The organism is Amycolatopsis alkalitolerans (genome assembly GCF_006152065.1).
In the GTDB taxonomy this organism is placed as follows: domain Bacteria; phylum Actinomycetota; class Actinomycetes; order Mycobacteriales; family Pseudonocardiaceae; genus Amycolatopsis_E; species Amycolatopsis_E alkalitolerans.
Window position 1 is genome coordinate 1 of record NZ_VDFW01000014.1, and the last position, 57671, is coordinate 57671.

50 protein-coding genes, 1 pseudogene and 1 riboswitch (1 of these 52 running past the window's edge) are annotated in these 57671 nt (G+C 70.3%); of the genes and pseudogenes, 25 read left to right on the forward strand and 26 right to left on the reverse strand.

Annotated elements, in window-relative coordinates; translation table 11 throughout:
* Positions 1 to 325: 325 nt before the first annotated feature.
* A complete protein-coding gene (shbA, locus tag FG385_RS17045; protein WP_235022612.1) occupies positions 326 to 1000 on the forward strand; it encodes an RNA polymerase sigma factor ShbA in 675 nt (224 codons plus the stop codon).
* Here shbA and FG385_RS17050 read toward each other — a convergent pair.
* The 3 genes and pseudogenes from FG385_RS17050 to FG385_RS17060 form a co-directional block, all read right to left on the reverse strand.
* A pseudogene (locus FG385_RS17050) lies at positions 969 to 1970 on the reverse strand (TIGR03557 family F420-dependent LLM class oxidoreductase). The gene shbA and the pseudogene FG385_RS17050 sit on opposite strands and share 32 nt — an antisense overlap.
* Positions 1949 to 2269 carry a WhiB family transcriptional regulator gene (locus FG385_RS17055; protein WP_139097738.1) on the reverse strand — a complete coding sequence of 107 codons (321 nt, stop codon included), beginning with the start codon at positions 2267 to 2269 and terminating at the stop codon, positions 1949 to 1951. Before FG385_RS17055 ends, FG385_RS17050 begins: the two are co-directional and overlap by 22 nt.
* Before the next feature lie 71 nt (positions 2270 to 2340).
* Entirely contained in the window at positions 2341 to 2712 is a 372-nt protein-coding gene (locus FG385_RS17060) for a DUF4267 domain-containing protein (RefSeq protein WP_139097739.1), read from the reverse strand.
* A gap of 85 nt (positions 2713 to 2797) precedes the next feature.
* Between FG385_RS17060 and FG385_RS17065 the strand changes: the two genes are divergently transcribed.
* Positions 2798 to 3373, forward strand: coding sequence for a TetR/AcrR family transcriptional regulator (locus FG385_RS17065; protein WP_139097740.1), 576 nt, complete (start codon positions 2798 to 2800; stop codon positions 3371 to 3373).
* Here FG385_RS17065 and FG385_RS17070 read toward each other — a convergent pair.
* The gene (locus FG385_RS17070) at positions 3370 to 3822 is read right to left on the reverse strand and encodes a GNAT family N-acetyltransferase (protein WP_139097741.1); all 453 of its coding nucleotides are present in this window, start codon (positions 3820 to 3822) and stop codon (positions 3370 to 3372) included. The genes FG385_RS17065 and FG385_RS17070 overlap by 4 nt on opposite strands.
* Positions 3819 to 4262: a MaoC family dehydratase gene (locus FG385_RS17075; protein ID WP_139097742.1), complete on the reverse strand. Its 444-nt coding sequence runs from the start codon at positions 4260 to 4262 to the stop codon at positions 3819 to 3821. Before FG385_RS17075 ends, FG385_RS17070 begins: the two co-directional genes overlap by 4 nt.
* Positions 4263 to 4304: 42 nt before the next feature.
* Here FG385_RS17075 and FG385_RS17080 point away from each other — a divergent pair, with 42 nt between their 5' ends.
* Positions 4305 to 5474, forward strand: a complete 1170-nt coding sequence (locus FG385_RS17080) for a saccharopine dehydrogenase family protein (RefSeq protein WP_139097743.1) — start codon at positions 4305 to 4307, stop codon at positions 5472 to 5474.
* A 16-nt stretch (positions 5475 to 5490) separates the two neighbouring features.
* Here the strand turns inward: FG385_RS17080 and FG385_RS17085 are convergent, their stop codons facing one another.
* A complete protein-coding gene (locus tag FG385_RS17085; RefSeq protein ID WP_139097744.1) occupies positions 5491 to 5982 on the reverse strand; it encodes a metallophosphoesterase family protein in 492 nt (163 codons plus the stop codon).
* Between the two features lie 103 nt (positions 5983 to 6085).
* On the opposite strand from FG385_RS17085, the gene FG385_RS17090 reads away from it, so the two are divergent.
* Complete coding sequence (locus tag FG385_RS17090) at positions 6086 to 7858, forward strand: VanW family protein (RefSeq protein WP_200834498.1); 1773 nt, start codon at positions 6086 to 6088, stop codon at positions 7856 to 7858.
* On the opposite strand, the gene FG385_RS17095 is transcribed toward FG385_RS17090, so the two are convergent.
* The 5 genes from FG385_RS17095 to FG385_RS17115 all read right to left on the reverse strand — a co-directional run bounded on the left by FG385_RS17095 (position 7842) and on the right by FG385_RS17115 (position 11204).
* On the reverse strand, positions 7842 to 8558 hold the full coding sequence (locus FG385_RS17095; RefSeq protein WP_139097745.1) for a TetR/AcrR family transcriptional regulator: 717 nt from the start codon (positions 8556 to 8558) through the stop codon (positions 7842 to 7844). The two genes, FG385_RS17090 and FG385_RS17095, sit on opposite strands and share 17 nt — an antisense overlap.
* 91 nt (positions 8559 to 8649) lie before the next feature.
* A complete protein-coding gene (locus tag FG385_RS17100) occupies positions 8650 to 9723 on the reverse strand; it encodes a Glu/Leu/Phe/Val family dehydrogenase (RefSeq protein ID WP_139097746.1) in 1074 nt (357 codons plus the stop codon).
* A 112-nt stretch (positions 9724 to 9835) separates the two neighbouring features.
* Positions 9836 to 10561 (reverse strand): tryptophan 2,3-dioxygenase, encoded by a 726-nt coding sequence (locus tag FG385_RS17105; protein ID WP_139097747.1) that lies wholly within the window; start codon positions 10559 to 10561, stop codon positions 9836 to 9838.
* Between the two features lie 3 nt (positions 10562 to 10564).
* Complete coding sequence (locus FG385_RS17110; protein ID WP_139097748.1) at positions 10565 to 10762, reverse strand: alpha/beta fold hydrolase; 198 nt, start codon at positions 10760 to 10762, stop codon at positions 10565 to 10567.
* A gap of 28 nt (positions 10763 to 10790) precedes the next feature.
* Positions 10791 to 11204 carry a RidA family protein gene (locus FG385_RS17115; protein ID WP_139097749.1) on the reverse strand — a complete coding sequence of 138 codons (414 nt, stop codon included), beginning with the start codon at positions 11202 to 11204 and terminating at the stop codon, positions 10791 to 10793.
* Between the two features lie 27 nt (positions 11205 to 11231).
* Between FG385_RS17115 and mtnA the strand changes: the two genes are divergently transcribed.
* Positions 11232 to 12212 carry an S-methyl-5-thioribose-1-phosphate isomerase gene (gene mtnA, locus FG385_RS17120; protein WP_139097750.1) on the forward strand — a complete coding sequence of 327 codons (981 nt, stop codon included), beginning with the start codon at positions 11232 to 11234 and terminating at the stop codon, positions 12210 to 12212.
* Between the two features lie 129 nt (positions 12213 to 12341).
* Positions 12342 to 14276: a S53 family peptidase gene (locus FG385_RS17125; RefSeq protein ID WP_200834499.1), complete on the forward strand. Its 1935-nt coding sequence runs from the start codon at positions 12342 to 12344 to the stop codon at positions 14274 to 14276.
* 120 nt (positions 14277 to 14396) lie between these two features.
* On the opposite strand, the gene FG385_RS17130 is transcribed toward FG385_RS17125, so the two are convergent.
* On the reverse strand, positions 14397 to 17165 hold the full coding sequence (locus FG385_RS17130; protein WP_235022613.1) for an FAD-binding and (Fe-S)-binding domain-containing protein: 2769 nt from the start codon (positions 17163 to 17165) through the stop codon (positions 14397 to 14399).
* 82 nt (positions 17166 to 17247) lie between these two features.
* On the opposite strand from FG385_RS17130, the gene FG385_RS17135 reads away from it, so the two are divergent.
* A complete protein-coding gene (locus FG385_RS17135; RefSeq protein ID WP_139097753.1) occupies positions 17248 to 18033 on the forward strand; it encodes a 2-keto-4-pentenoate hydratase in 786 nt (261 codons plus the stop codon).
* Positions 18034 to 18087: 54 nt separating this feature from the next.
* Here FG385_RS17135 and FG385_RS17140 read toward each other — a convergent pair whose 3' ends face one another.
* From FG385_RS17140 to FG385_RS17150, 3 genes are read right to left on the reverse strand one after another with little or no spacing between them, the layout of a single operon-like run.
* Positions 18088 to 20094, reverse strand: coding sequence for a phage holin family protein (locus FG385_RS17140; RefSeq protein WP_139097754.1), 2007 nt, complete (start codon positions 20092 to 20094; stop codon positions 18088 to 18090).
* Positions 20091 to 20660 (reverse strand): DedA family protein, encoded by a 570-nt coding sequence (locus FG385_RS17145; protein ID WP_139097861.1) that lies wholly within the window; start codon positions 20658 to 20660, stop codon positions 20091 to 20093. The genes FG385_RS17140 and FG385_RS17145 overlap by 4 nt, the downstream gene beginning before the upstream one ends.
* A 23-nt stretch (positions 20661 to 20683) precedes the next feature.
* Entirely contained in the window at positions 20684 to 21460 is a 777-nt protein-coding gene (locus FG385_RS17150) for an MBL fold metallo-hydrolase (RefSeq protein ID WP_139097755.1), read from the reverse strand.
* A 563-nt stretch (positions 21461 to 22023) separates the two neighbouring features.
* On the opposite strand from FG385_RS17150, the gene gltB reads away from it, so the two are divergent.
* The 6 genes from gltB to FG385_RS17180 all read left to right on the forward strand — a co-directional run bounded on the left by gltB (position 22024) and on the right by FG385_RS17180 (position 31813).
* Positions 22024 to 26553 (forward strand): glutamate synthase large subunit, encoded by a 4530-nt coding sequence (gltB, locus tag FG385_RS17155; RefSeq protein ID WP_139097756.1) that lies wholly within the window; start codon positions 22024 to 22026, stop codon positions 26551 to 26553.
* On the forward strand, positions 26546 to 28000 hold the full coding sequence (locus FG385_RS17160; RefSeq protein WP_139097757.1) for a glutamate synthase subunit beta: 1455 nt from the start codon (positions 26546 to 26548) through the stop codon (positions 27998 to 28000). Before gltB ends, FG385_RS17160 begins: the two co-directional genes overlap by 8 nt.
* Before the next feature lie 441 nt (positions 28001 to 28441).
* Positions 28442 to 29836, forward strand: a complete 1395-nt coding sequence (locus FG385_RS17165) for a Dyp-type peroxidase (RefSeq protein WP_139097758.1) — start codon at positions 28442 to 28444, stop codon at positions 29834 to 29836.
* A 59-nt stretch (positions 29837 to 29895) separates the two neighbouring features.
* Positions 29896 to 30675 (forward strand): DeoR/GlpR family DNA-binding transcription regulator, encoded by a 780-nt coding sequence (locus FG385_RS17170; RefSeq protein ID WP_139097759.1) that lies wholly within the window; start codon positions 29896 to 29898, stop codon positions 30673 to 30675.
* 204 nt (positions 30676 to 30879) lie between these two features.
* A complete protein-coding gene (locus FG385_RS17175) occupies positions 30880 to 31086 on the forward strand; it encodes a CbtB domain-containing protein (RefSeq protein WP_139097760.1) in 207 nt (68 codons plus the stop codon).
* Between the two features lies 1 nt (position 31087).
* Positions 31088 to 31813, forward strand: a complete 726-nt coding sequence (locus FG385_RS17180) for a CbtA family protein (protein WP_139097761.1) — start codon at positions 31088 to 31090, stop codon at positions 31811 to 31813.
* Here FG385_RS17180 and FG385_RS17185 read toward each other — a convergent pair.
* Positions 31773 to 33239, reverse strand: coding sequence for a cobyric acid synthase (locus tag FG385_RS17185; RefSeq protein WP_139097762.1), 1467 nt, complete (start codon positions 33237 to 33239; stop codon positions 31773 to 31775). The two genes, FG385_RS17180 and FG385_RS17185, sit on opposite strands and share 41 nt — an antisense overlap.
* On the reverse strand, positions 33236 to 34162 hold the full coding sequence (locus tag FG385_RS17190) for a cobalamin biosynthesis protein (protein ID WP_139097763.1): 927 nt from the start codon (positions 34160 to 34162) through the stop codon (positions 33236 to 33238). The genes FG385_RS17185 and FG385_RS17190 overlap by 4 nt, the downstream gene beginning before the upstream one ends.
* 36 nt (positions 34163 to 34198) lie before the next feature.
* Here FG385_RS17190 and cobU point away from each other — a divergent pair, with 36 nt between their 5' ends.
* Both cobU and FG385_RS17200 read left to right on the forward strand, forming a co-directional pair.
* Positions 34199 to 34819: a bifunctional adenosylcobinamide kinase/adenosylcobinamide-phosphate guanylyltransferase gene (gene cobU, locus FG385_RS17195; protein WP_139097764.1), complete on the forward strand. Its 621-nt coding sequence runs from the start codon at positions 34199 to 34201 to the stop codon at positions 34817 to 34819.
* A 20-nt stretch (positions 34820 to 34839) separates the two neighbouring features.
* A complete protein-coding gene (locus FG385_RS17200) occupies positions 34840 to 35553 on the forward strand; it encodes an adenosylcobinamide-GDP ribazoletransferase (protein ID WP_139097862.1) in 714 nt (237 codons plus the stop codon).
* Here the strand turns inward: FG385_RS17200 and FG385_RS17205 are convergent.
* The 5 genes from FG385_RS17205 to FG385_RS17225 all read right to left on the reverse strand — a co-directional run bounded on the left by FG385_RS17205 (position 35545) and on the right by FG385_RS17225 (position 41292).
* Complete coding sequence (locus FG385_RS17205; RefSeq protein WP_139097765.1) at positions 35545 to 36270, reverse strand: FadR/GntR family transcriptional regulator; 726 nt, start codon at positions 36268 to 36270, stop codon at positions 35545 to 35547. The genes FG385_RS17200 and FG385_RS17205 overlap by 9 nt on opposite strands.
* A gap of 79 nt (positions 36271 to 36349) precedes the next feature.
* On the reverse strand, positions 36350 to 37369 hold the full coding sequence (cobC, locus tag FG385_RS17210; RefSeq protein WP_139097766.1) for an Rv2231c family pyridoxal phosphate-dependent protein CobC: 1020 nt from the start codon (positions 37367 to 37369) through the stop codon (positions 36350 to 36352).
* Positions 37362 to 38690: a cobyrinate a,c-diamide synthase gene (locus FG385_RS17215; RefSeq protein ID WP_139097767.1), complete on the reverse strand. Its 1329-nt coding sequence runs from the start codon at positions 38688 to 38690 to the stop codon at positions 37362 to 37364. Before FG385_RS17215 ends, cobC begins: the two co-directional genes overlap by 8 nt.
* Complete coding sequence (gene cobO / locus FG385_RS17220) at positions 38684 to 39298, reverse strand: cob(I)yrinic acid a,c-diamide adenosyltransferase (RefSeq protein ID WP_139097863.1); 615 nt, start codon at positions 39296 to 39298, stop codon at positions 38684 to 38686. The genes FG385_RS17215 and cobO overlap by 7 nt, the downstream gene beginning before the upstream one ends.
* A 74-nt stretch (positions 39299 to 39372) precedes the next feature.
* Positions 39373 to 41292, reverse strand: coding sequence for a magnesium chelatase subunit D family protein (locus tag FG385_RS17225; protein WP_139097768.1), 1920 nt, complete (start codon positions 41290 to 41292; stop codon positions 39373 to 39375).
* Between the two features lie 82 nt (positions 41293 to 41374).
* Positions 41375 to 41440, reverse strand: a riboswitch (cobalamin riboswitch).
* 41 nt (positions 41441 to 41481) lie between these two features.
* Between FG385_RS17225 and cbiE the strand changes: the two genes are divergently transcribed.
* The 3 genes from cbiE to map are packed head-to-tail and all read left to right on the forward strand — an operon-like array spanning position 41482 to position 44243.
* The gene (gene cbiE, locus FG385_RS17230; protein ID WP_235022614.1) at positions 41482 to 42648 is read left to right on the forward strand and encodes a precorrin-6y C5,15-methyltransferase (decarboxylating) subunit CbiE; all 1167 of its coding nucleotides are present in this window, start codon (positions 41482 to 41484) and stop codon (positions 42646 to 42648) included.
* The gene (cobM, locus tag FG385_RS17235; RefSeq protein WP_139097864.1) at positions 42645 to 43409 is read left to right on the forward strand and encodes a precorrin-4 C(11)-methyltransferase; all 765 of its coding nucleotides are present in this window, start codon (positions 42645 to 42647) and stop codon (positions 43407 to 43409) included. Before cbiE ends, cobM begins: the two co-directional genes overlap by 4 nt.
* 51 nt (positions 43410 to 43460) lie before the next feature.
* Entirely contained in the window at positions 43461 to 44243 is a 783-nt protein-coding gene (gene map / locus FG385_RS17240; RefSeq protein WP_139097769.1) for a type I methionyl aminopeptidase, read from the forward strand.
* Here map and FG385_RS17245 read toward each other — a convergent pair.
* A complete protein-coding gene (locus FG385_RS17245) occupies positions 44240 to 45280 on the reverse strand; it encodes a cobalt-precorrin-5B (C(1))-methyltransferase (protein ID WP_139097770.1) in 1041 nt (346 codons plus the stop codon). The genes map and FG385_RS17245 overlap by 4 nt on opposite strands.
* A gap of 20 nt (positions 45281 to 45300) precedes the next feature.
* On the opposite strand from FG385_RS17245, the gene FG385_RS17250 reads away from it, so the two are divergent.
* The 3 genes from FG385_RS17250 (at position 45301) to FG385_RS17260 (ending at position 50855) form a co-directional block, all read left to right on the forward strand.
* Entirely contained in the window at positions 45301 to 46041 is a 741-nt protein-coding gene (locus FG385_RS17250) for a cobalt-precorrin-6A reductase (protein WP_407645502.1), read from the forward strand.
* A 124-nt stretch (positions 46042 to 46165) separates the two neighbouring features.
* A complete protein-coding gene (locus FG385_RS17255) occupies positions 46166 to 49381 on the forward strand; it encodes an arabinosyltransferase domain-containing protein (RefSeq protein ID WP_200834507.1) in 3216 nt (1071 codons plus the stop codon).
* Between the two features lie 100 nt (positions 49382 to 49481).
* Entirely contained in the window at positions 49482 to 50855 is a 1374-nt protein-coding gene (locus FG385_RS17260) for an alkaline phosphatase PhoX (RefSeq protein WP_139097771.1), read from the forward strand.
* A gap of 211 nt (positions 50856 to 51066) precedes the next feature.
* Here FG385_RS17260 and FG385_RS17265 read toward each other — a convergent pair whose 3' ends face one another.
* Genes FG385_RS17265 through FG385_RS17275 form a run of 3 tightly spaced genes read right to left on the reverse strand, consistent with a single transcriptional unit; the run spans position 51067 to position 54223 of the window.
* On the reverse strand, positions 51067 to 52551 hold the full coding sequence (locus FG385_RS17265) for a precorrin-2 C(20)-methyltransferase (RefSeq protein WP_139097772.1): 1485 nt from the start codon (positions 52549 to 52551) through the stop codon (positions 51067 to 51069).
* Positions 52548 to 53171 carry a precorrin-8X methylmutase gene (locus tag FG385_RS17270; RefSeq protein ID WP_139097773.1) on the reverse strand — a complete coding sequence of 208 codons (624 nt, stop codon included), beginning with the start codon at positions 53169 to 53171 and terminating at the stop codon, positions 52548 to 52550. The genes FG385_RS17265 and FG385_RS17270 overlap by 4 nt, the downstream gene beginning before the upstream one ends.
* On the reverse strand, positions 53168 to 54223 hold the full coding sequence (locus FG385_RS17275; RefSeq protein WP_139097774.1) for a precorrin-3B synthase: 1056 nt from the start codon (positions 54221 to 54223) through the stop codon (positions 53168 to 53170). Before FG385_RS17275 ends, FG385_RS17270 begins: the two co-directional genes overlap by 4 nt.
* A gap of 168 nt (positions 54224 to 54391) precedes the next feature.
* Here FG385_RS17275 and FG385_RS17280 point away from each other — a divergent pair, with 168 nt between their 5' ends.
* The 4 genes in view from FG385_RS17280 to cobN are tightly spaced (at most 36 nt apart) and all read left to right on the forward strand, a layout consistent with a single transcriptional unit that may run on beyond the window.
* A complete protein-coding gene (locus FG385_RS17280; RefSeq protein WP_235022621.1) occupies positions 54392 to 55237 on the forward strand; it encodes an ABC transporter ATP-binding protein in 846 nt (281 codons plus the stop codon).
* Positions 55234 to 56085: an ABC transporter permease gene (locus FG385_RS17285; RefSeq protein ID WP_139097775.1), complete on the forward strand. Its 852-nt coding sequence runs from the start codon at positions 55234 to 55236 to the stop codon at positions 56083 to 56085. The genes FG385_RS17280 and FG385_RS17285 overlap by 4 nt, the downstream gene beginning before the upstream one ends.
* Positions 56082 to 56315 (forward strand): helix-turn-helix transcriptional regulator, encoded by a 234-nt coding sequence (locus FG385_RS17290; RefSeq protein ID WP_139097776.1) that lies wholly within the window; start codon positions 56082 to 56084, stop codon positions 56313 to 56315. The genes FG385_RS17285 and FG385_RS17290 overlap by 4 nt, the downstream gene beginning before the upstream one ends.
* Before the next feature lie 36 nt (positions 56316 to 56351).
* On the forward strand, positions 56352 to 57671 hold the beginning of the coding sequence (gene cobN, locus FG385_RS17295) for a cobaltochelatase subunit CobN (RefSeq protein ID WP_139097777.1). 2220 nt of this gene lie beyond the right edge of the window; only the first 1320 of its 3540 coding nucleotides appear in the window; it begins with the start codon at positions 56352 to 56354; its stop codon lies beyond the right edge, outside the window.

Sequence of the window (57671 nt, forward strand, 5' to 3'; positions counted from 1 at the left end):
GCAAAGACAACAAGATCACGAAACACTAGTTGGCACCCTGACAGTTCACGCAGAGGTGTCACTTGTGCACAAAACTCGCTCGGAACTGCGCGGAGTGACCGGTTGGCGATCGTCCGCACGCGGCCCGCTGCGGCAAATGGGGGATCTATCCCAGTTCTCTTGTTGAAATATGGACTGCCGAACACGCACCGCTTACGATTACGCTCAGTCGTCTCAGGGGCGGGTCGGCAGGGACCAAATGGGAGTGTCCGCTCACTGAGGGTGACAGACGTGGGACCCCGGCAGCGACCGGTCGAGGGTCGTCGTTGTCGTTGGGGAGTCGACCATGAGAACCGAAGTCCCACCGGGTGCCACCATGCCTGCCCAAGAGCCGGTGCCTGGATTCACCACTCCGCAGTCGTTTCCGCGCGGTTCCGCGCAACGGCTGACCAAGGAAGAGCTCGACCCGGTCGTCAAGGAAGCGGCCACCGGGGAACCCGGCGCCGTCGCGAAACTGATCGGCATGATCACGCCGGTCGCCGTGCGGTACTGCCGGGCCCGGCTCGGCGGCCGTGACCTGTCCTACCTCTCCGCCGACGACGTCGCGCAAGAGGTCTGCCTGGCGGTCCTGCACGCGTTGCCGAACTACCAGGACCGTGGCGGCTCGTTTCTGTACCTCGTCCACGCCATCGCCTCGAACAAGGTCGCCGACGCGTACCGGCTGGTCTCGCGAGACCGCTCGGATCCGGTCGCCGAACTGCCCGAGCGACCGCTGGCGGACAACGAGCCGGAAAAGAACGCCCTCGACCTGGATCTCGGCGAGCGGCTGAACAAGCTGGTCGCGACGCTGCCGTCGCTGCAGCAGGAGATCCTGACCCTGCGGCTGGTCGTCGGACTGTCCGCGGGCGAGACCGCCGAGGCGCTCGGCATCTCCCCCGGCAATGTGCGGGTCACCCAGCACCGGGCGCTCACCAAACTGCGCGCGATGATCACACGCGAGGGCGATCTCGTTCAGCCGTAACCTTTTCGAGCGCGGGCAGCAGATCCGACGAGGCGAACTCGAAGAAGCCGTCCTGCTGCTCGCCGCCGATCTGCACCAGGGCGACGTCGGTGAACCCGGCATCGGCGAACGGCTTTGCCGCTTCGACGATCGCACCGGGGTCCGGTCCGCACGGGATCGCCTGCGCCACGTCGGCTCGCGTGACGAACTTGGTCGCATCGGCGAACGCCGGCGTGCCGGGCAACTCGGCGTTGACCTTCCAGCCCCCACCGAACCAGCGGAACTGTTCGTGCGCCCGGCGTTTCGGCGGCCCGGCGATCGGGATCGAACGAAACGGGCAGCTGCGCGAACTTGCGCGTGGTGTCCTCACCGACCTGCTCCCGTTCCGCGTCCCAGGCACGGATCAGCCCGGGTCGGGTTCGGTGGTGATCATGGCGTCGGCGGCGGGCGCGAACCGCTCCACCGACTGCCGTCCGGAGACCGCGACCGCCATCGGCGTCCGCCGCCGGGGCAGGTCCCACAGCCTCGCCGAGTCGACCCGGTAGTGCTGCCCGGCGAAGTTGACGTAGCCACCGTCGAACAGTTCGCCGATGATCTCCACGGCCTCGCTGAGCATTTCATGCCGCACGTTCGCCGGAGGCCAGCCGCGGCCGACGACATGCTCGTTGAGGTTCTCCCCGGCCCCCAGGCCCAGGATGAACCGGTCGTCGGAGAGCAGGGACATCGTCGCCGCCTTCTGCGCGACGATCGCCGGGTGGTACCGCATGGTCGGGCAGGTCACGAAACTGAGCAGCTCCGCCCGCTCCGTGACCTGCGAGGCGGCGCCCAGCACGCTCCACGCGTACGGCGCGTGCCCCTGCTCGTCGAGCCACGGCGAATAGTGGTCGCTACAGACCTCGAAGCCGAAACCGCATTTCTCGGCGGCCTTCGCGAACCGGACGAGATCCTTCGGCCCGGCCTGCTCGGTCATCAGGGTGTAGCCGAAACGCACTTCTTGCCGTCCTGGAGCAGATGCTTGCGGCGCACGATCGCGGCCCGGCGCTCGGTCTCGTCGAGTCCTCCCCAGACCCCGAACGGCTCCTCGGCGGTCAGCGCGTGATGACGGCACTCGACGATCACGGGGCAGGACATGCAGACTCGCTTGGCCCTGGCCACCCGGTCCGCGCGCGCGAACCCGCGTTCGCCGTCGGGGTGGAAGAAGACCGAGCTGTCGAGGTTGCGGCAATTCCCGTTGCGTTGCCATTCCCAGGTTTCGGCGACCGGGGTGGGCAGCCGTGACGTGTCCGCCATGATGAGCCTCCCTCGCGACGTGCTGTCGCGCCCGGACTACCCCGCTTCACGCGCTGCTACACCTGGCCGGCTCAGAGGGCGAACAGGAGGGCAGCGCTGACGAGGACGGCGACGGCCGTGGCGAAGTGGATGCCGAACGCGACCGCTTTGGTGCCACCGTGACGGAGCACGACGACGGTGTCGCCCAGCGGGACGAGCGCCACGATCAGCATGAACCAGGCCTCGGCTTGTGCGCCGGCGAAGGCCAGCAGGGCTAGGCCGACCAGACCGTAGCTGCCGTCGCGCAAGCCTTTGATCGTCAGGTAGGCCGGGTCGCCGTCGGTTTTCGCCGGCACGCCGTAGCCGGCCGCCGCGGGGCGAGGCACGAGCAGGAAGCGGGCCCCGATGAACAGGATCATCAGGTTCAGCAGGATGGCGAGCCCGTAGGCGATGGGGGTGAGCATCTCGACTTCGATCTAGCGTTGCTAGGAACGGTAACGAAGCTATCCGAACAGCGGCACGATGTCTAGCACTGCTAGGATCGAGAGCATGTCAATTCAGGCGCGCCGGGAGCGCGAGCGTGCGGAACGGGAGAAGCTGATCGTCACGGCCGCTCGTGAACTGGCCGAAGCCGAAGGCTGGGATGCGGTGACGACCCGGCGGCTTGCCGAGCAGGTCGAGTACAGCCAGCCGGTGCTCTACAGCCATTTCAAGGGCAAGGGCGCGATCGTGGCCGCGGTCGCCGTCGAGGGCTTCGCCGAACTGGCCGGGCAAATGCACGCCGCCAGGGCGGAGGCCGCGGACGCCGGTGCGGCCCTCGAGGCTGTCGCCAGGGCCTACCTCGCTTTCGCCGACCGGCACCCGGCCCTCTACGACGCGATGTTCAGCCAGTCCGTCGAGCTGCCGTTCGCCACCCCGCACGCCCCGCTCGCGCTGCACGCGGGGTTCAACGAACTCGCCGAGGTGGTCCAGCCGCAGACCACCGCCGACGACGTGGGCGTGCTCGCGGAGACGTTCTGGGCCGCCCTGCACGGCCTGGTCACGCTCACCCGGGGCGGCCGGCTCCCCCGCGAGGCGAGCGACGAGCGGCTCGCTCTGCTCCTCGCGCGGTTCGGTGCCCGTTAAAGCGCTTTCTCGAAGTAGTGGTCGGCGTAGCGCCGCTCCCCGTAGGGCTCGACCTCTCGGTACCCGCGCCGCGCGTACAGGGCCCGCGCCTCCACGAGATCCCTTCTGGTGTCCAGGCGCATGGCGCGCGCACCGGCCTCGCGGGCGGCGTCCTCGGCCGCCCGCAGGAGGCGCGAGGCCCAGCCACGCCCGCGCGCACTCGCCTTGACGAACATGCGCGTCAACTCGGCGGCGGGTTCGGCGAGGTGCACCCCGACACAGCCGACCACCTGATCCCCTTCGCGGGCAACGAAGAACGGGGCGATGTGCTCACTCGGCTCGTCGGCCTGGGCCTTGTCGATCTCCTCCGCCGTGGCCGGCCTGCCGTGGTACCGGCTCACGATGTCGTCGAAGTACTCGCGCAGCACCGCCACCGCATCCGGATGGCCGACCGGCACTCGCGTGATCATCTGCGGAGCACGAAGTTCAGGGCGACGGCGGAGAAGACGACCTCGTCGTTCTGGTTGAGGACTTCGATCAGGCTCCGCAGCAACCCACGGTCCGGCTTCGACTTCGAGGGACGTGCCTCGAGCACCCTGACCCGGATGCGCAGCTCGTCACCGGGACGCACCGGTTTGGCCCAGCGCAGCTCGTCGATACCGGGGCTGCCGAGGCTGGACACCGGGGACAGGTAGTTCTCCGCGAGCAGCTTCATCATCAGGCTCCCGGTGTGCCAGCCGCTCGCGATCAGGCCGCCGAACGGGCCGTCGGCCGCGGTGGCCGGGTCGACGTGGAACGGCTGCGGGTCGTACTTCGTGGCGAACTCGATGATCTCCGCCTCGGTCACCTTGACGCTGCCGAACTCCTGCGTCGAATCCTGGACGTAGTCCTCGAAGAAACGATCAGTCATGCCCAGCAGCATCGCACATACTCCCGGTATGGTGAGGTCATTATGGGAGAGCAACACGGCTTCGACCTGGTCCTGTTCGGCGCGACCGGGTTCACCGGCGAACTGACCGCCCGCTACCTCGCACGCCATCTGCCCGAAGGCGGGCGCTGGGCGCTTGCCGGACGCAACCGCGCGAAACTCGAAGCGGTACGCGATCGCCTCGGGGCCTCGGTGCCGCTCCTGCACGCCGATGTGACCGATCCGGCTTCACTGCGGGAGATCGCGGAAGCCACGAAGGTCGTGATCACCACGGTCGGCCCGTATCTGCTTTACGGCGCGCCGCTGGTCGCGGCGTGCGCCGAGGTGGGCACGGACTACGTGGACCTCACCGGCGAACCGGAGTTCTTCGACCGGACGTACCTGCGTCACCACGAGACGGCCGAGCGGACCGGGGCACGGATCGTGCACGCGTGCGGCTTCGACTCGGTCCCCCATGACCTGGGCGTCTACTACACGGTCAAGCAACTGCCGTCCGGCGTGCCACTACGGATCTCCGGCCGTCTGCGGACCGGCGCGACGTTCTCCGGCGGCACCTATTCGAGCGCGCTGACGGCGTTCTCCCGGCTGCTGCCGATGGCGCGGGCCGCCCGCGAACGCGCCCGGGCCGAGCCGAGGCCCGCGCGGAAGGTGCGCACCGAGATCGGCGTCCCCCATCGCGACCCGGAGACCGGGCGCTGGCTGGTGCCACTGACCACGATCGACCCGCAGATCGTCGGGCTGTCGGGACGGCTGCTGGCGTCCTACGGACCGGACTTCCACTACCGGCACTACGCCTCGTTCGGCAGCCTCCCGACGGTCGTGGGCGCCGCCATGGGCCTGGGCGCGCTGGTGGCGCTCGCGCAGATCCCGCCCGTGCGCAAGGCGTTGTCGAACCTGCGGAAGCCGGGGACGGGGCCCAGCGAAGACCAGCGCGCCCGGTCGTGGTTCACGGTGCGGTTCACCGGTGAGGGCGGCGGGAAGCGGGTCGTCACGGAGGTCGCGGGCGGTGACCCCGGCTACGACGAAACGGCGAAGATGCTCGCGGAATCGGCGCTGTGCCTGGCGTTCGACGAGCTTCCGGATACCTCGGGGCAGGTGACGACGGCCGCCGCGTTGGGGGACGCGTTGCTGGCGCGGCTGGTGGAGGCGGGATTGGTGTTCCGCGTCGTCACCGGCGGCACGGTGCGTTCCTGAACCACCGCGGCATCCGTCACACGCCGTGGAGTTCCACGTCGGTCAGGCGGCCCTTCGCGATCCGCGCCGTCAGGTAGGTGCATCGCGGCTGGCGGCGGCGATCGGTCGGTGAACCGGGGTTGAGCAGGCGCATCCCGTTGCCCGCCACGGTGTCCCACGGGATGTGGCTGTGCCCGAACACGAGCACGTCGGTGTCCGGGAAGGCGGCCGCGCACCGCTGTTCCCGGCCTTTCGCCGCGCCCGTCTCGTGCACGACCGCGAGGCGCAGCCCGTCCAGTTCGGCGCGGGCGACGGCGGGTAGCCGCGCACGCAGGTCCTCCCCGTCGTTGTTGCCGTACACGGCGATCAGCCGTTTGCCGCGCTCCTCCAGCTCGTCGAGCAGGCCCGCCTCGACCCAGTCACCCGCGTGCACCACGACGTCGGCCTCGCCGACCGCCTGCCAGACCCGCGCCGGGAGGGCGCGCGCCCGCTTGGGTACGTGGGTGTCGGCGAGGATCACGAGCCGCATGCCTCAGCTGTACACACCCCCCGTCCGTCGCGCCACCGGCCGCCCGTAACCTTTCTCCCTGTTGTCCGGATTTCGCCCTTTCTCAGTGAAAGGTGACCGACCCTTGCCGCAGGAACCCGTGTGGCCGACCGAGCAGACCACCTTCATCGAGCCGCCTACCGAGGTCATCCCCGCGGCACAGCCGCCAGGAAGGCCTCGCCGGATGCTGCGGCGCGCCGGATTCGTCGCCGGCGCCGTGCTGGGCGTGCTCGTCGCGCTGTACGCGGTGGACCTGCTGGTGAGCCAGGGCGACGTCCCGCGAGGCGTGACCGTCGCGGGCGTCGAGGTCGGCGGGCTCAGCCGCGCGGACGCCGAAGAGCGCCTGCGGTCGGAGATCGAGCCACGGCTGGTCAAACCGGTGCCCGTGCGCGCCGGTGACCTCAACGCGGCGGTCGATCCCGTCCGGGCCGGGCTCAGCCTCAACTGGGCATCGACGCTGGACCAGGCGGGCGCGCAACCGGTCAATCCGTTCACCCGGCTGGCCTCGTTCTTCACCAGCCGGGAAGTCGGCGTGGTGACGCAGGCGGACCGGGCACAGCTGATCAACACGCTGGAGAACCTGCGCTCCCGGATCGACCGCGAGCCGGCTGAGGGCACGATCCGGTTCGAGGGCGCGACGCCCGTCCCCGTGACACCGAAACAGGGTCAGCAGCTCCAGGTCCAGGACGCGGCGAACGCGGTGCTGGCGGGCTGGGCGTCCGGGCAGCCGGTGACGCTGCCGGTTCGCGAGACCCCGGTGCGCGTGTCGGCCGAGGCGGTCCAGACCGCGCTCACACAACTGGCGCAGCCGGCGGTGTCCGGTCCGGTGGTCATCCGCGGCGACGGCGCGAACGCGACCGTGCCCCCGGAGGCGATCGCGGCGGCCCTGCGCTTCGAGGCGGGCGAAAACGGCGCGCTGGCGATGAAGGTGGACAACACGAAGATCGTCGAGTCGGCGGGGCCGCAGCTGAAGTCCACGGAAAAGCAGGGCAAGGACGCGCAGATCGTCTTCTCCGGCGGGCGGCCCGCGGTCGACCCGTCGGTCGACGGCCGCGGCGTGGACTGGAACCCGACCCTCGAGCCGCTGCCGGACCTGCTCAAGCGCACCGGTCAGCGTGAACTGGTGGCGAAGTACGTGGACGCGCCCGCGAAGGTGACCACGGATCAGGCGAACCGGCTGGGGATCTCCGAAGTGATCGGTGAATTCACCACCACCGGGTTCGCGAGCGACTCGGGCGTCAACATCCGCACGGTGGCGGCGGAGGTCGACGGGGCGATCGTGAAGCCGGGAGAAACGTTCAGCCTCAACGGCTTCACCGGTCCGCGGGGCAAGCCGCAGGGGTACGTCGAGGCCGGGGTGATCGAGAACGGCGCGCCGGCGCGCGAAGTCGGCGGCGGGATCTCGCAGTTCGCGACGACGCTGTACAACGCGTCGTACTTCGCCGGGATGAAGGACGCCGGGCACCGCGAGCACAGCTACTACATCAGCCGGTACCCGGCGGCACGCGAAGCGACGGTGTTCCAGAACCCGGACGGGTCCAGCGTCATCGACCTCAAGTTCACCAACGATGCGGACACCGGGGTGGCGATCCAGACGATCTGGACACCGTCGTCGATCACGGTGAAGCTGTGGGGCACGAAGCGGTACAACGTCGAGTCCGTGCCGGGCGAGCGGACCGACTTCGTCGACCCCACACCGAAACCGGGCCCGCCGGAGAACTGTCACCCGTCGAACGGGGCGCCGGGCTTCACCACGTCCGACACGCGCGTGCTGCGTGACCTCTCGGGGCGGGTCGTGCGCTCGGACAAGCGCACGGTGCACTACAACCCGCAGCCGAAGATCATGTGCGGCGGATGACCTCGAGCCTCGCCTCGGCGCCGTCGAGACACCGATCGACCGAGTAGTCGAAGACGTCCGCGAAGTAGCTGTCGCGGCGCACGGGGTCCGACGCGACGGCATGAACGGACGCGCTCAGCGCGGCGAGCCCGGGCATCGTCGTGTCGTCCCGGTGGCTGCCCCATGCAGTCAGATTGCGTGCCCGCACCTCGGTGAGCCGGGTCTGTTCGTCCTCGACGGAGATGAAGTTGCAGATGACGTTCGACAGGAACTGGTAGATGTCGGGGCTCTCGTCACCGAAGCCCGCCGCCTGCAGCAGGCGCACGCCGCGGTCGATCGAGGGAGCGGCGGCCCAGACCGTCACGCCGTGCACGGAGATCCGCCGCGCGACGCCTGGATAGCGGGTCAGGACCGTGCGCAGTTCGATGGCGAGGCGGCGGAACCACTCGCGCCAGTGCAGATCCTCCGGGGGGAGCGGGAACATGCCGATGACCCGGTTGACGACGGCGCTGACCACGGCCTCGCGGTCGCCGACGTGGTGATAGACCACGGCGGGATAGGCCTGCACCGCGGCCGCGAGCTGGCGCAGGGTCCAGTTGTCGAGCCCATGGCAGGCGGTCAGCTCCAGCGCCGCGGCCACGATCCCGTCCGGGGTGACGGCAGGAAGGCCCGCCGCGTCCCGGGAGCGGGGCCGGCCGGGTACCGCAGCAGAGTTCGCCATGGCGTTACCCTAGCGGGCCCCTCCGGCGTTACTGGCAGCCTGCCAGTTTCTCCCGCGAGTCGGCTCTCGCTACACCAGAGTCGGGCTTTCGTCAGGGCGTCAGGATCGTCCGCAACCGGCCCACTTCGGACATCCGCCGTTCGGCCAGCCGGTCGGCGGCCGTGGCCGGCGGCACGCCTTCCGCCGCCGCGAGCGCGAACACCGCCAGCGTCGTGTCGAAGATCGACGCGGCCTTGCGCTTGGCGCGGGCGAAGTCGAAACCGTGCAGCTCGTCGCTGACCTGGAAGACGCCACCGGCGTTCACCAGATAGTCCGGGGCGTACAGGATCCCGCGCTCCTCCAGCTGCTTTTCGATGTCCGGGGTCGCCAGCTGGTTGTTCGCCGCGCCGCAGACGATCTCCGCGCGCAGCGCCGGTACCGTCCGGGCGTTCAGCGCGCCGCCGAGCGCGCACGGGGCGAAGACGTCCAGCGGGGAGGCCGCCAGCGCGTCCGCGTCCTGGGCGACCTCGACCTCCGGATGCGCCGCCCGCACCCGTTCGATCGCCGCCGGGGACACGTCGCTGATCATCACGCGCGCCCCGGCCTCGAGTAGATGCTCGACGAGGATGTGCCCGACCTTGCCGACCCCGGCGACGCCGACCCGCCGCCCGGCCAGCTCGGCCGAACCCCACCGGTGCGAAGCGCACGCGCGCATCCCCTGGTACACACCGAAAGCCGTCAGCACCGACGAGTCACCGGCACCACCGTCGTCCGCCGAGCGGCCGGTCACGAACCGGGTTTCCCGCGCGACGACATCCATGTCGTGGACGTACGTCCCCACATCGCACGCCGTGATGTACCGCCCGCCTAGCGATTGCACGAAGCGCCCGTACGCCCGCAGCAGCGCCTCGGTCTTGGCCGTCGCCGGATCACCGATGATGACGGCCTTCCCGCCGCCGAGATCGAGCCCGGCGAGAGCGTTCTTGTAGGCCATCCCCTTCGACAGGGCCAGCACGTCGGCGAGCGCGGCTTCCTCTGTCTCGTAGGGGTAGAACCGGGTGCCGCCGAGCGCGGGGCCCAGTGCGGTGGAGTAGATCGCGATGATCGCCTTCAGGCCGCTCGCCCGGTCCTGGCAGAACACGACCTGTTCGTGGCCGCTCTCGCGGCCGAATATCCCGTCGGTCACGGTGGTGACTCCTCATCAACGGCCGGCCGCTCGTGGCGCCGGTTCGGTTGTGGTCGGGCGGGAAGGTCCTTCCCCGCCCTACCAGCAACCTAGCGGTCCGGCCCGCCGGCGACTAGAGATCACGCCGGATGGCCCACAGCTCGGGGAACACGGGGTGGAACAGGGTGCCGCGGAGGTACGCGGCGCCGGACGAGCCGCCGGTGCCCGCCTTGTCTCCGATCGTGCGCTCGACCATCTTCACGTGCCGGTAGCGCCACTCCTGCATGCCTTCGTCGAGGTCGACGAGGTGTTCCGCGACCACCGCCTGGCCGCCGTCGTCGGCGTAGACCCGCGGGAGGTCGTCCTCGTAGCCCTGAGTCTTCAGGTACGCGAGGAACGACTCCCACAGCGACGGGCGGGACATCGCTTCCGCGATCCGCCGCCGGCCCGCGCTGCCCTCCGGGTAGTGCTCGACCGCCCGCTCGTCGCGCCGGCCCAGCACCGCCTCCAGCTCCCGGAACTGGGCCGACTGGAACCCGCTGGACTCGTCGAGCCGTGCCCGGAAGCTGGTGAACTGGCTGGGCGTCATCGTCTCCAGCACGTCGATCTGCGCGACCACGACCTTCAGTACGGTCAGGATGCGCCGCAGCGTGCGGATCGCGCGCGCCGTGTCACCGGCTTCGAGCCGTTCTTGCAGGTACGCCAGTTCGTGCAGCAATTGCTTGAACCACAGCTCGTAAACCTGGTGGATGACGATGAACAGCATCTCGTCGTGTTCTTCCGAGCGCGGCCGTTGCGCGCCGAGGATCTCGTCGAGCGCGAGGTAGGACGTGTACGTCAGCGAGGCGTCTTGTGCCATGCCTCAGACTAAAGGCTCGCGCTCGTCGAGTCCGGCCACGAACCGGTCCAGCCTGGCGGCGATCCGGCCGGGTACCTCCAGCGGCGACAGGTGCCCGGGCCCGCCGAGGACGGCCATGGTCGCGGTGGGCAGGACCGGCAGCAGGCGCTGGGCCAGCACCGCGGGCGGATCGACCCGGTCGTGCTCGCGCCAGCCTGGCACCCGGCGCGTTCGCGGAGTCGGTGCGCGGCTAGCGGCCGTCCGGATCGTCCGCCAGTGCCGCGGTCACGTCCAGTTCGACCAGTTGCCCTGGAAATCCCAGGCAGGCCACCCCGAGCAGGGTGCTCGCCGTGCTGAACGCGGGGCCCAGTTTCGACGCCGTCAGCCTGTCCCACACCGCCGACAGGTCCGCGCGGTCATTGCTCACCACGTAGATCACCGTGCGGACGACGTCCTCGGGCGTCGCCCCGGCGGCTGTCAACGCGAGAAAAGTATTGTTGACAATCTGGTCAGCCTGGTCCAGCAAACCCGGGGCGATCGACCCGCCCGGGTCGAGCGGACTCTGGCCGGCGAGGAACACCATCCGTCGCGCCTCGACCGTCGTGACATGGTGGTAGCCCGGAGTCGCGTGCAATCCGGGTGGGTTGCGGCGTTCAATGGTCACGAACGGGACTGTGCCAGGAGGCGGGCCATGCGCCGAACGATTAACTGGGCGGGCGACGCGATCGAGATCATCGACCAGCGCGCGCTGCCCGGTGTCTACCGCACACTGCGCTTGTCGACAATCGACGAACTGATCGACGCGATCCGCACCCTCGCCGTCCGCGGGGCGCCCGCACTCGGCGCCGCGGGCGCGCTCGGGGTGGCGTTGTCCGCGCTCATCCACGACGGCGACGAGAACGCGGTCCGCGCCGACGCGAAAAGGATCGCGGACGCGCGGCCGACGGCGGTGAACCTGAGCTGGGGTGTCCGCCGCGCGCTCGCCTTTCTCCCGGACGGCCACGAATTGGTGCTCGCCGGGGCAATGGCTCTTCTGGACGAGGACGAACGGGTGAATCGGAAGGCATCCGAACGGGCGGCCGAATTCGTTCTCGACCGCTGCGGACGCCGCCCGCTGCGCCTGCTCACGCACTGCAACGCGGGGCGACTGGCGACCGTCGGCTGGGGGACCGCGCTCGGCGTGGTGTGGCACCTGCGGGCGGCCGGGCACCTGGATCACGTGTTCGCCGACGAGACCCGCCCGCTGCTGCAGGGCGCCCGGCTGACCGCCTGGGAACTGGCCGAGGCGGGCGTGCCCTACCGGCTCCTCCCCGACTCCGCCGCGGCCTCGGCCATCGCGCGGGACCTGGTCGACTGCGTGGTCGTGGGGGCCGACCGGATCGCCGCGAACGGCGACGTGGCCAACAAGGTCGGCACGTATCCCCTGGCACTCGCCGCGGCCAGGCACCGGGTGCCCTTCGTCGTCGTCGCCCCGATGTCCACAGTGGACCCAGAGATCCCCGACGGTGGCGGTATCGTCATCGAGGAGCGCCCGGCCGGCGAGGTCACGGAGTTCGCCGGGCACCGGGTGGCCCCGGCGAACGCGGCCGTGTTCAACCCCGCCTTCGATGTCACACCAGCCGAACTGATCACCGCGATCGTGACCGAAGAGGGTTTTTACCCTTTCGGGTGAAATGACCGGTTCCCGACGATGTGTGGGAAACAGACTTTTTCCCTGTTGTGCAATTTTTCCTTCCCCTGGCCGGTTTTCGCATCTAATCTCTGCGCAGTTCCGCCTTTCACGGAAGAGGGGAAGTCCGTAGTGCGAAGAGCTCTCACCCTGGCCGTTTCACTCGCCCTCGCGGGTGGCGCGGCCGCCGCGATCCCGGCGACGGCCGCCGCGCAGGGGCGTGCGGTGATCCCGCTGTCCCACCCACAATGGGCCACGCCGCAGTCCAAGGTCGCCGACACCACGTCGTCCTCGAAGCTGGACTTCCGCGTGTACCTGTCGATGCGCGACCAGGCCGGCGCGGAAGCCACCGCGCGGGCGGTCAGCGACCCGTCGAGCAAGACCTACCGCCAGTACCTCAGCCCGGAACAGGTCCGCGACCGGTTCGGCGCGAGCGACGCGACTGTGAACTCGGTGCACGACTGGCTCTCCGGTAGCGGCTTCTCGATCGGGGCCGTGCCGTCGAACAAGGCGTACGTCGAGGCCACCGGTACCGCCGACCAGGTTGAAAAGGCCTTCGCGGTCGACCTGGGCAAGTACAAGGTCGAAGGCCAGGTCCTGCGCGCGGCCGACCGGGAGCTTTCGGTGCCGACGTCGCTCGCGAGCGACGTGCTCGGCGTGGTCGGGGTGGACCAGGCCGACCAGTTGCTCAAGCCCGACCACACCACCGGCAGCCCTGGCGATGTCCCACCGTCGGCCGGTTTCCGCAACGCCCCGCCGTGCGGCAGCTACTACGGCCAGAAGGTGGACACCACCGACCCGGCCTACGGCGGCAAGAACCTGCCGTATGCCCCGTGCGGGTACACGCCCGCCCAACTGCGGTCGGCCTACGGGATCGACAAGGCGCACGCGGACGGCAGCGGCACGACCGTCGCCATCGTGGACGCCTTCGCTTCGCCGACGCTGTACGCGGACGCGGCCGAGTACGCCAAGCGCAACGACCCGGCGCACCCGCTGGCGAAGTCGCAGTTCTCGGAGAAGATCTTCCCGACCAACCCGGCGCAGGAGCCGCCGAACCAGTGTGACGCCGCCGGCTGGTACGGCGAGCAGACACTGGACGTCGAGGCCGTGCACGCGATGGCGCCCGGCGCGCACATCCTCTACGTGGGCGGTTCCGACTGCCAGGACGCGTCACTGGACCAGGCGCTGAACTGGATCGTCGCCGGCCACACCGCCGACGTCATCAGCAACTCCTACGGCGACGCGGGCGAGGACATCCCCGCTTCCGAGGTGCGGGTCTGGAACCAGATCGCCATCCAGGCCGCGGCCGAGGGCATCAGCGTCCTGTTCTCCTCCGGTGACAGCGGCGACGAGGCCGCCCGGCTGGGCACCCCGTCTGCCGACTTCCCCGCCTCCGACCCGTGGGTCACCGCGGTCGGCGGGACCAGCCTCGCCATCGGCCAGAACGGCCAGAAGCTGTTCGAAACCGGTTGGGAGACCGGCAAGAGCACCCTCACCAACGGCGCCTGGGTGCCCGGCCCGCCGGGGAGCTACGTCTACGGTTCGGGTGGCGGCACCAGCGTGCTGTTCGGCCAGCCCTTCTACCAGCAGGGTGTCGTGCCGGACGCGCTGTCCACACAGAACCAGCACGGTAAGCACAAGGGCCGCGTCGTACCCGACATCTCGGCGATCGGTGATCCCAACACCGGTTTCCTGATCGGCCAGACGCAGACCTTCCCGGACGGCGTGTACTACGACCAGTACCGCATCGGCGGCACGAGCCTCGCGTCGCCTGTCCTGGCCGGGATCGTGGCGGTGTCGGACAGCCTCACCCACTACTCCCACGGGTTCCTCAACCCGCTGGAGTACACGGTCGCGGCCCGGACGCCGGCGATCACCGACGTCGGGCACGTCGACGGCGGGGTGACCCGGGTGGACTACGCCAACTCGGTGGACAGTTCGGACGGGGTGATCGTCTCGGAGCGGACGTTCGACTACCCGAACCTGACGATCCACACCACGGGTGGCTACGACAACGTCACCGGTCTCGGTTCGCCCAACGGGATGGCATTCCTGCTGATGCCGTAAGTTCCCCGGAAGAAAAGGGCCGGCTTCCCGCTCGGGAGGCCGGCCCTTTTCCTTACCAGGCAACGGGCATCGTGCGCGGGCCGCAGCACCGGTTCACGTCACCGACCTTGACGTCCTCAGCTAACCGTGCCTGAGCGCGTCCCGGACCAGCTCCGCCAGGTGGACGGGCGAACGTCGCGACTCCTGCGCGATCTGCGTGCGGCAACTGAAGCCGTCGGAGATGACGACGGTTTCCGGCGCAGCTTCGCGGATCGCGGGCAGCATCCGGTCCTCGGCCACCGCCTTCGACACCTCGTAGTGCCCGCGCTCGAAACCGAAGTTGCCGGCGAGACCGCAGCAACCGGAGTCCAATGTGGAGTTCCGGATACCCGCCCTGGCCATGAGTTTCTCGTCGGCGGAAAAGCCGAGCTCGGCGTGCTGGTGGCAGTGCACCTGGGTGATGGCGTCGATGTCCAGTTCCCGCAACGGAAGTTCGGCTTGCTCGAGAAGCTCGGCGAACGTGCGCGTGCGCTCGGCGAGCAGCACGGCCGTTTTGTCGCCGGGCATCAGGTGCCCGAGATCACCGCGGAACAGGGCCGTGCAGCTGGGTTCGAGTCCGACGACCTCGTACCCGGCGTCGAGATACGGTTCGAGCACCGCGAGAGTCCGCCCCAGCACGCGTTTCGCCATGCCCAGCTGACCGGTGGAGACCCAGGTCAGTCCACAACAGACGTTCTTCTCCGGCACCACGACCTGGTACCCGGCGGCTTCGAGAACCTCGGTCGCCGCGTGCAGGACCTGTGGAGTGAGGTAGTTGTTGAACGAGTCCGGCCACAGCACGACCGGTTTGCCGCCCTCACGCGGCTTTCGCGACCGCGTGTACGGCCTTTCGGCGAAAGTGGGCAGCTGACGTTCCGGCGCTATCCCGCCGAGACGCTTGGCGAGCGCGGCGATCCGCGGCCTGCGCAGCGCGGCATTGGCGAGTTTCGGCGCCAGCGCGGAGACGCGAAGCCACAGCGGCAGCCAGCCCATCGAGTAATGCGACAGCGGGCGGATCCGGCCCTTGTAGTGCTGGTGCTGAAACTCGGCCTTGTAAGTCGCCATATCGACATCGACCGGGCAGTCCGAGAGGCATCCCTTGCAGGACAGGCACAGGTCGAGCGCGTCGCGCACCTCTTCCGAGCGAAAGCCGTCCGTGATCAGCTCGCCATTGACCATCTCGGCGAGCAGGTGCGCGCGGCCGCGCGTGGAGTGCCTCTCCTCGCGAGTGGCCCGGTAGCTCGGGCACATCACGCCGCCGCCGCTGGTGTTCCGGCATTTCCCGACGCCGACGCACCTCCGAATCGCCTCGCCAAAGCTGCCGTGGTCGCGCGGATATCCCAGCGTCACGGGGACATTCGGCGCCCGGAGGCGCAGGTCCGCGTCAAATCGCCGCGGCCGGACGAGTACGCCCGGGTTCATCCGGCCGTCCGGATCGAAGATCCCCTTGAACCGCTCGAACAGCGTCATCATCTCGGCGCTGTACATCCGCGGCAGCAGTTCGGAACGGGCCTGCCCGTCTCCGTGCTCTCCCGACAACGACCCGCCATGGGCGGCGACCAGATCGGCGGCGTCTTCCATGAACGACCGGAAGTTCGCGATGCCGGCCGTGGTCAGCAGGTCGAAGTCGATGCGCATGTGGAGGCAACCTTCACCGAAATGGCCGTACACCACGGTTTTCCGACCGTGCTGGGCGAGTAGCCGCTTGAGCTCGCGCAGGTACGCGCCGAGCCGCTCGGGCGGTACCGCCGCGTCCTCCCAGCCCGGCCACGCTTCCGAGCCGTCGGTCATCCGGGTCGCGAGGCCCGCGCCTTCCTCACGGATACGCCACAACCGGCGCTGTGCCGCGGGATCGGTCAGCACCCCGTGCGGGCGGCGCAGTTCGCGCGCCAGTTCCTCGGCGCGCTGCCGCGCGTCTTCACCGGACAGCTCCACCATGAGCCAGGCATTGCCTTCGGGCAGGCCGGAATCGCGCGCGCCGGGCAGCCCGATGTCGATTCCTTCGACGGTGAGCGGGTTCCTGACCAGGATGGCGGGAACGGCGTCGGCGGCGTCGATGTCGCTGCCGAAGCCGAACACGGCCAGCACCCGGGATTTCGGCAGGTCGACCAGGCTGACGGTCGCGTCGAGGACCGTGACACAGGTACCTTCGCTGCCGACCAGTGCGCGGGCCACGTTGAACCCGTTCTCCGGCAACAGATGTTCGAGCCCGTAACCGGAGACCCGGCGGCCCCAGGCCGGCAGTTCCTTACGCAGCAGGCCGAGATTGCCGTCCACGAGGTCGCGAAGCTCGCGGAATACTCGGCCTTCGGTGCCAGGCAAGGCGGCTCGACGGTCCACTTCGGAACGGGAGGTCGCGCCGACGTCCATCCGGGTGCCGTCGTAGAGCAGCACTTCCATGCTCTCCACGTTGTCGGCCGTGCGTCCCCACGCGACGGAATGCGAACCGCATGCGTTGTTGCCGATCATGCCGCCGATCGTGCAGCGGCTGTGGGTGGACGGATCCGGGCCGAACCGCAGACCGGACGGTGCGGCGACGGCCTGCAGGTCGTCGAGCACGGTCCCGGGGGCGACGCGGGCGCGACGGCCTGCCATCTCGTGCACACCGCTGAAGTAGCGGGAGGTGTCCAGGATCAGGCCGGGACCGGCGGCGTTGCCCGCGATGCTGGTGCCGCCGCCGCGGGCGATCACCGGCGCACCGGCCGCCCGGCACGCGGCGACGCCCGCGATGACGTCTTCGGCCGTCCGCGGCAGGACCACGCCCAGCGGTGCGTGGCGGTAGTTCGACGCGTCGGTGGTGTACAGCGCTAGGCTGCCCGCGTCGAATGCCGCGTCTTGCCCGGTCAGGAGCTCACGAAGGGTGTCGCGCACCCGTCCATTGAAACACCTCGCGTGTCCCGCCCACCGGCACGGCGGTCTTGCCCGCGCGACCGCGCTGGGTTTAGCTGGGGTCATGGAAACCTCAGCGGTGCGAGACGCCGCCGCGCGGTTGCTGCTCGCGTACGACAAGGGCGAGCCCACCGCTCCGGTGATCGAGTCGTTCCCCGAGGCGACGGTCGCCGACGCCTACCGGATCCAGCAGGAACAGGTCCGGACGTGGGTCGAACGCGGCGACGTGATCAAGGGGCACAAGGTCGGGCTCGCGTCGAAGGCCATGCAGCAGCAGATGGGCGTCGACCAGCCCGACTACGGTCACCTGCTGGCGGGGATGTTCCACCTCGAGCACCAGCCGATCAGCACGGCGTCGTTCCTGCAGCCACGGGTCGAGCCGGAGATCGGTTTCGTGCTGGGCGAGCGCTTGCGCGGGCCCGGCGTCACGGTCGCGGACGCGATCCGCGCCGTGGATTTCGTGGTACCGGCGCTGGAGATCGTGGCGTCACGGATCACGGACTGGAAGATCTCGATCGTCGACACCATCGCTGACAACGCGTCCTCGGGCGGGGTCGTACTGGGGAGCAAGCCGACGGCTCTGTCCGATGTGGACCTTCGGCTGGTGGGCTGCACGCTGCAGATCGGCGGTGATCTCGTGGCGACGGGTGCGGGCGCCGCGGTCCTCGGCTCGCCCGTCAACTCGCTCGTGTGGCTGGCGAACACGGTCGGCCCGCTGGGCGTCGACCTCGAGCCCGGGCACGTCATCCTGCCCGGTTCGATGACCCGGGCCTACCCGGTCCAGGCAGGCGACACGGCCTTCGCCGACATGGGCCCCCTGGGCACCGTCACCGCGATCTTCACCCCCTGACCCGCACCGCACCCCCACCCCGCTCGAGAGGGTTCGGCGTCTCGAAGGTAGATCTCAGTGGGGGGTGGGGTGGCCTAGTTTGGTGAGCCAGAGGCGGAAGAGGCGGTGCAGGGATTCGGCGCCGACGAGGGCGCCCGGGGGTTCGAACTCCTGCGGGTAGATCAGGAACGCCCGCTCCTGCGGGCCGCCGAAACCGCCGTGCGAACCGACATGCGGCTCGAACGGGGACGCCTCGTCGGTCTCCGGATCGTACCGGCTGTTGATCATGACGTCCGCGCAGTGTGGGTACGAGTCCACCCGCTTCATCAGCTCGGCGGCGTGCGGCCCCAGCGGCGGCAGCGGGTCGTCGCCCACGACGAACCCGCTGTCCAGCCTGTGCAACCCGTCGCGCCCCAGCACCACGGGGCCGAACTCCTTGCTGCGCACCAGCATGAACCCGACCCCGGGGTGATCGACCAGCGTGGGCAGCAACTCCGGGTACTCCCGCTCGATCGTCTCCAGCTCGACGCGGCCTTCGTGGTCGGTGAACGAGACCATCGCGACATGCCCGGACACCGTGACGACGACGCCCGGCGCCACCCGGTTCACCTCGGTCCGCCCGTCCGCCCGCAGCCGGTGCTCGATCCGCCCCGCGCGCGTCGCCCGGTCCCGCAGCCGTTGCGCGATCGGCCCGCCGCCGGAAACCTCCTCCACCGGACCGCCACACAGTCGCCCGATGAGGTCCTCGACCGGCTCGCCGAACCGGTCGGCGAACGCCCAGCCCTGTGTCTGCCCGTGATCGGACAGCACCACGAGGTGGTACTGCCGGGGCGCGAGCTTCGCCGCCCGGTACAGCCGCCCGATCTGCTGGTCGATCGCGCGGAGTACCGCCAGTGAATCGAACCGCTCGATCCCGGAATGGTGCGCGACCTCGTCGTAGCCGAGGAAGTCCGCGTACACCACCGAACGCCCGGCGAGCATGTCCTCCAGCACGGCCGAAACGACGACGTCCCGCGCGATCACCGTGGTGCCCGGCCGCGCGAACGGGTAGATACCGCCTCGCTTGACCCTGGGCCGCACGCCGGCCCGGCGCTGCTTCGCCGCTGCCGACAGTTCGCGCCCCACGTCCATCAGTGCCGCCCCGAGGGTGTGCACGGCGTTCACCGGGTTCGCGAAGTACGTGTAGTAGCCGGCGCCGACCCGGTCGTCCCGCCGGCGCCGTAACCCCTTGGGCAGCAGCACCGAAACCGCGCTCATGGTGAGGCTGAAATGCGGCGCGTCCCCGGTGAACAGGTTGCCGTGGCTCGCGCCGTCGACCGCGAGCAGACCCCGCCCGTCGGAGTGCCGGCGCTCGATCTCCGCCGCGTCCCGCGGGTGCGCGCAGGCCATCACGTGGTCGCGGTCCTTTTCGTACCAGCGGAAACCGAGGATGTCGTGGTTCGAGCCGTGCAGGATGCCGCTCACGCTCGAGCCGGTCTGCGAGCTCCAGTCGGTCCGCCACATCGACAGCTTGTGGCTGCCGGCCGCGAGCCACCGCGCGAGCGTCGGCATGTCCCCGTCACGCACGGCGCGACGCACCACGTCGTAGCCCAGCCCGTCGACCTGCAGGAAGATCACCCCCGGTGGCTGATCGGCGAGGTGGCCGGGGCCGCGCCGGCTGCGGCGGATCGCGCGGCGGAAGAAGATCTCGTCCTCGTCGATCGCGAGCACGCTGCTGACGATCGCGTTCACCACGGAAATCCCGAGCACGACAAGGATCCCCGTGCGCGGGCTGGCCACCTCGACCCCGGGCACCGCGGCGAGCGCGGCGAACGCGCCGGCGCCCAGCAACAGGAAACTGCCGATACCGAGCGTGAACAACGCGATCGGCAGCGCGACCCGCAGCACCAGCGGCCATACGACACTGGTCAGCAGGGACAGCAGCAGGGCGCACACGATCGGCTGCCACCACTGCGGCATGTCGAACCCGGCGAGCAGGAGATCCAGGCCGTGCAGGGCGAGCGCGACGGTCAGCAGCACGAGTGCCATGCGGGCGGCGGTGCGTCCACGCCGCAGCAGGCGCCCCCGTTCCGCTTCCGTCATGACTCCACCTTCGACCGGTTCCGGCGCCACTTCGCGACCAGGTTCACCACGGCCGTCACCACCAGCACCAGCACCGCGGCCAGCACGGTGGCGATCAGCGGCGAGTCGAAGATGCCTCCGCTCATCACCCCGAGCAGCGCGTACGCGACCGCCCACAAAACACAAGCCGCGAGCGTCGCCGGCAGCAACCGCCGCCACGGGTAGGCCACCGTGCCCGCCGCGAGCAGCACCGGGATCCGGCCGGCCGGGACGAGCCTGCCGATCACGACCAGCTGCCAGCCCCGCCGGTCGAACCGTTCCCGGGCGCTGATCAGCCGTTCGGGCCGCTGCCCGCGGGCGAGCCACCGGACCGCCGCGTCGCTGCCCAGCCGCGCGACCGCGAACGTGGTGACATCCCCCGCTCCCGCGCCGGCCGTGGCGAACATGAGCACCAGCGGCAGCGACAGGTGCGGGGTCGTCATCGCGACCGCGGCCGCGGCGCCGACGAGCGCCCCGGTGGGCACGATCGGCACGATCGATCCGATCAGGACACCGAAAAAGAGGGTGGGATATCCGATCGACGACATGTTCGACCAGTCGAGCGCGAGCGTCACCCGGTCACCTCGGCCAGTTCGACGCGCGCGCCGGGCCGGGTGACGAGCACCTCGGTATGCGCCGCCGCCGCGTCCGCGAACCGCCGGGGCGGCTCGGCGAGCAGGCGGCGCATCTTCGATGTCCGGGCCAGACCCGGCACCGCGAGCGTGCCCCAGTGCACCGGGACGGTCACGCCGGGTTTGATCAGGCCGGTCGCTTCGGCCGCGCGCTCGGGATCGAGATGCCCGGGCCCGAGACTCGGCCCCCAGCCCCAAACGGGCAGGAGCGCGACGTCGATCGGCGGCAGTTCCCCCATGCCCTGGTGCAGATCCGTGTCCCCGGCGACGTAGACGCGGCGCGCACCGGACTCGACGACATGCCCGACCGCAGGCGCGTGCGGACCGTGCGTGAACCGTGGCCCCCAGCGATGCGCGGCGTGATCCGCGTGCACCGCGGTGACCGTCAGTTCACCGTCTTCGAGCCGTTCCCCGGCGCCCAGCTCGTCCACCCGCCGGAAACCCCGGCGCCGCAACCAGTCCCCGGCCCCGCGCGGCACCACGATCCGCACGTCCGGGCCGAGCATGCGGAGCGAGGGCAGGTGCAGATGGTCACCGTGCAGATGCGAAATGAGCACCAACTCGGTGCCTGCCCAGGATTCGGGCGGCAACGGCGGCACGACGCGCTTGAGACCGCCCACCTTCGGTGTCAGCACCGGGTCGGTGAGCACCACCCGGCCCGCTGTCTCCAGACGGACTGTCGAGTGGCCGAGAAAGCGCATGCCGAGTCCGTCCACTCCGTCATTATCCACAACCCGGACACGGCCACGGGGTGAGCGCGAGCGGGAACGGACGGTGGCTTGAGTAACACTACGGTTACTGGATCACTCGGCCACCCGGGTGGATCAAGGCCCTCTCCCACCCCCGGTTACGGGGCGTTTGCGCTGGTCACGCGGGGTACTTCAGGGGCGAAAGGAAACCGGGGCGATCGTCAACGCTTGCGTGGCATTTCCCACGTGGCGACATCGACGTATGTCGATAACAGCCAATTCACACTACTGTCATAAGACCCGGCGAACCCGGGGGTAACAACGCGCCGTGGAAACGGGTCGACCACACCCGGCTTTCCGCGCCCAAAACCGACGCCCGACGACGTGCACGACCGATGACGACCATGCGGCCACTCGCTGATGTGTGGCCGGGCGGTGAACGCTGCGCAGACCTCTGCCGCCCGCTCTCTCCGCCCGTAATCCCCTCTCGACTGACCATCGCGGCCCGGGACCACGCCGTTAACCAGGTCTGCCTAGACCTGCCCAATCGGGTGAACTCGTGCCGCCGACGCCCAAGGAGGCGGCCAGCCGTGACCCGCCACAGTTCGACCAGGCCGGAAGGCCTTTACGACGCGCAGTACGAGCACGACGCCTGCGGCGTCGCCTTCGTCGCCGATCTCGCCGGCCGTCGAGATCACGAGATCGTGCGGCAGGCTCTCGTCGCACTGCGCAACCTCGAACACCGTGGCGCCAGAGGAGCGGAGCCCGATACCGGTGACGGGGCGGGCATCCTGATCCAGGTCCCGGACGCGTTCTACCGCGAGGTCGTGGACTTCGCGCTGCCGGACGCGGGCGGATACGCGGTGGGCACGGTGTTCTTGCCGACCGACGCCCTGCGCCGCGGCCGCGCGATGAGCGCGATCGAAAGCATCGCCGCGGAAGAGGGCATGTCGGCGCTCGGCTGGCGTGAGCTGCCGGTGGACACCGAGCATGTGGGGCCGACGGCGAAGAGCGTGATGCCGCATTTCAGCCAGGTCTTCCTGGCGCCGCGCGAAGAGGGCGTGACGGGGCTGGAACTCGAGCGCATCGCCTTCTGCGTACGTAAGCGGGCCGAGCACGCGCTCGAGTCCGAGGACGTGTACTTCCCCAGCCTGTCCTCGCGGACGATCGTCTACAAGGGAATGCTGACCGAGCCGCAGGTCGCGCGGTTCTTCCCCGACCTGACCGACGAACGCGTGGTGAGCGCGATCGGGCTCGTGCACTCCCGCTTCTCCACCAACACGTTCCCGTCGTGGCCGCTCGCGCACCCCTACCGGTTCGTGGCGCACAACGGCGAGATCAACACGTTGCGCGGCAACCGGAACTGGATGGACGCGCGCGAGTCGATGCTCGCGACCGACCTCATTCCCGGTGACCTCAAGCGGATCTACCCGGTCATCACGCGCGGCGCGAGTGACTCCGCCACGTTCGACGAGGTCCTGGAGATGCTGCACCTGGGCGGGCGCAGCCTGCCGCACGCGGTGCTGATGATGATCCCCGAGGCGTGGGAAAACCACGAGGAGATGGAGCCCGCGCGCCGCGCGTTCTACGAGTACCACTCCGCGCTGATGGAGCCGTGGGACGGCCCCGCGCTGGTGTCGTTCACCGACGGCACGCAGATCGGCGCGGTGCTGGACCGCAACGGCCTGCGCCCGGCGCGGTACTGGGTGACCGAAGACGGGCTCGTCGTGCTCGCCAGCGAGGTCGGCGTGCTGGAACTGGACCCGGCGAGCATCGTGCGCAAGGGCAGGCTCGAGCCGGGCCGGATGTTCCTCGTCGACACCGCGAAGGGGCGGATCATCGACGACGAGGAGATCAAGGGCGAACTGGCCGCGCACCACCCGTACGGCGATTGGGTCGGCAACGGCCTGGTACGGCTGGAAGAGCTGCCCGAGCGTGAGCGCGAGGTGCCGACGCACGCGTCGCTCGTGCGGCGGCAGCAGTCCTTCGGCTACACCGAAGAAGAGCTGGAGACGCTGCTCGAACCGATGGCCCGCACCTCCGCGGAACCGATCGGCTCGATGGGCAACGATTCGCCGCTCGCGCCGCTGTCGAGCCGGCCGCGGTCGATCTTCGACTACTTCACCCAGTTGTTCGCGCAGGTGACGAACCCGCCGCTGGACGCGATCCGCGAGGAGCTGGTGACCTCGCTCGGCACGCAACTGGGCGCCGAGCCGAACCTGCTGGACGCCGGACCGGAGCACTGCCGCAAGATCGTGCTGCCGTTCCCGGTGCTCGACAACGACGAGCTGGCGAAGCTCGTGCACATCAACGACGACGGCGATCTGCCCGAGTTCCAGGCCGTGACCGTGCTGGGCCGGTACGAGGTCGACGGTGGCGGCAAGGCGCTCGTGGCGCGGCTCAACGAGATCTGCGCCGAGGTGTCCGAGGCGATCGAGGACGGCGCGCGGCTGATCGTGCTGTCCGACCGCGGTGTGGATGGGAAGCATGCGGCGATCCCGTCGCTGCTGCTCACCGGTGCGGTGCACCACCATCTGGTCCGCCAGAAGACGCGGACGCAGGTCGGTCTCGTCGTGGAGTCCGGCGACGCGCGCGAAGTGCACCACATCGCGCTGCTGATCGGGTACGGGGTCGCCGCGGTGAACCCGTACCTCGCGATGGCGACCGTCGAAGAGCTCGCGCATCAGGGCAAGATCCCCGGTGTCACCCCGCACCAGGCCACGCGGAACCTCATCAAGGCACTCGGCAAGGGCGTGCGCAAGACGATGTCGAAGATGGGAGTGTCCACTGTGGCCTCCTACACCGGCGCCCAGATCTTCGAGGCGATCGGGCTCGGCGAGGAGGTCATCGACACCTGCTTCGCGGGCACCACTTCGCGGCTGGGCGGGGTCGGGTTCGACACGCTCGCACTCGAGGTTTCGAAACGGCACGAGCGCGCGTTCCCCCGTGACGACATCCGGCCCTCGCATCGCGAGCTGGAGACCGGCGCGGACTACCAGTGGCGCCGCGAGGGCGAACCGCACCTGTTCAACCCCCATACGGTGTTCAAGCTGCAGCACTCGACGCGGACCGGGAAGTACGAGATCTTCAAGGAGTACACGCAGGCGGTCGACGACCAGGCCGAACGGCTGATGACCTTGCGTGGCCTGTTCGACTTCCGCGAAGGCGTGCGGCCGCCGGTGCCCATCGAGGAGGTCGAACCGGTCTCCGAGATCGTCAAGCGGTTCGCCACGGGCGCGATCTCCTACGGTTCGATCTCGCAGGAGATGCACCAGACGCTGGCCATCGCGATGAACCGGCTCGGCGGCAAGTCCAACACCGGTGAGGGCGGCGAGGATCCGGAGCGGCTCTACGATCCGCAGCGGCGATCGGCGGTCAAGCAGGTCGCGAGTGGACGGTTCGGCGTGACGAGCGAGTACCTCGTGAACGCAGACGACATCCAGATCAAGATGGCGCAGGGCGCGAAGCCCGGTGAGGGCGGGCAGTTGCCCGGCGCGAAGGTGTACCCGTGGATCGCGAAGACGCGGTACTCCACGCCGGGGGTGGGGCTGATCTCCCCGCCGCCGCACCACGACATCTACTCGATCGAGGACCTGGCGCAGCTGATCCACGACCTCAAGAACGCCAACCCGGCCGCCCGGATCCACGTGAAGCTGGTGTCGGAGGTCGGTGTCGGCACGGTGGCCGCGGGTGTGTCCAAGGCGCACGCGGACGTCGTGCTCATCTCCGGGCACGACGGCGGTACCGGCGCGTCGCCGCTGTCGTCGATCAAGCACGCGGGCGGGCCGTGGGAGCTGGGTCTGGCCGAAACGCAGCAGACGTTGCTGGCCAACAGGTTGCGCGACCGGATCGTGGTGCAGACCGACGGGCAGCTCAAAACCGGCCGCGACGTGATGATCGCGGCCCTGCTGGGCGCCGAGGAGTTCGGCTTCGCGACCGCGCCGCTGGTGGTTTCGGGCTGCATCATGATGCGGGTCTGCCACCTCGACACCTGCCCGGTCGGCGTCGCGACGCAGAACCCGAAGCTGCGCGAGAAGTTCTCCGGCCGCGCCGAATACGTAGTCAATTTCTTCCAGTTCATCGCACAGGAGGTGCGGGAGTACCTGGCGCGACTGGGTTTCCGGTCCATCGAGGAGGCCGTCGGCCACGCCGAACTGCTGGACAAGCGGCGCGCGATCGAGCACTGGAAGGGCGCCGGTCTCGACCTGACGCCGATCTTCCACGTGCCCGAACTGCCGCCGCGGACCGCCCGGCACCAGGTGGTCGCCCAGGACCACGGGCTCGAAAAGGCACTCGACAACACGCTCATCCAGCTGGCCGAGGGGTCGCTGTCCTCCGGCGATCACGTCAAGCTGGAGCTGCCGGTGCGCAACGTGAACCGGACCGTGGGCACGATGCTCGGTTCGGATCTGACGCGGCGCTGGGGCGGCGAGGGCCTGCCCGACGACACGATCGACGTGACCTTCACCGGCACGGCTGGCCAGTCGTTCGGCGCGTTCGTACCGCGGGGCATCACGTTGCGGCTGTTCGGGGACGCGAACGACTACGTGGCCAAGGGCCTGTCCGGCGGGCGGATCGTCATCCGGCCGCCGCACGAGTCGCAGTTCGCGGCGGAGGACCACATCATCGCCGGGAACGTGATCTGCTACGGCGCGACCGGCGGTGAGATCTTCCTGCGCGGCAAGGTCGGCGAGCGGTTCTGCGTGCGCAACTCGGGCGCGCTGGCCGTGGTGGAAGGCGTCGGCGACCATGGCTGCGAGTACATGACCGGCGGGCGCGTGGTCGTGCTCGGCCCGGTCGGGCGGAACTTCGCGGCCGGGATGTCCGGTGGGGTCGCGTATGTGCTGGATCTGCCGGCGCTGCGGATCAACCGCGAGATGGTGGACCTCGATCCGCTCGACGACGAGGACACCGAGTTCCTGCGCGACGCGGTCGAACGCCATTACGCCGAAACGGATTCGGTGGTGGCACACGATCTGCTGGCCGACTGGGATGTCGCGGTAGAACGGTTCGGCAAGGTCATGCCGAAGGACTACAAGCGGGTTTTGCAGGCTCAGGCCGCGGCGGAACGGGACGGCCGCGACGTGAACGAGGCTATTATGGAGGCCGCACATGGCTGACCCAAAAGGGTTTCTCACCACTGGGCGGGAAACCCCGAAGAGCCGGCCGGTCGACATCCGGATCACGGACTGGCGTGAGGTCTACGAGGACTTCCATTCGACGAAACTGGAAAAACAGGCCGGGCGCTGTATGGACTGCGGGATCCCGTTCTGCCACCAGGGTTGCCCGCTGGCGAACCTGATTCCCGAGTGGAACACCCTGGTGTGGCGGGAAGACTGGCAGGACGCCATCGAGCGGCTGCACGCGACGAACAACTTCCCGGAGTTCACCGGCACCCTGTGCCCGGCGCCGTGCGAGACCGCGTGCGTGCTCGGTATCAACGACGATCCGGTGACCATCAAGCGCGTGGAGATCTCCATTGTGGACCGTGCGTGGGAGGAAGGCTGGGTCACGCCGCAGCCGCCCAAAACCCGCACCGGCAAGAAGGTGGCGGTCGTCGGCTCGGGCCCGTCGGGGCTCGCGGCGGCGCAGCAGCTGACGCGCGCGGGGCACGACGTGGTCGTGTTCGAGCGGGCGGACGCGATCGGGGGGCTGCTGCGCTACGGGATCCCGGCGTTCAAGATGGAGAAGTGGCGGCTCGACCGCCGTCTGGACCAGATGCGCGCGGAGGGCACGGAGTTCCGCGCGGGCGTGCACGTCGGCGTCGACGTCACCGCGGAGGAGCTGCGTTCGTCCTACGACGCGGTGGTGCTGTCCGGCGGCGCGACGGCGTGGCGCGACCTGCCGATCCCCGGCCGCGAGGTGCCCGGTGTGTACCAGGCGATGGAGTACCTGCCGCCGGCGAACCGGGTCGCCGCGGGCACGCTCGAGTCGACGCCGATCTCCGCCGAGGGCAAGCATGTGGTGGTGATCGGCGGCGGTGACACGGGTGCGGACTGCGTCGGCACCGCGCACCGGCAGGGCGCGGCTTCGGTGACGCAGCTGGAGATCATGCCGCGGCCGCCGCAGTCGCGTTCGGACGCTCACCCGTGGCCGACGTACCCGATGATCTACCGGGTTTCCTCGGCTCACGAGGAAGGCGGCGAGCGGCTGTACTCGGTGAACACGCAGGAATTCCTCGCCGACGCCGACGGGAACCTGCGGGCGCTGCGCCTGGTCGAGGTACGCAACGAGGGCGGCAGGTTCGTCCCGGTCGAGGGGACGGACCAGGAGCTGCCGGCCCAGCTCGTGCTGCTGGCGATGGGTTTCGTCGGCCCGCAGCGCGAGGGTCTGCTCTCCGACCTCGGCGTCGAACTGGACGCTCGCGGCAACGTCGCCCGTGATCAGGCGTTCCGCACCAGTCTGGACAACGTGTTCGTGGCGGGCGACATGGGCCGCGGCCAGTCCCTGATCGTATGGGCGATCGCGGAAGGCCGTTCCGCCGCCGCGGCCGTGGACCGGTTCCTCGTCCCGGAGCGGGACGTGCTGCCGGCGCCGATCGCGCCTACGGACCGGCCGATCACGTGAGCGCGTAGCAACCGTCGGGCGGGCGCCCGGGTCCGTGCCGTGGCGAGGTCACGGACCCCGCCCGGCGGTTCCGGCACGTCACGCAGGACATAGGACGTTCGACGCGTCGGCTCGACCCCCGGCTTGTGCGGCGCCGTTGTCGATTGTTGACACGAGTTGTCCACGATCGACAAGCGGATCGAGGATGGTGCAGTCGCCGAAGCGCGGCGATCGTGCCGGTCTCCCCTTCGAGGCGCATCGGCTGGTCCACGCCGCAGCCAGGCCACGACCCGATCCAGCGCGGTGGCATGCGTCGGCCAGAACACGCCCGGCGGCCCACCCTGCAGGCCGGTCAGTGAACCGCCGCTGCGACATCCGGGTGAACGTGGCGCCCGGACGCATCTGCGCGAACCATCGCCGCCACTTAGGGGGACAGGCACGTTCCTCAAGGAGGGGGTTCCCATGGCCGTTGACCTGTCCACCCCGCTGTCCTGGAAGTCCGCCACCGGCGACGCCGCGACCATGCTGGACGAATTGCAGCCCAACATCGTCAAGGCGCACGTGCGCGATCACCTGTCGGTGCTGTTCCTCGGTTTCGGTGACGCCGGGGAGGCGAAGGCCTTCCTCAGGGCGCTCGCCGGGCTGATGAAGTCCGCGAAACAGCACCTCGAGGAGGTCGAGGCGTTCAAAGCCGGCCAGGGCGGCGGCAGGCCGTACGTCGGTGCCGGGTTGAGTTCGGCGGGGTACGCGAAGCTGGGAATCACCGCCGTGCCGGGGGATCCGTCGTTCCAGGGCGGCGCGAAGAACGCCGTGGAGAACCTGACCGATCCGCCGGTCGGGTCCTGGGAGCAGCCGTACCAGCAGGCGATCGACGCCGTGGTGCTGATCGGTGACGCAAATGCCGCGGCGGCGGAGGCGACGCGGGCGGAGGTGCTGGGCCTGCTTCCGCCGTCGGTCACCGTGCTGGGCGAGGAAACCGGAACCGGGCGCGTCAACGCCAACGGCGACGGGATCGAGCACTTCGGTTACGTGGACGGGCGCAGCCAGCCGCTGTTCCTCACCGAGGAGATCGAAACCGAGCGTGACACCACCGACGGTATCAACGAATGGAATCCCTCGGCCTCGTTGAGCCAGATCCTCGTGCCCGATCCCGCCGCGCCCGATCCGGGCGTGCATTTCGGCAGCTATCTCGTTTTCCGGAAACTCGAACAGAATGTGCGGCTGTTCAAGCAGGCGGAACAGCATCTGGCCGAGCAACTGGCACTGACCGGCGAAGACGCCGAACGGGCCGGCGCCATGCTGATCGGCCGTTTCGAGGACGGGACGCCGCTCGTCGTGCAGAGCGCAGCCGGTGCGCACAGCCCGGTCGAGAACGATTTCAGCTACGACAGCGACAAGCTCGCGCAGAAATGCCCCTTCCAGGCGCACATCCGCAAGACGAACCCGCGCGGATCGGGCGGCGCCGAGCCGCCGGAAGCCGAGCGTGCGCACCTGATGGCGCGGCGAGGGCAGACCTACGGGCAGCGCACCGACGACCCGAACGGCGACGTGCCGCCGGAGTACCGGCCGGAAAACGGCGTCGGGCTGCTGTTCATGGCCTTCAACAGCAGTCTGGGCAACCAGTTCGAGTTCACGCAGCGGTTGTGGGCGAACAACGCCGGCTTCCCGGTCACCCCGGACGGTTCGCGGCCTGGTCTGGACCCGGTCATCGGCCAGGGCGAGCGGCCCGGTTCGAACTATTCCCGCGATTGGGGGCACAACGATTTCCAGGCCGTCGATCCGATACCCCAGGCGGTCACGCTCCTGGGCGGAGAATACTTCTTCGCGCCGTCGCTTGCCTTCCTTCGCGGTCTGTGAGTAAACGGCCAACCGGACACCGATTTCCTTTCTGCGGGAGAGACGGGTAGTAGTTAGACGTGGACCGGCACGAGCGCCTGAACGCGTTGCTGGAAATGGTCGGGCAGCGCGCCAGAATAGACGTCGAAGAAAGCGCGAGAGAACTCCGGGTTTCTCCCGCGACGATCCGGCGCGACCTCGATCATCTGGCCGGCCGGCAATTGCTGACCCGGACGCGCGGCGGGGCCACGGCGAGCAATGTCGCCTATGATCTGCCGTTACGCCAGAAAACGGCGGGTCATGCCGCGCAGAAGCACCGGATCGGGCTGGCGGCGGCGCGCCTGGCGCACCGCGGAATGGTCATCGGCATCGCCGGGGGCACCACCGCGACCGAGGTCAGCCGGGCGCTGGCCACCCGGCCGGAGTTCAACGAGGGGGACGCCACGCTCACGGTGGTCACGAACGCGCTGAACATCGCGCACGAACTGACGCTGCGGCCGAGCATCAAGGTCGTGACCACCGGTGGCGTCGCCCGTACCCGGTCGTTCGAACTGACCGGCCCGCTGGCGGCGCCGGTACTGAACGAGCTCAGCCTGGACCTGGTGTTCATCGGCGCCGGTGCGGTCGACCCCGTGCGTGGCCTCTACGCCGGCCACGAAGCGGAGGCCAGCGTCAACCGCCTGTTCACCAGGCACGCGCAGAAGGTCGTCGCGGTCGCGGACAGCTCGAAACTCGGCGCATTCGCGTTCGCCCGGATCTGCGGGCCGGCGGACATCCAGACACTGATCACCGACACCGACGCGGATCCCGCGCAGGTGGCCGCCTTCGAGCGGGCGGGCGTCGAGGTGATCAGGGCGTGACGACCGCCCCGAATGTGACGATTTCCGCGCATTGACCCAGATTCGCGCGTGGTTTACTTTGAAACGGCAAGGCGATGGCGACCGGAAGCGGTGAGAATCCGCACGGACGCGCCACTGTGGACCGGCCGGTGAGACGGCCGGGAAGTCAGACCCGGACCATCGCGCACCCCGGACAGGCCGCGCAAGCCCAAAGGAGGCCCAAGCATGACCGCTCCCGCCATGCCAGCACAGATTCCCGTTCGTATCCCCGTTCGCCAGATCCTGCCGTGGGCGGTCCTCATCGGACTCCTTGGCCTCGTCGCGCTGTATTTCGTCTCCACCGAGCAGGGCGCCACGGCGCTGATCGCGAACTCCTACCTGCACGAGTTCCTGCACGACGGCCGGCACCTGCTCGCCTTCCCCTGTCACTGACATGATGAGGACACTGCTGGTCCGCGGCATGACCGCGGGCCTGGTCGCCGGTGTGCTGGCGACGGTGTTCGCGTACCTGGCCGGCGAACCGCCGGTGACCGTCGCGATCGGATTCGAGGAGTCCACGGCGCATGAGCACGGGCCCGAACTCGTCAGCCGGTCGATCCAGAGCACGCTCGGGTTGTTCACCGGCGTCGCGGTCTACGGGATCGCGATCGGCGGCCTGCTCGCGCTGACCTTTGCGTTCGCCTACGGGCGGGTCGGCACGCTCCGGCCGAGGAGCACCGCACTGCTGACCACCGCGGCCGCGTTCACCGTCGTCGTGCTGGTGCCGTTCCTGAAGTACCCGGCGAACCCGCCCGCGGTCGGGCGGGAGGGCACGATCCAGGATCGCACCGGGCTGTACTTCGCGTTCGTCGCACTGTCCATTGTGGCCGGCATCGCGGCCACGGTGCTCGGCAGACGGCTCGCGGACCGGAAAGGCGCCTGGGTGGGCGGGATCTCGGCCTGCCTCGGGTACCTCGTGGTCGTCGCGGTGTGCGCGTGGCTGCTGCCCATCGTGGACGAGGTGCCGGGCGACTTCCCCGCGGACACGCTGTGGACCTTCCGCGTCTCGTCGCTCGGTACGCACCTGACACTGTGGACGGTCTTCGGGCTCGTCTTCGCGACGCTCGCGGACCGCGCGTTCACAAGATCCGCGGCCCCGCGGGCGGTCCCGACCGGATGAGCCGCAGGAGCAACTCGGTGTCGAGGTGCTCCGCGACGGCGTCGGCCAGCCGGTCGAGCATCGACTCGCGCAAGGCCGCGAAACCCGGCGCGCCCGGGCTCGGGGACCACGTCACCCCGGCCTGGGCCGCCGCTTCGGTCAGCCATGCCCGGCGGAACCCGTCGTTGTCGAGGGTGCCGTGCCAGGTCGTGCCCCACACCGAGCCGGCGCGCCAGCCGTCCAGGAACGGTTCCGCCTCGCCGTCGGCGAGCGCGCTGCCGTGATGGATCTCGTACGCCTGCACCTGATGCCCCCGCCAGGTACCGGCCGGGCGGCCGAGCACCTTCTCCGTGGAGAACGAAACCTTCGTCGGTAACAGCCCGAGCCCGGCCACCGTACCGGCCCCGGACTCGACCTCGTCATGGATTTCCCGCGCCAGCATCTGGTATCCGCCGCAGATACCGAGTACCGGACGCCCTGCCGCGGCCCGGTCGGAAAGCGCTTCCGCGAGGCCACGGCTCCGCAGCCAGGCCAGATCGTCCACAGTAGACCGGCTGCCCGGAAGCACCACGATGTCGCTCGCCCGCACGGCATCCGGGTCGGCGGTCAACCGCACGCTGACCCCGGGTTCGGCGGCGAGCGCGTCCACATCGGTCGCGTTGGACGCGCGCGGGAACCGGACCACGGCGACGTTCAGCGTGCCGCCCTGCTCTTCGCGCGCCCACCCCGCGGCGGCGAGCGCGTCCTCCGAGTCGATCCACACACCGTCGAGCCACGGCAGCACACCGAGCACGGGGCGACCGGTCAGTTCCGCGATGCGGTCCAGTCCGGGGCGCAGCAAGCCGACATCGCCACGAAACTTGTTGACAATCCACCCGGCCAGCAACTCCTGGTCCTCGTGCGACAGCAACGCCTGCGTGCCATACATCGCGGCCAGCACCCCGCCACGGTCGATGTCGCCGACGACGAGCACCGGCAGCCCGAACCGCCGCGCCAGCCCCATGTTCACGTAGTCGCCCGCGCGCAGGTTGATCTCCGCTGGACTGCCCGCCCCCTCGCAGACGACCACGTCGAACCGGGTCCGCAACTCGGCGAGCGTGTCGAAGGCGATCCGCGCCAGCCCTTGCCTGCCGGTCGCGTACTCGCCCGCTTCGAGGGTGCCGAACGGTTTCCCGAGCGCGATCACGTGACTGCGGTGGTCACTACCGGGCTTCAGCAGCACCGGATTCATCGCGGCCTCGGGCTCCACCCCGGCGGCGCGCGCCTGAAGCCATTGCGCCCGCCCGATTTCCGATCCGTCGGCGCACACCATCGAGTTGTTGGACATGTTCTGCGCCTTGAACGGCGCGACCCGAAGGCCGCGGCGCGCGAGCCACCGGCACACACCCGCCGTGACGAGGCTCTTGCCCGCGTCCGAGGTCGTCCCGGCGATCAGCAGCCCGCTCATCGCGCCACCGCCGCGGCGAGCGCGGCCAGTCCCACGGCGCGGGACAACCGCACCGAGCGCCGCAGGTCCGCCGGACCGGGCGCGGGCCCGTCGCCGAGCGTGCCGCGATCCTCGGTCCGGCCGGCGTAGCTGTTCACCCCGCCGAGCCGGACGCCGAGTGCGCCCGCGAAGGCGGCCTCGACCTGACCGGCGTTGGGGCTCGGGTGGCGCGGAGCGTCGCGCCGCCACGCACGCCAGGCACGCCGCGGGTCGCCCTGGACGAGCGGCGCGCACAGGACGGTCGCCAGCGCACCGATCCGGGAGGGCACCAGGTTCGCCAGGTCGTCGGCACGCGCCGAAGCCCAGCCGAACCGTTCGTGGCGCGGCGAACGGTGACCGACCATCGCGTCCAAAGTGTTCAGCGCGCGGTAGCCCAGCAGCCCCGGCAACCCGGCCACCGCGCCCCACAGCAGCGGCGCCACCACGGCGTCCGAGGTGTTCTCGGCGATGGATTCGGTGGCGGCACGCGCGAGTTCCGTCGCGTCCAGGCCGGTCGCGTCCCGGCCGCACAGATGGGACAGCCGCCCGCGCGCGGCGGGCAGGTCGCCGGAATCAAGCAGCCCCGCCATCGCCAACCCCTCGCGTGCGAGCCCGCGCCCGCCGAGGACCGTCCACGTGGCAAGTGCCGTCGTCACGAACCGGGCCACCGGCCGCCGCCGGGTCGCGACTTGGGCGGCCAGGCCGAGCCCCGTCGCCACGCCCGCGCAAGCGCCCGCGTACGCGAGCCCGCGCGACCGCGAATCCGCCCAAGCCCGGCGTTCCAGTGCTGCGGCGGCGCGGCCGAACAGCGCCACCGGATGCCCGCGCCGAGGGTCGCCCAGCGCCGTGTCCAGGGCATATCCCGCGACGAGACCGAACCTGGTCAACGATCTTGCATCCACCACGCACGCGACGGTATCTCGTGCACGAGAATGCCGGGTATGACCAAGCTGACCCAGCGGCTCGCCGCCGCACTGGAGGTCACCGCCCGGCAACTGCGCCGGTTGTCCGGCCCCGAGGGCAAGGTGCTCGTGCTCGGCGGGGTGCGCTCAGGCAAATCCCGGCACGCCGAGCACCTGATGGCGTCGCACCCCGAGGTGGTCTACGTCGCGCCCGGCTACCCGGCCGCCGACGACGACCCCGAATGGGCGGCCCGGATCGCCCAGCACCAGGCGCGGCGCCCGGCGAACTGGCGCACGGAGGAGACCACGGACCTCGCGACGACCCTGCGCAAGGCTTCCCGACCGCTGCTCATCGACTGCCTCGGCACCTGGGTCAGCCGGGTGCTGGGCGAGGTCGGCGCGTGGGACCAGACCGCGGGCTGGGAACAGCGCCTCGATGAGCGGCTCGAGGACTTCCTAGCCGCCTGGGTGAGCGCGCATGTACCGATCGTGGCGGTCAGCAACGAGGTCGGCATGGGTGTCGTGCCCGCGACGTTTTCCGGCCGGGTCTTTCGTGACGTGCTGGGCGCGCTGAACAGCCGTGTCGCCGCCGAAGCGGACAGCGTCCAGCTTGTCGTGGCCGGACATGTCGTGCGGTTGACCGAAGACGCTCGCCGGTGATCTTGGTCGACGCGCTGCGGATGGCGACCGGGACGCTCACCGCGTTGCCGGTGCCGCCGCCACGAAGGATCGACCGCCGGGTGGCACGCGGCGCGATGCTGCTCGCCCCGGTCGCCGCCGTGCCGCTCGCGGCGCTCGCCGGCTTGGTCATGTATGGCGGCGAGACGCTCGGCCTGCCTTCGCTCGCGGTCGCCGCGGTGGCCGTGGGCGCGGTCGCGCTCGGCAGCCGGGGTCTGCATCTGGACGGGCTCGCCGACACCGCGGACGGGCTCGGCGCCTCGTACGACCGCGAGCGCGCGCTGGAGATCATGCGCCGTGGCGATTCCGGGCCGACCGGGGTCGCCGCGCTCGTGCTCGTGCTGATCGTCCAATGTGGAGCTCTTGCGGCGGGTGGGGTCACCACGGCGGTCGTCGGCGTGCTCGCCGGCCGGTGCGTGCTGTCGTTGTGCTGCGTGCGCGGGGTGCCCTCGGCGCGACCGGAAGGGCTCGGCGCGACCGTCGCGGGCTCGGTACCGGTTTCGCTGGCAGCGCTGGTCTTCCTGCTCGCGTGTGCGGCCGCCGGGTTCGCGCCCGGCCTGCCGTGGTGGCGTGGTCCGGCCGCGGTCGCCGCCGGTTACGCCGTCGCGGGCCTCCTGCTGTGGCGCTGCGTCCGCAGGCTCGGCGGGATCACCGGCGACGTGCTGGGCGCGTGCGTGGAAGCCGCGACCGCCGCGACGCTGCTCGCCCTAGTCTGACGCCTTGCCGACCGCGTGCCGCAGCGCGTGCTCGGTGATCCGGAAGTGCTCACCGGCGATCCGCGCGGCCGTGTCCGGGTCGCTGCCGGTGACGGCGTTGACGAGCGCGCGGTGTTGCGGCAGCGCCATCTCCCGCAGCGCCGGCGTGAACGGCTCGTGGGTGATGCCCAGGCTGACCTGCGCCAGCAACTGCCGGCTCAGGTCCGCGAGCAGCGGATTGTGCGCGGCGACGGCGATGTTCCGGTGCAGTTCGACGTCCGCCGATCGCGCGGCGACACCGTCGCGGGCCTCCTCATACCGTTGCAGCGCCCCGATGATCGCCGCGTCGTCCTCGAGCGTGTGGCGTTCGGCGGCCGTGCGCGCGATGAGCGACTCGATCAGCCGCCGCAGGTCGAACAACTGCTCGAGCTGAGCCCAGTCCGCGCCGAGCAGGTTGCGTACCGCCGTGGCCGTGCGCTCGCCCCAGTCCTGCCGGACGAACGAACCGCCGGTGCGGCCGCGGCGGATCTCGACGTAGCCCGCTTCGCGCAGGTCGGCGAGCGCGGCGCGGACGGTCACCCGGCTGACCGCGAGCATGTCCGCCAGGTCACGTTCGGCCGGGAGCCGTTCCCCGGCCGAGTAGTCCCCGACGGCGATCGCGGCAATCAGCCGGTCGGCGACGGCCTTGGCCGCGGACACCGGCTGCACGGGCGTCGACAACTCGCGCTCTTCGGTCACCGGCTCATCGTAAGTTCCTGATTAAAGGTATCTCAAATGTACCTTTTCGCGTCGGACGAGTTCTTCGTCATGGTGGACCTCATGCTGGAAGGAGGCGCGCGAGCGCGCGAAGAAAGCCCGTCGTCGTAGCCTCGTCGCGCACGGTGACGCGGAGGTGGTCGCCGTCCAGTCCGGGGAAGGTGTCGCCCCGGCGAACGGCATAACCCGCCGCCCGCAACCTGTCCCGGATCGCTTGCGCGCCGGGGATCCTGACGAGCACGAACGGCGCACGCGGAGTGCTCGGCAGCTCGACGCCGAGCGCTTCGAGCCCCGCGACGAGACGTTCGCGGTCGCGTTCCGCCTGCACGGCGAGCTTGTCGGCCTCGTCGAGCGCGGCCGGGCGGCAGCAGGCGACGACGGCCCGTGCGGCCAATGTGGACACCGACCATGGCGGCTGTACTTCCTTGAGCCGCGCCACGATCTCCGGTTCCGCCAGCAGGTAGCCCGCGCGCAGACCCGCGATCCCCCAGGTCTTGGTCAGGCTGCGGAGTACCACGAGACCGGGAAGCGCTTTCTCGGCAAGGGATTCCGGTTCACCGGGCACCGCGTCGAGGAACGCTTCGTCGACGACCAGGATCCGGCCGGGCCTGCACAATTTCTCGAGTGTGGCCGCGCGATGCAGCACGGAGGTCGGGTTCGTCGGGTTGCCGACGAACCCGAGTTCGGCGTCGCCGGGCACCAGATCCGGATCGAGTAGGTAGCCGGGCGGCAGGAGCACCCGCCGCGGTTCGTTTCCGGCCGCGCGCAGGGCGGCTTCGGGTTCCGTGAACTGGGGATGCACCACGACCGCGTTGCGGTCACGGAAAGCCGTTGCCAGCAGGGTGAACGCTTCCGCCGCGCCCGCGGTCACCAGCACTTCCCCGGCGTCGCGCCGGTGACGGGCGGCGACGGCTTCGGTGGCCGCTGTCGTGTCCGGATAGGCGGCGAGAGCGGAGAGCGCGCCGGCGAGTTCGCGGCGCAGCCAGTCGGGTGGTTCGGGCAGCCGGACGTTGACCGCGAGGTCGATCAGGCCCTCGCCCACCTCGCGATCGCCGTGATGGTGCAGGTCGTAGTCAGCCATACGCGTGCACCGCGTCCGCGAACCTTCGTGCCAGCCCGGGATGTCCGGCCCAGTGGACGTGCAGGTAGGACGCGTGCAGCGTCGGCGTGGCGAACCCCTCGCCCCCGCCGTCCCACTCCCAGGCGGGCGCCTTCCCGTGCCGCGGCAGGACTTCCGTGCGATGGAACTCGTGCCCGGTGACCGCCGTCCCGGCCTCGGCGAGCAGCTGCGTCGCGGGCGCGACGGCGTTGCGGTAGCCGAGCGCGCCGCGTTTCCTCATGCGCGCCACGGCGTCCAGCGCACCCACCATCGGCTGACCGTCCAGTTCCCGGCACAGGTACAGCAGCCCGGCGCACTCGGCGACCACGGGCATTCCCTTGTGGACGGCGGTGGCGATCTCCTCGCGCAGCGGGAGGTTCGCCGACAGCTCGTCGACATGCACCTCCGGGAACCCTCCCCCGAAGTACAACCCGGCGCATCCCTCGGGAAGTTCCTTGTCCCGCAAAGGATCCACGTCCACCACCTGGACCCCGTGCGCGGCCAGGAGTTCCGCAGTCTCGGTGTAGCGGAAGGTGAACGCCGGCCCGGCCGCCGCGGCGATGATCTTGCGCGGGCCGTCCCACGAAACCGGCGGCTCCCAAGGCTTTCCGCTCAATCGCGAAGCGCCCCGCACGACCCGGACGACCGCGTCGACGTCCACGCCTTCGGCGATCCAGGCCGCGAGCTTCGGCAGCAGCCGCTGGGATTCGGCGGCCCGCTCGGCGGCGGGAACCAGTCCGAGATGGCGGCTCGGTGCGTGGATGTCGTCATTGCGCCGCAACGCACCCAGCACCGGGATCCCGGTCGGCGCGAGCGCGGCGCGGATCTCGTCCTCATGCCGCGGTGAGCCCAGCTTGTTGAGGATGACCCCCGCCAGTTCGACCCGCGGATCGTAGTTCGCGAAGCCCAGAACGGTCGCGGCCACACTGCGGCTCGCCGCGCCGGCGTCGACCACGAGCACCACGGGCGCGTCGAGCAGCCGCGCGACGTGCGCCGTCGAAGCGAAGCCCTCGGTGCCGAGTGCTCCGTCGAACAGGCCCATCACACCCTCGATCACGGCGAGCTCACCGGCACCGTGCAGCAGCAGCGGGACGAGCAGATCTTCGCCCTGCAGGAAGGGATCCAGGTTGCGCGGCGGGCGCCCGGTGGCGAGCGCGTGATAGCTCGGGTCGATGAAGTCGGGGCCGACCTTGTGCCCGGAAACGTCCAGCCCCCGGGCGCGGAGCGCGGCCATCAGCCCGGTCGCGATCGTCGTCTTGCCGTGTCCCGAACCCGGTGCCGCGATGACGACCCGGGCTACCACTCGATCCCCCGCTGGCCTTTCTGCCCCTCGTCCATGGGGTGCTTGACCTTCGTCATCTCGACGACGAGATCGGCGGCCTCGATCAGCCCGGGCGGCGCGTCGCGGCCGGTGATGACGACGTGCTGGCGCCCTGGGCGGTCACGGATCGCTTGGACGACGTCGGAAACCTCGATCCAGCCCCATTTCAGCGGGTAGGTGAACTCGTCGAGGACGTAGAACTCGTGCCGTTCAGCGGCGAGCCGGCGCTTGACCTCCGCCCAGCCCTCCCGCGCGTTCGCGGCGTGGTCCTCTTCGGTCCCGGCCTTGCGCGACCAGCTCCAGCCCTCGCCCATCTTGTGCCATTCGACGGGGCCACCCTCACCGGTCCGCTCGTGCACCTCGCCCAGCGCGCGGAAAGCGCTTTCCTCGCCGACCCGCCATTTCGCGGACTTGACGAACTGGAACACGCCGACCGCCCAGCCCTGGTTCCACGCGCGCAGCGCCATCCCGAACGCCGCGGTGGACTTGCCCTTCATCGCTCCCGTGTGGACGGCGAAGATCGGCCGGTTGCGGCGCTGGCGCGTGGTGAGCCCGTCATCGGGGACGGTCTCCGGTTTGCCCTGCGGCATCAGGCCGCCCTCCGGTGCCTTGCGGGACACCCACACCCGGTCGGTCGGACTGAACGGGGCTTCGCCATTGTCATTCAGGCCGCCCTCCGAAGCCGGCTCTTCACGGCGCTGGTCAGCGAATCCGCCGCGACCTCACCCAGCGGCACGTGCTCGCCGCCGAGGCGTTGGGCCAGTTCCGCGGCGAGCCCGAGCCGCATGCGGCCGGTCTCGCAGTCCATCACCACCGACGTCACGTCCTGCAGCAACTCGGCTGCCTGCTGGGACCGGCGCACCGCGTCCGGTCCGCTCGTCGCGCGCCCGTCGGTCACCACGACGAGCAACGGGCGGCGGCGCGGATCCCGCAGCTCCTCGACCCGCAGAACCCTTGCCGCTTCGAGAAGCCCTTCGGCGAGCGGGGTACGACCGCCGGTCGGCAGGGCTTGCAGCCGGGCCGCGGCCGCCTCGACGCTGATCGTCGGCGGCAGCGACAGCAGCGCCTCGGCGGCCCGGAACGTGACCATCCCGACCTTGTCCCGGCGCTGGTAGGCGTCCATCAGCAGCGACAGCACCGCGGCCTTGACCTCACGCATCCGCGCCTTCGCCCCCATCGAACCGGAGGCGTCCACGCAGAACAGGACCAGGTTGCCCTCGTTGCCCTCTCGCCGCGCGTAGCGCAGATCTCCCTTGCGCAGCACCAAACCGGGCCCGGACCGGCCGCGTGCGCGTTGCCGCGGCGCGGCAGCCCGCAGCGTCGCGGTCAGGTGCGGCTTGCCCTTCTGCGGCTGTACGCCGACGGTCCGGCCCGAATCGGTCACCGCCCGCGAGCGGCGGCCACGCTCACCCTCGCCCACACCGGCGACGCGGAACACTCGCGCACGGAAAGGGTTTCCCGCACCGGTCCGCTCCTCACCGTTCCCGGCGCCGGGCTGCTGCTCGCGATCGGTCTGTGCCGAGTCCTCTTCGGACGGTTCCGCGCTGCCCGAACCCGGGCCGTCGTCGTCCGGCTCCGGCGGCTCGGCGTCGCGCAAAGCCTGGTCGAGCTGCTCCTCGTCGATACCGGGCGCGTCGAACGGGTTGCGGCGACGGCGATGCGGCAGCGCCAGCCGTGCGGCGACGCGAATGTCCTCCGCGGACACCTCGGTGCGCCCGGCCCACGCGGCATGCGCGAGCGCGGCACGAGCGGTCACGATATCCGCGCGCATCCCGTCCACTTCGAACGAAGCGCACACCTCGGCGATCTGCCGCAGCGCTTCGCCGGTCAGCACCACCGACGGCAGAAGCTGTTGCGCCGTCTCGATTTCCGCGGCCAGCGAGGCGTCCTCGGACTCGTACTTGGCCGCGAACGTCTCGGGATCGGCCTCGTACGCCAGCCGGCGGCGGATGACCTCCGCGCGCTCCTCCGGGTCACGACTCGAGGCGACCTCGACGGTGAGCCCGAACCGGTCGAGCAGCTGCGGCCGAAGCTCGCCTTCCTCCGGGTTCATCGTGCCGATCAGCACGAACCGCGCCGCGTGCGAGACCGAGACGCCCTCGCGCTCGACGGTCGCGCGGCCCATCGCGGCGGCATCGAGCAGGGTGTCGACGAGGTGGTCGTGCAGCAGGTTCACCTCGTCCACGTACAGCAGCCCGCGATGCGCCCCGGCGAGCAGGCCGGGCTGGTAGTCGGTGACGCCCTCGGTGAGGGCGCGCTCGAGGTTCAGCGAGCCCACGACCCGGTCCTCGGCCGCGCCGACCGGCAGTTCGACCAGGCGCGCGGGCCTGCGCACGCCCGGCCCGGTGTGCGGGCCGTCCGGGCAGGCCGGATCGGGCGCGACGGGGTCGCACGAGAACCGGCAGCCTTCGACGACCGAGACCTCGGGCAGCAGCCCGGCGAGCGCGCGGACCATCGTGGACTTCGCGGTGCCTTTCTCACCCCGGACCAGCACCCCGCCGATCGCGGGTGAGATCGCGGAAAGCACGAGCGCCAGGCGCAGCTCCCGCATGCCGACGACGGCAGTGAACGGATACGGCCTCAAGGAGACTCCTCATCCCACGTGCGGGTGTCCTCGCCCGCTCCTACAGGGGCACCGTGCCGCGAGGCACGCAACGGGCGCCGAAGCTCTGGCTGCCGGTCGAGCACGACCGGTCACAGTGGCGGGACCGCCCCGGATTCGCACCGGGTTCCACGACGACCGTCCCCGGCATCATCGCATACGTTGGCCAACGTGACGATCGTTGTCGTGGGCATCGGAGCGGACGGCTGGGGCGGGCTGCCCGAGCCGGCCAGAGCCGAGCTGGCCGGGTGCGACGTGCTGTTCGGCAGTGCCCGGCAACTGGCCCTCGTACCGCTGGACAAGCCGAAGACGCCCTGGCCGAGCCCGCTGCTCCCGGCGCTCGGCGAGCTGCTGTCCGGGCACTCCGGCCGCCGGTTCGGGGTGCTCGCGAGCGGTGACCCCCTCGTGTCGGGCATCGGGACCACCCTGGTCAAGCGGTTCGGCGACGTACGAATCGTGCCCGCGGTGTCCTCGCTCGCGCTCGCGCGGGCGAGGCTCGGCTGGCCGGCCGAGGAAACCGACGTGGTGAGCGTCGTCGGGCGGAACGTGCATCGCGTCGCCCGGGTGCTCACGCCGGGCGCGCGGCTGCTCGTGCTCAGCGCCGACGCGTCCACCCCGGCGGAGATCGCGAAACTGCTGACGGCACAAGGCTTCGGCGACAGCGCACTGACCGTCTTCGAGCAACTGGGCGCACCCGACGAGCGCCGGTTCGAAGGTCTCGCGCGGACGTGGTCGGCCGAGGTCGATCCGCTGAACCTGGTGGCGATCGGCTGCGCGGGCGGCCCCGGGCTGCCACTGACCGGGCTGCCGGACGACGCGTTCGAGCACGACGGGCAGCTGACCAAACGGGACCTGCGCGCACTCGCTCTCGCCCGGCTCGCGCCCATGCCGGGGCGGCTGCTGTGGGATGTCGGCGCGGGCGCGGGCAGCGTCGCGATCGAATGGTCACGGGCGAATCCGGCGAACCGTGCGATCGCGGTGGAACGCGACGCGTCGCGGGCCGCGCGGATCGCCCGGAACGCGGAACGCCTTGGCGTGCCTGATCTTCGCGTCGTCACGGGCTCCGCCCCGGACGCGCTTGCCGGGCTGCCCGCACCCGACGCGGTCTTCGCCGGCGGCGGTCTGGCCGCGCTGGACGGCTGCCGCGAAGCGCTGCGGCCCGGCGGCCGGCTCGTCGCCCACGCCGTGACCCTCGAATCCGAACAGGTCCTCGCGCAGGCCTACCGCGACCACGGCGGCGAGCTCATGCGCGTGGCCGTCGAGCACGCCGCCCCGCTCGGCGGGTTCACCGGCTGGACCCCGGCCCGGACCGTGACGCAATGGAGCTTCCTGAAATGACCGTGTTCTTCATCGGCGCCGGTCCCGGCGCGGCCGACCTCATCACCGTGCGCGGGCGCGATCTGCTCGCCCGCTGCCCGGTCTGCCTCTACCCCGGCAGCCTCACCCCGCCCGACCTGCTGACCCACTGCCCGCCGGGCGCGCGGTGCGTCGACACGGCCGGGCTGTCGCTGGAGGAGATCGCCGGTGAGCTCGTCGCCGCCGACCGGGCCGGGCACGACGTGGCGCGCCTGTGCTCGGGCGATCCGTCGATCTACAGCGCCGTGGCCGAGCAGACGCGGCGCCTCGACGCGGCCGGGGTGGCCTACCAGGTGGTGCCGGGCGTACCCGCGTTCGCCGCCGCGGCCGCGGAACTCGGGCGGGAGCTGACCGTGCCGACCGTCGGGCAGAGCCTCGTCATCACGCGCGTGCGTGCCCGGTCGACGGCCATGCCGCCCGGCGAGGAGCTGGCCGCGTTCGCCGCGACCGGGACGACTCTCGCGCTGCACCTGGCGATCAACCGCGTCGAGCAGGTCGTCGGCGAACTGCTGCCGCACTACGGCGCCGGCTGCCCGGTCGCCGTCGTGCACCTCGCGAGCCAGCCCGGCCAGCGGATCCTGCGCGGGACGCTCGGCGAAATCGCGCGGCAGGTGCGCGAAGCCGGGATCTCCCGGGCGGCGATCATCTTCGTCGGCCGGGTATTGGCGGCCGGAAACTTTCCGGACAGTTATCTCTACTCCGCGGCGCGCGACCGGTCGGCGAAGATCCGGGACAATGATTGAGTGCTAGGGTGGCGGTATAGTAATACCGCAATCCTGGGACGCGAGGTATCCGTGATCGAACTGAAGACGCCCGCGGAGATCGAGCGCATGCAGGTGGCCGGGCGGTTCGTCGCCGAGGTGCTCTCCGAGGTCGGCCGGCTCGCCGACGTGGGCGTCAACCTCCTGGACCTGGAGCGCCACGTGCGCGGCATGATCAAGCGGCGCGGCGCCGAGTCGTGCTACTGGGACTACGCCCCGTCCTTCGGCAAGGGCCCCTTCCGCAACGTCATCTGCCTGTCGGTCAACGACGCCGTCCTGCACGGCCTGCCCCATGAATACACGCTGCGCGACGGCGACGTGCTCAGCGCGGACCTCGCGGTCAGCATCGACGGCTGGGCGGCCGACTCGGCGCGCACGGTCGTCGTCGGCACTCCCGCCGAGGAGGACCTGCGGATCATCCGCGCCACCGAAGAAGCGCTGGAGGCGGGGATCGAGGCCGCGCGCCCTGGCAACCGCCTCGGCGACATCTCGGCGGCGATCTGGGCGGTGGCCCGCGACTACGGCTATCCGGTCAACACCGAGTTCGGCGGGCACGGCATCGGCCGCACGATGCACGAGGACCTCCACGTTTCCAACAGAGGCCAGGCGGGCCGCGGCCTGAAGCTCCGGCCGGGGCTGACCCTCGCGCTCGAACCCTGGTTCGCCCGCACGACCGACCGGATCGTCTACGACCCCGACGGCTGGACCATCCGGTCGGCCGACGGCTCACGCACGGCCCACTCCGAGCACACGGTAGCCATCACCGAAAACGGCCCATTGGTACTCACCCGGCGTTCATCCACAACGGAAACCTAAGCCCGTCCGACGATCGTGCCCGCACGGTCGATCACCACGACGTCCACGCGGACGGGCGCCGAGCCGATCACCTCGGTCGCGGTCGCGAGGGCACGCGCGGCCACCAGGTCGCCCAGTGGAATGCCCGCCGCCTGCGCCAGTTGCAACGCGTGCAGGGCCGTGTTCGCCGAAAGGATCTCCTCGCCGATCGCGGGGGCGAGCGAGGCCAGCAGCCGCAGATCCACTTGCGAGCGCTTCGAATGCAGGTCCAGATGCCCGGCCGCGAGCTTCGAGAACTTCGCGAACCCGCCCGCCAGCGTCAGCCGCGGCACCGGATGCCGGCGCAGGTATTTCAGCACCGCGCCCGCGAAGTCCCCCATGTCCAGCAGGGCACCCTCCGGCAGCCCGTACAGTTCGGCGACCACGCGCTCCGAAGTGCTCCCCGTCGCGCCCGCGACATGCGGGTAACCCATGGCCCTGGCCACGTCCACCCCGCGCCGGATGCTCTCGATCCAGGCCGAACACGAGTACGGCACCACGACACCGGTCGTGCCGAGGATCGACAGGCCGCCGACGATCCCGAGCCGCGGGTTCCAGGTCTGCCGCGCGATCTCCTCGCCGTCGGGGATCGAGATCTCCACCACCACATCGCCGGTCCCGCCGTGCGCGGCCGCCACCGTCGCGACCGCTTCCGTCATCAACCGCCGCGGCACCGGGTTGATCGCGGGCTCGCCCACCGCCAGCGGCAACCCCGGCCGCGTCACCGTGCCGACACCCTCGCCGGCGCGGAACGTCACGCCGCTGCCCGGCTCGCCGCGCGACACCGTGGACAGGATCAGCGCCCCATGCGTGACGTCCGGATCGTCGCCCGCGTCCTTGATCACCCCCGCCGTCGCCGAACCCGCCGCGAGCCGCTCGGTCGCGAGCGCGAACGCCGGCCGCCGGTCCTTCGGCAACCGCACCTCGACCGGGTCCGGGAACTCTCCGGTGAGCAGCGCCGTGTACGCGGCCGTCGTCGCCGCGGTCGCACATGCCCCGGTCGTCCACCCGTACCGCATCAACGGGGAGTATGACGGGCATGCGGACCGTTCTCGTGCTCGGCGGTACCGGGGAGGCCCGGGCGCTCGCCGCCGCGCTCACCGAACGCGGCGTCCGCGTCATCTCCTCGCTCGCCGGACGCGTCGCGAACCCACGGCTTCCGGTCGGCGAAGTGCGTATCGGCGGCTTCGGCGGCGCTGACGGACTTGCCCGCTATGTCACCGAAAACGATGTTGTCGCCGTTGTCGACGCGACCCATCCCTTTGCGCAACGGATCGGTGTTTCCGCCGTGAACGGCGCTTCCGCCGCCGGGGTTCCGCTGCTCCGCTTGGAGCGGCCCGGCTGGCAGGCCGGTCCCGGCGACGACTGGCATTGGGTCGCCACGCTCGAAGAAGCGGCGACGAAGATCACACACCTGGGCGAACGCATCTTCCTGACCAGCGGGCGCCAGGGCCTGGCCGCGTTCGCCGGTTGCACCGGGCAATGGTTTCTCGCCCGCTGTGTCGACCCGCCGGCGCCCCCGTTGCCGCCGAAGATCGAGATCCTGCTAGACCGCGGGCCCTACGACGTGCCCGGCGAGACAGCGATCCTGCGCGAGCACCGGATCGACGTGCTCGTCACGAAGGACAGCGGGGGCACGATGACCACCGCGAAGCTGGTCGCGGCCCGCCAGGCCGGCATCCCCGTGATCATCGTGCGGCGCCCTGCCCGTCCCGCCGCCGAGACGGTCCGGGAGGTGGCCGCCGCGGTGGCCTGGGTGTCCGCGTTCCCGCAGGTCTGATGCCCTGCCGGGGGGCTCAGCACCGCTCGGATGATCCGGCGAACCGGACGCCATGCATAATTCTTGCCCGATAGAACCCAAAGAACCTTCGACACAGTAGGGCGATAGCGTTCGTTCAATGTGGATGGCCAGCAGGACGCCGACCGTCACCTCCGACGAGGTGACCGATCCGGAGCAGCCACGCCCGGACACCACGACCACGAGGCCCCGAAAGGTGCTGTGGCGGTGGCTTTCCGTCGTGCTCGGCGTGTTCGCCGCGGCCTCGGCGATCGCGTACCCGCTGCTGCCGGTGGTGCAGGACACCGCCACCATCACCTGGCCGGTCGGCAGTGACACCCGCCCGGTGAACGCCCCGCTCACCGGCTACTGGGCCCAGGACATGCAGGTCGACCTGCCGTGCAGCACGGTCCAGGAGGTCAACAACCGGGCCCCGGGCGGCGCGCTGCTGTTCTCGACCGTGCCGGGCGCGCGCATCCCCAACGGCGCGGGCATGTTCATCCGGGTCGAAAACGGTGTTTTGACGGCGTTCAACCAGGGCCAGCAGGTCGCCCACCAGCCACTGCCCGCGACCGGCTGCGACGTCCACTTCGCCTCGAGCGCCACCCACACCACGCTCACCATCGGCGGCACCCCCGTCTACGACTCGGCCGGGGACGTCCGCCCACGGGTCATCGGGATCTACACCGACATCACCTCGGCGAAGGACCCGATCGCCGGGCTGCACGTGTCGATCACGCCGGACACCCGCTACCAGACCTCGCCGACAGGCTTCAAGGTCGGGATCGGTGTCTTCGGGGTGCTGTCGCTGATCGGCTGCCTGATCGCGGTGAACCGGCTCGACCGTGGCGGCGCGCGGCGCGCGCCTCGCTGGGCACCGATCGGCTGGTGGAAACTCACGCCGCGGGACCTCACCGTGTTCGGGGTGCTCGGCGCGTGGGTGTTCATCGGCCCGGTGACCTCCGACGACGGCTACATCTTCACCATGGCCAGAGTCGCCAACGCGGTCGGCTACCTCACCAACTACCACCGGTGGTTCGGCGTCGCCGAGGCGCCGTTCGGCTGGAACGACCAGATCTACGAGCTGATGGCGACGGTGTCGACGGCACCGACGTGGATCCGGCTGCCTTCGTTCCTGCTCGGCGTGATCAGCTGGCTGCTGATCAGCCGCGAAGTGATGCCCCGGCTGGGCACCCAGGTACGCAACAGCCGGGCCGCCAGCTGGGCCGCCGCGACGGTGTTCCTGGTCTGGTGGATGCCGTACAACAACGGTGTGCGGCCGGAGCCGTGGGCCGCGCTGGGCTCGCTGCTCGCGCTCTGCGCGGTCGAACGGGCCCTGGTCACCCGCCGGCTGCTGCCGCTGTGCCTCGGCCTGCTCGCCGCCGCCTTTGCACTCGCCGCGACCCCCACCGGGCTGATCGCCGTGGCGCCGTTCCTGGTCGCGGCGCGCCCGCTGTTCCAGATGCTGCGGGCCAGAGCGCGGGAGGAGGGCTGGGCTTCGGTGCTCGCGCCGATCGCGGGCGCCGGGTTCATCATCCTGGTCGTGGTCTTCGCGGACCAGACCTTCGCCTCGATCATGGAGGCGACCCGGCTGCGCAGCAACGTCGGCCCGAACCTGCCCTGGTACGACGAACTGTCCCGGTACGAGCTGCTGTTCGCCGACAGCGCCGACGGTTCGATGACCCGCCGGTTCCCGGTGCTGCTGCTCATCCTGTCCACGGGTGCGTGCCTGGTCGTACTGCTGCGCCGCGGCCGCATCCAGGGCGCCGCGCTCGGCCCGGCACGGCGGCTGATCGGCACCACAGCCCTGTTCTTCCTGCTGCTCGCGCTGACGCCGACCAAGTGGACGCACCACTTCGGGGCGTTCGCCGCGGTCGGCTCCGCGATGGCCGCGCTCACCGCGCTCGCGACCAGCTCGACGGTGCTGCGCTCGAAACGCAACCGGGCGGCGTTCACCGCCGGGCTGCTCGCGGTCGCCGCGCTGGCCGCGACCGGGCCGAACGCGTACTGGTTCGTCTCCGGGATCGGCGTGCCGTGGTTCGACAAGGCGCCGTCCATTCACGGCTACCACCTCTCGACCCTGCTGCTGCTCGCGGCCGCCGTCGCCGCGGTGATCGCGTTCGTGGAGAACGTCAAGGCGCAGCGGCCCGGTCTGCAGCCACCGCCGACACCGGAACGGCGGCTGCGCGCCCTGCGCCTCGGCTCGATGTCGCTGGTCGTGGTGTGCGGCATGGTCGTGGCGTTCGAGTTCGCCAGCATGGGCAAGGCGATCCAGAAGCAGGCGCACAGCTACAGCCTCGGCGCCGCGAACGTGTCGGCGCTGTTCGGCCAGAACACCTGCAACCTGTCCGATCACGTGATGGTCGAGCAGAACCCGGTGGCGAGCGTGCTCAAGCCCGTCACGGCGCAGACGGTGCCGGCGCAGCAGAAGCCGCAGACCACCGGCTTGCCGCCGACGGACGAGGACAACGGCCCGACCCAGGCGGGCTTCCACACCACGGCGGAGGGCAACGACGATCCGCTCGGCGGCCCGCCGCACGGGTTCACCACGAGCACGGTGCCGATGTGGAGCAGCTACCACGAGAAGGCGGGTGAATCACCGACCGGCCGCCTGCGCACCGACTGGTACGCGCTCCCGAAGAACCACGCCGACGCGCAGGTGGTGGTCGCCGTCGCCGCCAAGAAGAGCAAGGCGACCAGCGTGTCGCTCGAGTTCGGCACCCAGACCCCGGCGGGCGTCAAGATCGTCAAGTCCGATCAGGTGCTGGCCCCGGGCGTGGGCACGACCTCGGGGAACAGCAACGACACCGAGACCGGCAAATGGGCCGACCAGCGGGTCCAGATCGGTGATCTGCCCGCGGACATCACCGTGGTGCGCGTGGTCGCCAAGGACGACGACGTGACCGACGACGGGTGGGTCGCGGTGAGCGCCCCGCGGGTTCCGACGTTCACCACGCTGACTCAGCGGGTCGGCAACGCGCCGGTGTACATGGACTGGCCCGCGGCCTTCGTGTATCCGTGCATGCAGCCCGTGACCTCGCACGACGGCATCTCCCAGCTGCCGGCGTACCGGATCACCGCCGGCACACTGGCCCCGGAGGCCGGGATCGCCGACAGCATCGGCGGCGGGCCGCTCGGCTGGCTGGAGGAGGTCGCGAGCGAGCCCGAGGTGCCGAGTTACCTGCAGGGCGATCCCGGGCAGTCGTGGGGTCAGCTGATGCAGATCGAGCCGTACACCCAGGGCACGACGCCGCACGTCGAACACGGTGAGAAGACCGTGTGGGGCTGGTGGTCGCCGGGCCCGGGCCCGCAGCAGCCGAACGGTTCGACGCCGACCCACTAGGATTGTTCGCCCAGTGTTGGGCTGAATGTCTGGTTTCGGTAGCGAAAGCCAGTTTGTATTCCCTGGTCGTACTTGCGTGTTTTGACCAGGGAGGTCGCAAATGGCATTGACCAGACGGGATCTGTTGCGCACGGGCGCGCTGGGGATCGTGGTCGCCGGCAGTGTGGAGGCGATCGCCGCGCCCGTGGCGGTGGCTCAGACCCGGCGCCAGGCAGGCTACGGCGCCCTCGTCGACGACCCGGCCGGTTTGCTGGCGCTGCCGAAGGGCTTCTCCTACCGCGTGGTCGCCGAGGCCGGGGTCACGAAGCTGGACAGCGGTGAGCCGACGCCCAGCGACCCCGACGGCACGGCCTGCTTCGGCGATCGCCATGGCTTCGTGCTGGTGAACAACCACGAGATCGGCGGCAGCGAACCGTACCGGGTACCGGCGCTGTCCGGGCTCACCTACGACCCGGGCGCCGGCGGCGGGACCACGAACATCGTCGTCGACCAGTCGGGCAAGCGCGTGCGCGAGTACGTGAGCCTCGCCGGGACGCACAACAACTGCGCGGGCGGGCGTACCCCGTGGGACACGTGGCTGACCTGCGAGGAGACCGAGCAGCGCGCGGGCGGGGTGTACCAGAAGGACCACGGGTACGTGTTCGAGGTGGACCCGTTCGACCACCACGCGAACCAGCACCCGGTCGCGTTGAGGTTCCTCGGCCGCTACTCGCACGAAGCCGTCGCGGTCGATCCGCGTGGCTCGTCGATCTACCTGACCGAGGACGCGAACGGCCCGCATGGCCTGTACTACCGGTGGACCCCGCCGAAGGGCTTCGGCGGCGGCAAGGGCGCGCTGAAGCACCTGCAGGAGACGGCAGGCGACAACGCGGGCCGGCTGCAGGCGATGAGCTGTTTCAAGGGCGACCGGCATATCGCGGATCTGTCGGAGGCGACCCAGCCCGGCACGAAGTACCGGGTGAAGTGGGTCGACGTGCCCGACCGGCAGGCCGCGACGGTGTCCGTGCGCAAGCAGTTCGCGGACGGCGAGGTGACGGGCAGCCGGAAGCTGGAAGGAGCCTACTGGGGCGACGGCGGGGCGTATTTCGTGGCGAGCTTCGCGCGGGCGTCCGACGGGAGCGTCAACGAGCACGACGGCCAGGTGTGGTTCTACGACCCGCGCTCGGAGACGGTCGAACTCAAGACGATCTTCGGTGTGAACCCGGACCCGGACGCGGACACGAACTACGACGGTCCGGACAACATCACGGTCTCGCCCGACGGCGGCCTGATCCTCGCCGAGGACGGTGACGGCGTGCAGCATCTGGTGGGCGTGACCCGCAAGGGCGCGACCTACCCGATGGCGCGGAACGACCTGAACGGCAGCGAGTTCACCGGCCCGACCTTCAGCCAGGACGGCCGCATCCTGTTCGCCAACATCCAGGGCCCCGGCCACGTCTTCGCGATCACCGGCCCCTGGGAAACCTGCCGCTGACCGTGCTCACCGGCGTGTTTGCCCCTCCCGTCGGCGTGTCTGCCCCGTCCGTCGGTGTGTTTGCTCCGTCCGTCGGTGTGTTTGCCCCGTCCGTCGGCGTGTTTGCCCCGTCCGGCGCCAATTCGCCGACGCGGGAAGCCAACTCGGTGACGCGGGGAGCCAACTCGGTGACCGGGAGGGCAAACACGCCGATGTGGCGGGGCAGTGTGCGTTAGTAGGTGCGGGGGGTCCAGACCTGGCCGTGGGTGCGGCGGGTACGGGTGGAGCCGACGATCAGCAGGCAGCGCATGTCTACTGTGGATGGATCCAGGTCGCCGAGGGTGGTGACGCGGACATCCTCTTCCGGGCCGCCGACGTCCCGGGCGACCACCACGGGAGTCTCCGGGGTGCGGTGCCGGAGCAGGATCTCCTGCGCCTGTGCCAGTTGGGTCGTCCGGGAACGGGAGGCCGGGTTGTAGATCGCGATCACCAGATCCGCCGCGCCAGCCGCGTCCAGGCGCTTCTCGATGATCTCCCAGGGCTTCAGCCGGTCCGAAAGCGAAAGCACGCAGTAGTCGTGCCCCAGCGGCGCGCCGACCCGTGACGCCGCCGCCTGCGCCGCCGTCAGGCCGGGCAGCACCCGCACCGGAACCGGCTCCTTCAGCAGCGAAGCCTGTTCCAGCACCGCGGAAGCCATCGCGAAGACGCCCGGATCCCCCGAGGAGATCACGGCGACACGAGCCCCGGCCCGAGCGAGAGAAAGCGCTTCCCGGGCACGGTCGGCCTCGACCCGGTTGCCCGAGGCATGGCGCTGCTGCCCGGCCCGCTGCGGAACCTTCGCCAGGTACGGCCCATACCCGACGAGATGCTCGGCCGCTGCCAGGGCTTCCGCGGCTTCCGGCGTCAGCCACTGTGGACCGGCCGGGCCGAGACCCACGACCACGACCTCGCCGCCTGCCGACGGCTCCTCCACCACGGAAGCACCGGATTTCCTTGCCGCATAAGCAGGACTCGGCACCAGCGCCAGCGAGAAGTACGGCACCGACCCGGGTTCGACCTCCGCGAACGGCTCCACCCGTTGCGCCTGACACGTCGCCCGCTCGACGTAGTACGCCTCGTCCAACCGGCCTGCCTCCGCAAGCGCCGAACGCACGGAACCGAAGGTGCGCCCCAGCTTCAGTACCGCCGCCGCCTCAGTATCGGCCAGCCGTCGCGCCAGTTCCGGGGCGGGCAGCGTGCCCGGCAGGACCGTCAGCACCTCGTCGCGCTGCACCAGCGGACGGCCCAGCACGGCCGAAGCGGCGCTGACCGAAGTCACGCCCGGCACGGCCTCCGCCTCGTACCGGTCACAAAGGCGCTCGTGCATGTACATGTACGAGCCGTAGAAGAACGGATCCCCCTCGCACAGCAGGACGACGTCCCGCCCGGCATCGAGATGTTCCGCCAGCCGTTTCGCGCTCAGCTCGTAGAACTCCGCGATCGCGCCCTCGTACCCGCCGGGGTGGTCGGTGGTCTCCGTCGTCACCGGGTAGACCAGCCGCTCCTCGAGCTGCCCCTCCCGCAGGTACGGTTCGGCGACCGAGCGCGCGATGCTCCGGCCGTGCCGCGCGCTGTGGTAGGCGATCACCTGCGCCTCGCCGATCAGCCTGGCGGCCTTGACGGTCAGCAGTTCGGAGTCACCGGGGCCGAGCCCGACACCCCACAGTTTCCCGGTCATTCGGCTTCGCTCGCCAGCGCGTTCACCGCGGCGACCGCCATCGCGCTGCCGCCCCGCCGGCCGTGCACCACGAGATACGGCGCCGGAGCCCGCTTCGCGAGTTCCACTTTGGACTCCGCGGCGCCGACGAACCCCACGGGCACCCCGATGATCGCCGCCGGCACCCCCGCGCCTTCTTCGAGCATCTCCAGCAACCGGAACAGCGCGGTGGGCGCGTTCCCGATGGCCACCACGGACCCGGCCAGCCGGTCGCGCCACAGTTCCAGCGCCGCGGCCGAGCGTGTCGTACCCAGGCGCTCGGCGAGGCCGGGCACCTGCTGATCGGACAGCGTGCACACCACGTCGTTGTCCGCCGGCAGCCGCCGCCGCGTGACACCGCTCGCGATCATCTGCGCGTCGCACAGCACGGGCGCACCCGCGCGCAGCGCCGCTCGCGCCGATTCGACGATCTCCAGCGAGTACGCGAGATCGTCGATCAGGTCGACCATGCCGCATGAGTGGATCATGCGTACCGCGACCGGTTCGAGGTCCGCCGGCAGGATCGCGACGTCGGCTTCGTCGCGGATCGTGGCGAACGAATGGCGGTAGATCTCCGCCCCGTCCTTGAGATAGTCGGTCACCGGTTTCCCTTCTGTGCCAGCACATCCGCCAGCGCCTCGACGGGCACCCAGTCGCCGTCGACCAGGTAGCCGCGGTCCGCCGCCACCACGTCCACCGCGTCGCGTGGTTTACCGCACCGCCGCTCACATCCCGAAAAATGTGCTCGCGCGCTGACCGGCCGGGCGTCGGCCCGCACGTCCGCGCGCGACTTCGCACAGCCTGGCCGCCCGATGCACGCGGTCACACCGGTGCCACTCGACAACGCCAGCAACCCGGCCCGGAACTCGGGCACGACCACGCTCCGCCACGGCGTGACCACGACATCGCAGCCGAAAGAGCGCACCTGCGCCGCGGTCAACTGCCCGAACAGCGGCGCCACGCACAACCCGCGCCCGCCGTCGTCCCGCCCGAACGCCCCCACCGGGACCGGCCGGCTCGGCCGCCGGACACCCGAAAACCCGGGCAATTCACGCATCCGCCACGCGCTGCCGCGAATCTCGGTGAACCGCAACGCTTCGGACACCAGCATCTCGACCGCTTCGCCTGGTGGCACCCGGACGCCCGGCTCACCCGCACGCAGCAGCACGCCGTCCCGCGAACCGGTCGCCTGCCAGCACAGGTCGGCGTCCTCCGCCGCGACATCGCCCCGGCCGTCGTCGAGCGCGAACAGGAACCGCCCCGGCAGCCGCGCGAGCGCGGGTTCGGCGCGGACCGCGGTGTCCAGTTCTGCCACCAGCGGGCGCACGTCCACGAGCCCCCCGGCAAGCCCGGACAGCGGCGACGCGAGGAAGTTCCGCACTCGCTCATGCGAAGGCGCGGGCAGCAACCCCGCTTCGGAGAGGCGCCCGGCCAGCTCCCCGGTCTCCGGCGGGAGCCCGCGCAACTGCACGTTTCCCCGCGAGGTCAGGTGCACCGAGCCGTCACCGAAGTCCTCCGCGCACGCCGCCAGGACCTCCAGTTGCGCCGCCGTGACCTGACCACCCGGCAACCGCACCCGGACCAGCGCCCCGTCCGCGGCGTCGTGCGCCGCGAGGACACCGGGACACGCGTCGGGGCGGGCGCGGACAGACATGGCCTTTACGGTAGCTCTTGGATCGAATGCAGTAGACCTGCTACATTTCAATGTAGGATCTCTACATTGGGGAGAAGATCTATGACTGTCATGAACGGGGCACGGGGGGTCGTGCAACCGGTGAGACCTGCCGTCGAGAACGCGGTTCTCGACGTGCGCGACCTGTGGATGCGGTACGGCACCACGGATGTGCTGAAGGGGGTGGACTTCACCGCCCAGCGCGGTGAAGTGCTGGCGCTGCTGGGTCCGAACGGCGCGGGCAAGACCACGACGATCGAGATCCTCGAGGGCTTCCGCATGCGTTCGGCCGGAGAGGTCCGCGTGCTGGGCGCGGACCCGGCGCGCGGGGACGAGGCATGGCGCGCGCGGCTCGGCGTGGTGCTGCAGTCCTGGCGTGACCACGCGAAGTGGCGCGTCCGTGAGCTGCTGCAGCATCTCGGCTCGTACTACCGCGACTACTCGACCGACCGGATCCGGCGCCCGTGGGACGTCGACGAGCTGATCGCGACCGTCGGCCTGACCGCGCACGCGCAGAAACGCGCCGGATCCCTGTCCGGCGGGCAGCGGCGGCGGCTCGACGTGGCGATCGGCATCGTCGGGCGCCCTGAGCTGCTGTTCCTCGACGAGCCGACCGCCGGTTTCGACCCGGAGGCCCGCCGCGAGTTCCACGATCTCGTGCACCGGCTCTCCGATGACGACGACACCACGATCCTGCTCACCACGCACGACCTCGACGAGGCCGAGAAGCTCGCCGACCGGATCCTCATCCTGGCCGGTGGCGAGATCATCGCGAACGGCTCCGCCGACGAGCTTTCCCGCCGCATGTCCACCGAAGCGGAGGTCAAGTGGACCCGGGACGGCCAGCGGTTCGTGCATTCGACCGTCGAGGCGACGAAGTTCGTGCACGAACTCTTCCTGCAGCATGGCGACGCGATCGGCGACCTCGAAGTCCGCCGGGCGAGCCTCGAGGACACCTACATGGCACTGGTCCGGCAATTCGAGGTGACGAAATGAGCGCGCTCGTGACCGCCGGGCGAGCCGGCTTCGTCCGTGGCCGCATCGAACTCCGGCAGACCTTCACCAACGCCCAAGACCTGTGGGCCTACCTGTTCCCCGCCGTCATCCTGACGGTCGTCATGACGTTCATGCGCAACGCGGGCGTACCGGGCATGAACTTCTCGCTCGGCTCGGTGACGCTGCCCGGCGTGCTCGGCATGAACATCGCGTTCGGCGGCTTGGTCAACCTGTCGCAACAGCTGGTCACCGAACGCGAGGACGGCACGTTGCTGCGGGCGAAGGCGGTGCCGAACGGGATGGTCGGCTACCTCATCGGCAAGATCGTCCAGGTGTCCGGGATGTCACTGGTCGCGTGCGCGCTGGTGCTGATCCCCGGATTGTTCGTGCTGCACGGGCTCGACCTGGGCGGCACCGGGTGGCTGGCGCTGCTCGGCGTGATCGTGCTGGGGCTCGTCGCGACGATGCCGCTGGGCGCGATCCTCGGCTCGCTGATGTCCAGTCCCCGCAGTATGGGCCTGGTGATGCTGCCGATCATGGGCATGGTCGGTATCTCCGGGATCTTCTACCCCATCACCAGCCTGCCGAGCTGGGTGCAGGGCTTCGGCCAGGTGTTCCCGATCTACTGGCTGGGCCTCGGCATGCGCTCGGCGATGCTGCCGGACGCGCTGTCGGCGGTCGAGATCGGACATTCGTGGCGGCATCTGGAGACGGTCGGCGTACTGGGCGCGTGGGCGGTGGCCGGGCTGATCCTGGCGCCGATGGTGTTGCGCAGGATGGCCCGCCGCGAGTCCGGCTCCGCCGTGGCCGCTCGCCGGGAGAAAGCGCTGCAGCGGATGCCACGATGAGCGAGACGATCTACAACCGGATCGCGATGCTGCGCGCCGAGCGCGGGATTTCGCGGCGCCAGCTGGCCGAGGCGCTCGGTGTGCACTACCAGACGATCGGCTACCTCGAACGCGGTGAGTACAGCCCGAGCCTTTACCTGGCACTGAAGATCGCGAAGCACTTCGAGGTCGGCGTGGAGGTGATCTTCTCCACAGAGCCGTTCCCGCGGCTGGGCGAGCGGTCGGCCTGAGTCACCTACAGTGAGAGGCGACGAAGGAGGCCCCGCGTGATCCTGTTGTTGTCCACTTCGGACACCGATCTGCTGTGTGCGCGTGCCAGTGCGGCCGGTTATCGGTTGGGGAATCCGGCGCGGTTGGGTGTGGGTGAGTTGCCCGCGTTGCTGGAGGGGGTGCGGGTGGTGGTGGTGCGCATTCTGGGTTCGGCGCGGACGTGGGGGGAGGGCCTGGATGCGGTGCGGGCGTGTGGGGCGCAGGTGGTGGTGCTGGGTGGGGAGCAGGTGCCGGATGCGGAGTTGATGGGGTTGTCCACGGTGCCGGCCGGGATCGCGACGCAGGCGCATGCGTATCTGGCGCAGGGTGGGCCGGAGAATCTGACCCAGTTGCACCGGTTCCTGGCCGATACGTTGTTGTTGACCGGGGAGGGTTTCGACCCGCCCACACCGCAGCCGGTGTGGGGGGCGCTCGACCGGGAGCCGCGGCGTAGCGAGGGCCCGGTGGTGGGGATCGTGTATTACCGGGCGCATCACCTGTCGGGCAATACCGGGTTCGTCGAGGCGCTCGCGGCCGCGGTGGAGGACGCGGGCGGGCAGGCGATGCCGGTGTATTGCGCCTCGTTGCGGGCGCGGGAGCCGGAGATGATGGCCGCCTTGGGCGGGGTCGACGCGCTTTTGGTCACGGTGCTCGCGGCGGGCGGTACCCGGCCCTCGACGGTGGGGGCCGGTGGGGACGAGCAGGCGTGGGACGTGGCGGAGATGGCGGCCCTGGACATCCCGATCCTGCAGGCACTGTGTTTGACCAGCGACCGCGCGACCTGGGCGGGCAACGATGAGGGGCTGTCCCCGTTGGACGCCGGGAACCAGATGGCGGTGCCCGAGTTCGACGGCCGGATCATCACCGTCCCGTTCTCCTTCAAAGAACTCGACCCCGACGGGCTACCCCGCTATGTGCCCGACGCCGAACGCGCGGCGCGGGTGGCACGCATCGCCGTCGCGCACGCCCGGCTGCGCCACACCCCACCGCCCCACCGTCGCGTCGCGCTGATGCTCTCGGCCTACCCGACCAAGCATTCCCGCGTGGGCAACGCCGTGGGCCTGGACACCCCCGCGTCGGCGGTGGCCCTGCTGCGCCGCATGACTTCCGCGGGCTACGACCTCGGCGAATCATTCCCCGGGGTGGCCTGCGGGGACGGGGACGAGCTGATCCACGCCCTGATCGCGGCGGGCGGGCAGGACCCAGACTGGCTGACCGAGGAACAACTTGCCGCCAACCCGATCCGGGTCCCCACCGCCCGCTACCGAGACTGGTTCGCCGCGCTACCGCAGGATCTGCGCGGGGACATGGAACGGCACTGGGGCCCGCCACCCGGG

Coding starts and splice junctions, on each gene's coding strand:
- shbA (WP_235022612.1), top strand. CDS start 326: ATGAGAACCGAAGTCCCACCGGGTGCCACCATGCCTGCCCAAGAGCCG.
- FG385_RS17095 (WP_139097745.1), bottom strand. CDS start 8,558: ATGGCGAACTCTGCTGCGGTACCCGGCCGGCCCCGCTCCCGGGACGCG.
- FG385_RS17265 (WP_139097772.1), bottom strand. CDS start 52,551: ATGACCGGGAAACTGTGGGGTGTCGGGCTCGGCCCCGGTGACTCCGAA.
- FG385_RS17065 (WP_139097740.1), top strand. CDS start 2,798: ATGTCAATTCAGGCGCGCCGGGAGCGCGAGCGTGCGGAACGGGAGAAG.
- cobC (WP_139097766.1), bottom strand. CDS start 37,369: ATGGCTGACTACGACCTGCACCATCACGGCGATCGCGAGGTGGGCGAG.
- FG385_RS17285 (WP_139097775.1), top strand. CDS start 55,234: ATGAGCGCGCTCGTGACCGCCGGGCGAGCCGGCTTCGTCCGTGGCCGC.
- FG385_RS17165 (WP_139097758.1), top strand. CDS start 28,442: ATGGCCGTTGACCTGTCCACCCCGCTGTCCTGGAAGTCCGCCACCGGC.
- FG385_RS17145 (WP_139097861.1), bottom strand. CDS start 20,660: ATGTCGTCGATCGGATATCCCACCCTCTTTTTCGGTGTCCTGATCGGA.
- cobU (WP_139097764.1), top strand. CDS start 34,199: ATGACCAAGCTGACCCAGCGGCTCGCCGCCGCACTGGAGGTCACCGCC.
- FG385_RS17160 (WP_139097757.1), top strand. CDS start 26,546: ATGGCTGACCCAAAAGGGTTTCTCACCACTGGGCGGGAAACCCCGAAG.
- cobO (WP_139097863.1), bottom strand. CDS start 39,298: ATGCCGCAGGGCAAACCGGAGACCGTCCCCGATGACGGGCTCACCACG.
- FG385_RS17275 (WP_139097774.1), bottom strand. CDS start 54,223: ATGTCTGTCCGCGCCCGCCCCGACGCGTGTCCCGGTGTCCTCGCGGCG.
- FG385_RS17140 (WP_139097754.1), bottom strand. CDS start 20,094: ATGACGGAAGCGGAACGGGGGCGCCTGCTGCGGCGTGGACGCACCGCC.
- FG385_RS17290 (WP_139097776.1), top strand. CDS start 56,082: ATGAGCGAGACGATCTACAACCGGATCGCGATGCTGCGCGCCGAGCGC.
- FG385_RS17185 (WP_139097762.1), bottom strand. CDS start 33,239: ATGAGCGGGCTGCTGATCGCCGGGACGACCTCGGACGCGGGCAAGAGC.
- FG385_RS17060 (WP_139097739.1), bottom strand. CDS start 2,712: ATGCTCACCCCCATCGCCTACGGGCTCGCCATCCTGCTGAACCTGATG.
- FG385_RS17250 (WP_407645502.1), top strand. CDS start 45,301: ATGCGGACCGTTCTCGTGCTCGGCGGTACCGGGGAGGCCCGGGCGCTC.
- cobM (WP_139097864.1), top strand. CDS start 42,645: ATGACCGTGTTCTTCATCGGCGCCGGTCCCGGCGCGGCCGACCTCATC.
- FG385_RS17180 (WP_139097761.1), top strand. CDS start 31,088: ATGATGAGGACACTGCTGGTCCGCGGCATGACCGCGGGCCTGGTCGCC.
- FG385_RS17280 (WP_235022621.1), top strand. CDS start 54,392: ATGCGGTACGGCACCACGGATGTGCTGAAGGGGGTGGACTTCACCGCC.
- FG385_RS17255 (WP_200834507.1), top strand. CDS start 46,166: ATGGCCAGCAGGACGCCGACCGTCACCTCCGACGAGGTGACCGATCCG.
- FG385_RS17175 (WP_139097760.1), top strand. CDS start 30,880: ATGACCGCTCCCGCCATGCCAGCACAGATTCCCGTTCGTATCCCCGTT.
- FG385_RS17070 (WP_139097741.1), bottom strand. CDS start 3,822: ATGATCACGCGAGTGCCGGTCGGCCATCCGGATGCGGTGGCGGTGCTG.
- FG385_RS17080 (WP_139097743.1), top strand. CDS start 4,305: ATGGGAGAGCAACACGGCTTCGACCTGGTCCTGTTCGGCGCGACCGGG.
- mtnA (WP_139097750.1), top strand. CDS start 11,232: ATGCGCCGAACGATTAACTGGGCGGGCGACGCGATCGAGATCATCGAC.
- FG385_RS17105 (WP_139097747.1), bottom strand. CDS start 10,561: ATGGCACAAGACGCCTCGCTGACGTACACGTCCTACCTCGCGCTCGAC.
- FG385_RS17085 (WP_139097744.1), bottom strand. CDS start 5,982: ATGCGGCTCGTGATCCTCGCCGACACCCACGTACCCAAGCGGGCGCGC.
- FG385_RS17245 (WP_139097770.1), bottom strand. CDS start 45,280: ATGCGGTACGGGTGGACGACCGGGGCATGTGCGACCGCGGCGACGACG.
- FG385_RS17260 (WP_139097771.1), top strand. CDS start 49,482: ATGGCATTGACCAGACGGGATCTGTTGCGCACGGGCGCGCTGGGGATC.
- FG385_RS17055 (WP_139097738.1), bottom strand. CDS start 2,269: ATGGCGGACACGTCACGGCTGCCCACCCCGGTCGCCGAAACCTGGGAA.
- FG385_RS17135 (WP_139097753.1), top strand. CDS start 17,248: ATGGAAACCTCAGCGGTGCGAGACGCCGCCGCGCGGTTGCTGCTCGCG.
- FG385_RS17075 (WP_139097742.1), bottom strand. CDS start 4,262: ATGACTGATCGTTTCTTCGAGGACTACGTCCAGGATTCGACGCAGGAG.
- FG385_RS17200 (WP_139097862.1), top strand. CDS start 34,840: ATGGCGACCGGGACGCTCACCGCGTTGCCGGTGCCGCCGCCACGAAGG.